At 69.9% G+C, this 57,470-nt stretch carries 49 protein-coding genes and 1 pseudogene (1 of these 50 running past the window's edge); 34 read left to right on the top strand and 16 right to left on the bottom strand.

The window, feature by feature from the left end; translation table 11 throughout:
- The 4 genes from MFF22_RS04125 to MFF22_RS04110 form a co-directional block, all read right to left on the bottom strand.
- On the bottom strand, nt 1-1,392 hold the 5' portion of the coding sequence (locus tag MFF22_RS04125) for an ABC transporter ATP-binding protein (protein ID WP_373320177.1). 465 nt of this gene lie to the left of the window's left edge; the window shows 1,392 of its 1,857 coding nt (coding positions 1-1,392); it begins with the start codon at nt 1,390-1,392; its stop codon lies beyond the left edge, outside the window.
- A gap of 173 nt (nt 1,393-1,565) precedes the next feature.
- The gene (locus MFF22_RS04120) at nt 1,566-2,492 is read right to left on the bottom strand and encodes an ABC transporter permease (protein WP_238247670.1); all 927 of its coding nucleotides are present in this window, start codon (nt 2,490-2,492) and stop codon (nt 1,566-1,568) included.
- Nucleotides 2,458-3,417, bottom strand: coding sequence for an ABC transporter permease (locus MFF22_RS04115; protein WP_238247669.1), 960 nt, complete (start codon nt 3,415-3,417; stop codon nt 2,458-2,460). The genes MFF22_RS04120 and MFF22_RS04115 overlap by 35 nt, the downstream gene beginning before the upstream one ends.
- Nucleotides 3,418-3,432: 15 nt before the next feature.
- Entirely contained in the window at nt 3,433-5,220 is a 1,788-nt protein-coding gene (locus MFF22_RS04110) for a peptide ABC transporter substrate-binding protein (RefSeq protein ID WP_238247668.1), read from the bottom strand.
- 193 nt (nt 5,221-5,413) lie between these two features.
- Here MFF22_RS04110 and MFF22_RS04105 point away from each other — a divergent pair, with 193 nt between their 5' ends.
- Nucleotides 5,414-6,832 (top strand): M20 family metallopeptidase, encoded by a 1,419-nt coding sequence (locus MFF22_RS04105; protein WP_238247709.1) that lies wholly within the window; start codon nt 5,414-5,416, stop codon nt 6,830-6,832.
- Nucleotides 6,833-6,888: 56 nt separating this feature from the next.
- Here MFF22_RS04105 and MFF22_RS04100 read toward each other — a convergent pair whose 3' ends face one another.
- The gene (locus MFF22_RS04100) at nt 6,889-8,082 is read right to left on the bottom strand and encodes an MFS transporter (RefSeq protein WP_238247667.1); all 1,194 of its coding nucleotides are present in this window, start codon (nt 8,080-8,082) and stop codon (nt 6,889-6,891) included.
- A gap of 258 nt (nt 8,083-8,340) precedes the next feature.
- On the opposite strand from MFF22_RS04100, the gene MFF22_RS04095 reads away from it, so the two are divergent.
- The 5 genes from MFF22_RS04095 (at nt 8,341) to MFF22_RS04075 (ending at nt 12,676) form a co-directional block, all read left to right on the top strand.
- Nucleotides 8,341-9,510 (top strand): glycosyltransferase family 2 protein, encoded by a 1,170-nt coding sequence (locus tag MFF22_RS04095; RefSeq protein ID WP_238247666.1) that lies wholly within the window; start codon nt 8,341-8,343, stop codon nt 9,508-9,510.
- Nucleotides 9,511-9,561: 51 nt separating this feature from the next.
- Nucleotides 9,562-10,701, top strand: a complete 1,140-nt coding sequence (locus MFF22_RS04090) for an acyl-CoA dehydrogenase family protein (protein ID WP_238247665.1) — start codon at nt 9,562-9,564, stop codon at nt 10,699-10,701.
- Entirely contained in the window at nt 10,698-11,285 is a 588-nt protein-coding gene (locus MFF22_RS04085) for a class I SAM-dependent DNA methyltransferase (protein WP_238247664.1), read from the top strand. Before MFF22_RS04090 ends, MFF22_RS04085 begins: the two co-directional genes overlap by 4 nt.
- A gap of 243 nt (nt 11,286-11,528) precedes the next feature.
- Nucleotides 11,529-11,924 carry a hypothetical protein gene (locus MFF22_RS04080; RefSeq protein ID WP_238247663.1) on the top strand — a complete coding sequence of 132 codons (396 nt, stop codon included), beginning with the start codon at nt 11,529-11,531 and terminating at the stop codon, nt 11,922-11,924.
- A 188-nt stretch (nt 11,925-12,112) separates the two neighbouring features.
- The gene (locus MFF22_RS04075; RefSeq protein ID WP_238247662.1) at nt 12,113-12,676 is read left to right on the top strand and encodes a hypothetical protein; all 564 of its coding nucleotides are present in this window, start codon (nt 12,113-12,115) and stop codon (nt 12,674-12,676) included.
- A 36-nt stretch (nt 12,677-12,712) separates the two neighbouring features.
- On the opposite strand, the gene MFF22_RS04070 is transcribed toward MFF22_RS04075, so the two are convergent.
- The 3 genes from MFF22_RS04070 to MFF22_RS04060 form a co-directional block, all read right to left on the bottom strand.
- Nucleotides 12,713-14,386, bottom strand: a complete 1,674-nt coding sequence (locus tag MFF22_RS04070; protein WP_238247661.1) for a putative bifunctional diguanylate cyclase/phosphodiesterase — start codon at nt 14,384-14,386, stop codon at nt 12,713-12,715.
- A 2-nt stretch (nt 14,387-14,388) separates the two neighbouring features.
- Entirely contained in the window at nt 14,389-16,215 is a 1,827-nt protein-coding gene (locus tag MFF22_RS04065; protein WP_306424660.1) for an ATP-binding protein, read from the bottom strand.
- Nucleotides 16,216-16,589: 374 nt separating this feature from the next.
- Nucleotides 16,590-17,336: a Crp/Fnr family transcriptional regulator gene (locus MFF22_RS04060; protein ID WP_238247660.1), complete on the bottom strand. Its 747-nt coding sequence runs from the start codon at nt 17,334-17,336 to the stop codon at nt 16,590-16,592.
- A gap of 120 nt (nt 17,337-17,456) precedes the next feature.
- Here MFF22_RS04060 and MFF22_RS04055 point away from each other — a divergent pair, with 120 nt between their 5' ends.
- From MFF22_RS04055 to MFF22_RS03980, 16 genes and pseudogenes are all read left to right on the top strand, one after another.
- The gene (locus MFF22_RS04055) at nt 17,457-17,858 is read left to right on the top strand and encodes an MAPEG family protein (RefSeq protein WP_238247659.1); all 402 of its coding nucleotides are present in this window, start codon (nt 17,457-17,459) and stop codon (nt 17,856-17,858) included.
- 267 nt (nt 17,859-18,125) lie between these two features.
- The gene (ccoN, locus tag MFF22_RS04050) at nt 18,126-19,760 is read left to right on the top strand and encodes a cytochrome-c oxidase, cbb3-type subunit I (protein ID WP_370877581.1); all 1,635 of its coding nucleotides are present in this window, start codon (nt 18,126-18,128) and stop codon (nt 19,758-19,760) included.
- Between the two features lie 61 nt (nt 19,761-19,821).
- A complete protein-coding gene (gene ccoO, locus MFF22_RS04045) occupies nt 19,822-20,568 on the top strand; it encodes a cytochrome-c oxidase, cbb3-type subunit II (protein ID WP_238247657.1) in 747 nt (248 codons plus the stop codon).
- Nucleotides 20,565-20,723 carry a cbb3-type cytochrome c oxidase subunit 3 gene (locus MFF22_RS04040; RefSeq protein WP_370877577.1) on the top strand — a complete coding sequence of 53 codons (159 nt, stop codon included), beginning with the start codon at nt 20,565-20,567 and terminating at the stop codon, nt 20,721-20,723. The genes ccoO and MFF22_RS04040 overlap by 4 nt, the downstream gene beginning before the upstream one ends.
- Before the next feature lie 3 nt (nt 20,724-20,726).
- A complete protein-coding gene (ccoP, locus tag MFF22_RS04035; protein ID WP_238247656.1) occupies nt 20,727-21,605 on the top strand; it encodes a cytochrome-c oxidase, cbb3-type subunit III in 879 nt (292 codons plus the stop codon).
- Nucleotides 21,606-21,666: 61 nt separating this feature from the next.
- On the top strand, nt 21,667-21,921 hold the full coding sequence (locus MFF22_RS04030; RefSeq protein WP_238247655.1) for a type II toxin-antitoxin system Phd/YefM family antitoxin: 255 nt from the start codon (nt 21,667-21,669) through the stop codon (nt 21,919-21,921).
- Nucleotides 21,918-22,190, top strand: coding sequence for a Txe/YoeB family addiction module toxin (locus tag MFF22_RS04025; protein WP_238247654.1), 273 nt, complete (start codon nt 21,918-21,920; stop codon nt 22,188-22,190). The genes MFF22_RS04030 and MFF22_RS04025 overlap by 4 nt, the downstream gene beginning before the upstream one ends.
- A 253-nt stretch (nt 22,191-22,443) precedes the next feature.
- Entirely contained in the window at nt 22,444-23,955 is a 1,512-nt protein-coding gene (gene ccoG, locus MFF22_RS04020; RefSeq protein WP_238247653.1) for a cytochrome c oxidase accessory protein CcoG, read from the top strand.
- Nucleotides 23,956-24,059: 104 nt separating this feature from the next.
- Entirely contained in the window at nt 24,060-24,551 is a 492-nt protein-coding gene (locus MFF22_RS04015; protein ID WP_238247652.1) for a FixH family protein, read from the top strand.
- Nucleotides 24,552-24,564: 13 nt separating this feature from the next.
- Nucleotides 24,565-26,872: pseudogene (locus MFF22_RS04010) on the top strand (heavy metal translocating P-type ATPase).
- Nucleotides 26,869-27,006 (top strand): cbb3-type cytochrome oxidase assembly protein CcoS, encoded by a 138-nt coding sequence (gene ccoS / locus MFF22_RS04005; protein ID WP_238247651.1) that lies wholly within the window; start codon nt 26,869-26,871, stop codon nt 27,004-27,006. The pseudogene MFF22_RS04010 and the gene ccoS overlap by 4 nt, the downstream one beginning before the upstream one ends.
- Nucleotides 27,007-27,511: 505 nt before the next feature.
- Complete coding sequence (hemN, locus tag MFF22_RS04000; RefSeq protein ID WP_238247650.1) at nt 27,512-28,864, top strand: oxygen-independent coproporphyrinogen III oxidase; 1,353 nt, start codon at nt 27,512-27,514, stop codon at nt 28,862-28,864.
- A gap of 101 nt (nt 28,865-28,965) precedes the next feature.
- Nucleotides 28,966-29,646, top strand: coding sequence for an OmpW/AlkL family protein (locus tag MFF22_RS03995; protein WP_238247649.1), 681 nt, complete (start codon nt 28,966-28,968; stop codon nt 29,644-29,646).
- A gap of 260 nt (nt 29,647-29,906) precedes the next feature.
- The gene (locus MFF22_RS03990) at nt 29,907-31,841 is read left to right on the top strand and encodes a putative bifunctional diguanylate cyclase/phosphodiesterase (RefSeq protein ID WP_238247648.1); all 1,935 of its coding nucleotides are present in this window, start codon (nt 29,907-29,909) and stop codon (nt 31,839-31,841) included.
- A 224-nt stretch (nt 31,842-32,065) separates the two neighbouring features.
- Nucleotides 32,066-32,626 carry a PAS domain-containing protein gene (locus MFF22_RS03985; RefSeq protein WP_238247647.1) on the top strand — a complete coding sequence of 187 codons (561 nt, stop codon included), beginning with the start codon at nt 32,066-32,068 and terminating at the stop codon, nt 32,624-32,626.
- Nucleotides 32,607-36,083 (top strand): CheR family methyltransferase, encoded by a 3,477-nt coding sequence (locus MFF22_RS03980; protein WP_238247646.1) that lies wholly within the window; start codon nt 32,607-32,609, stop codon nt 36,081-36,083. The genes MFF22_RS03985 and MFF22_RS03980 overlap by 20 nt, the downstream gene beginning before the upstream one ends.
- Here MFF22_RS03980 and MFF22_RS03975 read toward each other — a convergent pair.
- From MFF22_RS03975 to MFF22_RS03965, 3 genes are all read right to left on the bottom strand, one after another.
- Nucleotides 36,070-37,008: an NAD(P)/FAD-dependent oxidoreductase gene (locus MFF22_RS03975; RefSeq protein ID WP_238247645.1), complete on the bottom strand. Its 939-nt coding sequence runs from the start codon at nt 37,006-37,008 to the stop codon at nt 36,070-36,072. The two genes, MFF22_RS03980 and MFF22_RS03975, sit on opposite strands and share 14 nt — an antisense overlap.
- Before the next feature lie 32 nt (nt 37,009-37,040).
- A complete protein-coding gene (locus MFF22_RS03970; RefSeq protein ID WP_238247644.1) occupies nt 37,041-38,171 on the bottom strand; it encodes an FAD-binding domain-containing protein in 1,131 nt (376 codons plus the stop codon).
- Between the two features lie 62 nt (nt 38,172-38,233).
- Complete coding sequence (locus tag MFF22_RS03965) at nt 38,234-38,683, bottom strand: Lrp/AsnC family transcriptional regulator (protein ID WP_238247643.1); 450 nt, start codon at nt 38,681-38,683, stop codon at nt 38,234-38,236.
- A gap of 208 nt (nt 38,684-38,891) precedes the next feature.
- On the opposite strand from MFF22_RS03965, the gene MFF22_RS03960 reads away from it, so the two are divergent.
- From MFF22_RS03960 to MFF22_RS03920, 9 genes are all read left to right on the top strand, one after another.
- Nucleotides 38,892-40,151 (top strand): D-amino acid dehydrogenase, encoded by a 1,260-nt coding sequence (locus tag MFF22_RS03960; RefSeq protein ID WP_238247642.1) that lies wholly within the window; start codon nt 38,892-38,894, stop codon nt 40,149-40,151.
- 514 nt (nt 40,152-40,665) lie between these two features.
- A complete protein-coding gene (locus MFF22_RS03955) occupies nt 40,666-41,259 on the top strand; it encodes an SCO family protein (RefSeq protein WP_238247641.1) in 594 nt (197 codons plus the stop codon).
- 29 nt (nt 41,260-41,288) lie between these two features.
- Complete coding sequence (locus tag MFF22_RS03950; RefSeq protein ID WP_238247640.1) at nt 41,289-43,958, top strand: RICIN domain-containing protein; 2,670 nt, start codon at nt 41,289-41,291, stop codon at nt 43,956-43,958.
- Between the two features lie 113 nt (nt 43,959-44,071).
- Nucleotides 44,072-45,148 (top strand): catalase family protein, encoded by a 1,077-nt coding sequence (locus tag MFF22_RS03945; RefSeq protein ID WP_238247639.1) that lies wholly within the window; start codon nt 44,072-44,074, stop codon nt 45,146-45,148.
- Nucleotides 45,149-45,241: 93 nt separating this feature from the next.
- Nucleotides 45,242-46,471, top strand: coding sequence for an L-dopachrome tautomerase-related protein (locus tag MFF22_RS03940; RefSeq protein WP_238247638.1), 1,230 nt, complete (start codon nt 45,242-45,244; stop codon nt 46,469-46,471).
- Between the two features lie 151 nt (nt 46,472-46,622).
- Nucleotides 46,623-47,258 (top strand): aldehyde dehydrogenase iron-sulfur subunit PaoA, encoded by a 636-nt coding sequence (gene paoA / locus MFF22_RS03935; RefSeq protein ID WP_238247637.1) that lies wholly within the window; start codon nt 46,623-46,625, stop codon nt 47,256-47,258.
- A complete protein-coding gene (locus MFF22_RS03930; protein WP_238247636.1) occupies nt 47,255-48,205 on the top strand; it encodes an FAD binding domain-containing protein in 951 nt (316 codons plus the stop codon). Before paoA ends, MFF22_RS03930 begins: the two co-directional genes overlap by 4 nt.
- A gap of 3 nt (nt 48,206-48,208) precedes the next feature.
- Nucleotides 48,209-50,428, top strand: a complete 2,220-nt coding sequence (gene paoC / locus MFF22_RS03925) for an aldehyde oxidoreductase molybdenum-binding subunit PaoC (protein WP_238247635.1) — start codon at nt 48,209-48,211, stop codon at nt 50,426-50,428.
- A gap of 108 nt (nt 50,429-50,536) precedes the next feature.
- The gene (locus tag MFF22_RS03920) at nt 50,537-51,067 is read left to right on the top strand and encodes a cupin domain-containing protein (protein ID WP_238247634.1); all 531 of its coding nucleotides are present in this window, start codon (nt 50,537-50,539) and stop codon (nt 51,065-51,067) included.
- Between the two features lie 15 nt (nt 51,068-51,082).
- Here MFF22_RS03920 and MFF22_RS03915 read toward each other — a convergent pair whose 3' ends face one another.
- From MFF22_RS03915 to MFF22_RS03895, 5 genes are all read right to left on the bottom strand, one after another.
- Nucleotides 51,083-51,316 (bottom strand): response regulator transcription factor, encoded by a 234-nt coding sequence (locus tag MFF22_RS03915; protein WP_238247633.1) that lies wholly within the window; start codon nt 51,314-51,316, stop codon nt 51,083-51,085.
- Nucleotides 51,317-51,439: 123 nt separating this feature from the next.
- Complete coding sequence (locus MFF22_RS03910) at nt 51,440-52,657, bottom strand: ABC transporter permease (RefSeq protein ID WP_238247632.1); 1,218 nt, start codon at nt 52,655-52,657, stop codon at nt 51,440-51,442.
- Complete coding sequence (locus tag MFF22_RS03905; protein ID WP_238247631.1) at nt 52,654-53,370, bottom strand: ABC transporter ATP-binding protein; 717 nt, start codon at nt 53,368-53,370, stop codon at nt 52,654-52,656. Before MFF22_RS03905 ends, MFF22_RS03910 begins: the two co-directional genes overlap by 4 nt.
- Nucleotides 53,367-54,797, bottom strand: a complete 1,431-nt coding sequence (locus tag MFF22_RS03900; RefSeq protein WP_238247630.1) for an efflux RND transporter periplasmic adaptor subunit — start codon at nt 54,795-54,797, stop codon at nt 53,367-53,369. Before MFF22_RS03900 ends, MFF22_RS03905 begins: the two co-directional genes overlap by 4 nt.
- Nucleotides 54,798-54,934: 137 nt before the next feature.
- Nucleotides 54,935-55,558, bottom strand: coding sequence for a response regulator transcription factor (locus tag MFF22_RS03895; protein WP_238247629.1), 624 nt, complete (start codon nt 55,556-55,558; stop codon nt 54,935-54,937).
- Between the two features lie 354 nt (nt 55,559-55,912).
- Here MFF22_RS03895 and MFF22_RS03890 point away from each other — a divergent pair, with 354 nt between their 5' ends.
- The 3 genes from MFF22_RS03890 (at nt 55,913) to MFF22_RS03880 (ending at nt 57,253) form a co-directional block, all read left to right on the top strand.
- The gene (locus MFF22_RS03890; protein ID WP_238247628.1) at nt 55,913-56,260 is read left to right on the top strand and encodes a hypothetical protein; all 348 of its coding nucleotides are present in this window, start codon (nt 55,913-55,915) and stop codon (nt 56,258-56,260) included.
- A gap of 126 nt (nt 56,261-56,386) precedes the next feature.
- Nucleotides 56,387-56,893: a hypothetical protein gene (locus tag MFF22_RS03885; protein ID WP_238247627.1), complete on the top strand. Its 507-nt coding sequence runs from the start codon at nt 56,387-56,389 to the stop codon at nt 56,891-56,893.
- 33 nt (nt 56,894-56,926) lie between these two features.
- A complete protein-coding gene (locus MFF22_RS03880) occupies nt 56,927-57,253 on the top strand; it encodes a hypothetical protein (RefSeq protein ID WP_238247626.1) in 327 nt (108 codons plus the stop codon).
- Nucleotides 57,254-57,470 lie beyond the last annotated feature (217 nt).

Below are 57,470 nucleotides of genomic sequence, written 5' to 3'. Positions count from 1 at the left end.
GATGCAGATGCGCTGGCGCTGCCCGCCGGAGAATTCGTGGGGGAACCGGTTGGCGGTCTCCGGCGACAGGCCGACCTTGGCCAGCAGGTCCTCGGCCCGCTGTCGGGCCTCCCGGCGGGTGGCGAGGCGGTTGATCAGCAGCGGCTCCGCGACCGCCGCGCCGACGCTCATCCGCGGATCGAGGCTGGCGAACGGGTCCTGGAAGATCATCTGCATCCGCTGCCGCCGGACGCGCAGGGCCTTCGGATCGAGGGCCATGACGTCCTCGCCGTCGAGGAGGACCGAGCCGGACAGGGGCTCGATGAGGCGCAGGATCGAGCGTCCGGTGGTCGACTTGCCGCAACCCGATTCGCCGACGAGCGCCAGGGTCTCCCCCGCCGCCACGCTGAACGAGACCCGCTCCACCGCATGGATGCGGCCCGTGACGCGGCCGAACAGCCCGGAGCGGATGTCGAACCGGGTCGTCAGGTCGCGCACTTCGAGCACCGGGCGCTCGGCGGCCCGGACCGTGTCGGGGGTCTCCGGCATCGCGCCCTCCGCGCCGGTGTCGCGGTCGACCACCGGAAAGCGGAGGGGCCGGGAGCGGCCCGCCATCGCCCCGAGGCGTGGAACGGCCGCCAGCAGCGCCCGGGTATACGGCTCCGCGGGCGCGTCGAAGATCCGCGCGGTCGGCCCGGCCTCCACGGCCCGGCCCCGGTACACCACCACCGTGCGGTCGGCGATCTCGGCCACGACGCCCATGTCGTGGGTGATGAACAGGACCGACATGCCCTCGTCGTCCTGGAGGCTCTTGATCAGGTCGAGGATCTGGGCCTGGATCGTCACGTCGAGGGCCGTGGTTGGCTCGTCGGCGATCAGCAGCTTCGGCCGGCAGGCGAGCGCCATGGCGATCATCACCCGCTGGCGCATGCCGCCGGAGAACCGGTGCGGGTATTCGTGCAGCCGCGTGCGGGCGGCGGGGATCCGCACCTTGTCGAGGAGCCGCAGGGCCTCCGCCTCCGCGGCGGACCGCGACAGGCCCCGGTGCTGGATCAGCGCCTCGGCGATCTGGAAGCCGATGGTCAGAACCGGGTTCAGGGAGGTCATCGGCTCCTGGAAGATCATCGCGACGGAATCGCCGCGCACGCGCCGCATCTCGGCGTCGGAGGCGCTGAGCAATTCCCGTCCATCGAAGCGCACGCTGCCGCCGACGCGGCAGGAATCCCGCGGCAGGAGGCGCAGGATCGCCATCGCGCTGACGCTCTTGCCGGAGCCCGACTCGCCGACCAGCGCCACGGTCTCCCGGGGGCCGACGTCGAACGAGACGCCGTGCAGCACCTCCCGCCACCGCCCCTCCGTGCGGAACGAGGCGGTGAGGTCGCGCACCGACAGGACCGGATCCGCCACGGGCATCACTCCTGGTTCATCATCGTGTCACGGCGCTTCTCGACATCCACGGCTGCCAACCCCGTCTTTGCGAGCGCAGCGAAGCAATCCAGGGACCCGCCACGCTCCGAGACGTCCCGCTGCACTGGATTGCTTCGCTGCGCTCGCAAAGACGGTGGGGGAGAGACGCCGCGCATCCGCTACAGCACCCGGCGCGGGTCGAGGGCGTCCCGCAGGCCGTCGCCGATGAAGTTGATCGACAGAACCGTCAGGAAGATCGCCGCCCCGGGAAACAGCGCCCAGTGCGGGGCGACGTCGAGATGGTCCTTGGCGTCGAACAGCAGCCGGCCCCAGGTCGGGATATCGGGCGGGAAGCCGAGGCCGAGGAACGACAGGGTCGATTCCGCAATGATCGCCGCCGAGACCTCGATGGAGGCAGCCACGATCACCGGCCCCAGCGCATTGGGCAGGATGTGACGGCGCACGAGGTGGCCGGTGGTCGCCCCCTGCGAGCGGGCGGCCTCCACGAACTCCTTCTCCCGCAGGGTCAGGAACTGCGCCCGCACCAGCCGGGCGACCGGCATCCAGCGCAAGCCGCCGATCACCGCGACGATCATCACGAACACGCCGCCCTGGACGCCGAAGACGGCCTTCAGCGTGTCGCGGAACAAATAGATCACCAGAAGCAGCAGCGGCAGTTGCGGCAACGACAGGAACAGGTCGGTGAGCCACATCAGCGCCGGGTCGAGGAGGCGGCGCGACATGCCCGCCAGGGCGCCGACCACGATGCCGATCACGCTCGCCACCGCCATGGCCACGAAGCCGACCGCCAGCGAGATGCGGCCGCCTGAGATCATCCGCGCCAGCAGATCCTGGCCGAGGTCGTCGGTGCCGAACGGGTGGTCCCAGGACGGGCCCTGGAGCTGGGCCGCGAAGTCGATGTCGTCGATGGCGACCGGCCAGACCAGCCCGCCGACCAGGACGCCCATCACCAGCACCGCCAGCACGGCGACGCTCGCCAGCGCCAGCCGGTGCCGCCGGAAGCGGCGCCACGTCTCCCGCCCCGGCGAGGCCGGGGCGCGGGGCGGCGCCTCAACGGAGGGCGATGCGAGGGTCGAGCCAGCCATAGAGCAGGTCCGCGACGAGGTTGAACAGGATAACGAGGGCGGCGAACACGAAGGTCACCGCCATCACCACCGGCGTGTCGTTGGAGAGCATCGCGTCGATCAGCAGCGAGCCGATGCCGGGAATCCGGAAGATCTGCTCGGTGACGATGGCGCCGCCGAACACCGCCGGGATCTGGAGGGCGACCAGGGTCACCACCGGGATCAGGGCGTTGCGGGCGACGTGCCGGCGGGTGACGGTGCCCTCGGTGAGCCCCTTGGCCCGGGCGGTGGTGACGTAGTCGAGCCGGGCGACGTCGAGCGCCGAGGCCCGGACGTAGCGGGTGTAGGAGGCGGCCTGGAAGAAGCCCAACACCGCCACCGGCATGATCGCCTGCCGCACGTTCGCCCAGACCCAGGCGAGCCCGCTACCGGGCAGGTCCGCCTGATACACGAAGGGCAGCCAGCCGAGCTTGATCGAGAAAAGCAGGATGAACAGCAGGCCGGTGAAGAAGGTCGGTAGGGAGAAGCCGACGAAGGCCAGCGTGTTGGCGACCTGATCCGCCAGGGAATAGGGCCGCCGGGCCGCGTAGAGCCCCACCGGCACCGCCACCAGCAGGGCCAGCACCTGCGACGAGCCCACCACGAACAGGGTGGTCGGCAGGCGCTGGAGGATCAGCGTATCGACGTTCACCCGGCTGGCGAAGGAGAAGCCCCAGTCGCCGTGCAGCATCGCCACCAGCCAGCGCAGGTAGCGGGTGAGGATCGGGTCGTCGAGGCCGAACTTCACCCGCAAGGCCGCCCGCACCTCGGGGGGCACGTTGGGGTTGGCGGCGAGTTCGCCGAACGGGTCGCCCGGCGCCAGCGCCAGGACGACGAACAGGATCAGGCTGATGCCGAGCAGGCTCGGGATCGCGATGAGCAGCCGCCGCAGGATGTAGGCGCCCATGGCGCGGCCTCCCGTTCAGGCGTCCCGGCTCCATTCGGGCAGGAAGGCGAGGTCGTTGTCCCAGCCGCTGCGGGGCGCCACCAGCTTGGCGGCCACACCCGACACCTCCGCCCGGTGGACCAGGGGCAGGACGTTCTGCGACACCGCGAGGTCGTTGGCCTTAATAAACAGGGCGGCGCGCTTGACCGGGTCCAGTTCGGTCTGGGCGGCATTGTAGAGGGCGTCGAACTCCGTGTTGCGCCAGCGGGCGATGTTGCGGCCCTGCCACTTGTTCTCCTTCGTGGCGGCCTCCCAGGAGACGTATTGCAGCATCCACGTCGCCGGGTCGGCCTGGGTCATGTTGATCGCGTACATCTCCATGTCCGCATAGAAATGCGGGAAGGTGTCCGGGTTGGCCGCGTCGGAGGAGAAGAACACCGAGCCGGTGACCGATTTCAGCTCGATCTCGATGCCGGCCTTGCTGGCAGCCTGCTTGATGATTGCCTGGGTCTTCTGGCGCGGGGCGTTGATCGAGGTCTGGAACAGCAGCTTCAGCCGCCTGCCGTCCTTGGCGCGGATCCCGTCCGGGCCCTTCGTCCAGCCCGCCTCGTCGAGGAGTGCGTTGGCCCTGGCCGGGTCGAAGGCGAAGCTGGTGTTCCGGGAGACGAAGCGCTCCGGGCCGTTCACCGAGTTGGCGGTGGCCCGGCCGGTGCGGCCATAGATGTAGTCCTGGATCGACTTGCGGTCGATGAGCAGGTTCATCGCCTGGCAGACCTTCGGGTCGGTGAAGGCGGGGTGCTTGGTCTTGAGGGAGGACTTCTCCCCATCGACCTCGACGGTCGGGTCGGTGGTGTTCAGCAGCACGAATTCGAGCTTTCCGCCAAAGACTACATCGACCCGGCCCTTGCCGCCGGTCTCCAGGCGCTTGAGCACCTCGTCCTCGACGAGCAGGTTCCAGGCGTAATCGTATTCGCCGGTCTGGAGCACGGCCCGGGCGGCCGAGACCGCATCGCCGCCGCCCTTCATCTCCAGGGTGTCGAAATACGGCCGGTTCGGCAGGTGATAGCTCGGGTTGCGTTCGGCGCGGACGATGTCGCCGGGGCGGAACTCCACGAACCGGTACGGCCCGGTGCCGACGGGGGCGAGGTTCTGCGGCGCATCCCGGGACTTGGCGCCGGCATAGGGGCTGAAGAGGTGCTTCGGCATGATCGCGCCGACATTGCCGACGAAGGCGTCGCACCAGTAGGGCGTCGGCTTGTCGAACAGCACCCGCACCGTGAGGTCGTCGACCTTCTCGACCTTGCAATCCCTGTAGGAGCCCGTCGTGACCGCCGCCGTGGCGGGGTCGCGGGCGTAGTCCCAGGTGAAGACGAGGTCGTCGGCGGTGAGCGGCTTGCCGTCGTGCCACGTCACGCCGGGCTTGATCGTCCATGTCACCGAACGGCCGTCGGCCGCCAGCGCCCCGTTCTCCCGCGACGGAATCGCGGCGGCCAGGACGGGCACGAGGTTGCCCTCCGCATCCCAGGCGGCCAGGGGCTCGTAGAAGATGCGCGACGCCTCCTGATCCTTCGTGCCGACCGCGAAATGCGGGTTGAGCAGCGTCGGCGCCTGCCACCACAGCAGCTTCAGCGCACCGCCGCCGCCCGCCTTGGCGGGCTTGTAGGCGGTCCGGAGATCGGCCGCCGCCACGCCGTTATCGGCCAGCATCAGGCCGGCCAGCGGCGCGGTCAGGCCCAGGGCCGCGATCCGCTGCACGAAGGCACGCCGTGACAGCTGGCCGGACTTCACCCGCCCTATGAGGCCGCGCAGGTCCCGCTCGTCCATGATCATTCCTGGTTGCCGCCGAGATGGGAACAGCATCATTCCGGCACGAGCCTTGGCAAGGGGCGCGCCAGTGACGCTTCAACCGAAACGTGTCGCCACGGACCCGATCCCCATGGTTTGATGGCCCCGACCCTGCAGGGGCGCGCCCGTGACGGGCGTGCCCGCCCGCGCCGCCCTCCCGGAGACCGAGGCCATGGACAACCGCAACACCGTGTGGCGCCACGTCGATGCGCAGAAGGAGCGGCTGATCGCCCTCTCCGACCGCGTCTGGGCCATGCCGGAGGTGTGCTACACCGAGACGCGCTCCTGCGCCGAGCACGTGGCGGAGCTCCGCCACCAGGGTTTCCGGGTCGACGAGCACGTCGCCGGCATCCCCACGGCGGTGATGGGGGAGGCCGGGGCGGGAGGCCCGGTCGTCGCCATCCTCGGGGAATACGACGCGCTGCCGGGCCTGTCGCAGGAGGCGGGCGTCGCCGCGCACAGACCCGTGGAAGCTGGCGGGCACGGCCACGGCTGCGGACACAACCTGCTCGGCGCGGCGGCCCTTCTCGCCGCCACGGCGGTCAAGGACTGGCTCGCCGAGACCGGAACGCCCGGCCGCGTGCGCTATTACGGCTGCCCGGCGGAGGAGGGCGGTGCCGCCAAGGCCTTCATGGTGCGCGCGGGGGCCTTCGCGGACGCGGAGGTCGCGATCTCCTGGCACCCGGCGAGCTTCTGGGAGGTGGCCCCGCCCCTGGCCCTGGCCAACACGCGGGCGGACTTCGTCTTCACCGGACGTACCGCCCACGCCGCGGCCGTGCCGCATCTCGGGCGCTCGGCGCTGGATGCGGTGGAGCTGATGAGCGTGGGCGTGAACTACATGCGTGAGCACATGCCCTCCGACGCGCGGGTCCACTACGCGTATCTCGACGCGGGCGGCATCGCCCCCAACGTCGTCCAGGCGAGGGCGGCCGTGCGTTACTCGATCCGGGCCCGGGACCTTCCGGGCATGCTCGGTCTGGTGGAGCGGGTGAAGAAGATCGCCCAGGGCGCCGCCCTGATGACCGAGACGGAGGTCGAGGTGCGGATCGTCAGCGCCGTGTCGAACCTCCTGGGGAACGACCCGCTCGAGCAGGCGCTGCACGGGGTGATGGAGGAGCTCGGCCCCCCGCATTTCGACGAGGCCGACCGCGACTTCGCCCAGGCGATCCGGGCGACCCTGGGCGACGGCGATATCGATGCCGCCTTTCGTGCCATCGGGATGCCGCGGACGGAGGCACCGCTGGCCGATTTTCTCGTGCCCCTGGACGCCCGGCGCAACCCGGCCATCGGATCAACGGATGTCGGCGACGTGAGCTGGGTGGTGCCGACCGTGCAGGCCCACGCGCCGACGGTGGCGGTAGGCACGCCGTTCCACACCTGGCAGGTGGTGGCGCAGGGGTGCAGTCCGGCCGCCCACAAGGCGATGGTGCAGGTCGCCAAGGCGATGGCCGCCACGGCCGTGCGGGCACTCACCGACGAGGGCCTGCGTGAGGCCGCCAGGGCGGACCTCGCCCGGCGAGTCGGCGCGGGCGGCTACGTCTCGCCCCTTCCGGCGGAGATCGGGCCGCCGCTGCGCATGTCCGTGGCCTGAGCCGGTCCCGGACGCTTTCCGGGCCTGTCGGGGCAGGGGGCCCCGGTCATGCCCGGTCAGGCCGGGGCGTCGGCCGCTCGCAGGCCCGGGGCGAAGGCCATCGCGACCCCGCAGAGGGCCACCATGACCCAGAACGCCCCGGCGCCGAATGCGCCGTAGAGGAGGCCCCCTGCCGCGGTCAGGACCGCCGAGGCCACGCCGAGCCCGAAGGTGCCGTAGAACGTTTGGGCGGTGGCCCAGAGGCGCTCCGGCACGACCCCGACGATCAGGCGCATGGCGGCGAGGTGCAGCAGTGCGAAGGTGAGCCCGTGCATCGGCTGAACGACGGCCAGGATCGGAGCCGACGTCGTCGTCGCCATGGCGGACCAGCGCAGCGCACCGGCCCCGGCGGCGAGGAGGGCGGACCGGGCGATGCCCAGGCGCCCCAGGAGCCAGGGGCCGGCGAGCACGAAGACGAACACTTCCGAGGCGACCGCCTCCGCCCAGAGCAGGCTGATCGCGCTCGGACCGAGGCCGGCCCCGCGCCAGCGGATAACGGCGAAACCGTCGTTCAGGGCATGGCTGCCGATGACGAGCGCCCCCACCACGAGAAGCCGCCGGAACGGCCCGAGGGCCAGCAGTTCGCGGATCCCGCCCAAGCCGAGGCTCGGCAGCCCTTCCGGCGGCGGTGCGGCGGGGACGCGGGTCGTGGCGGCCGCCATGACGAGGAACAGGAGACCGCTCGACACGATGATGCTTGCCAGGCCGGCCCGGGCGACGAGGAGCCCCGAGAACAGGGTCCCGACCACGAAGGCCGCCGAGCCCGCGCCCCGGACCCAGCCATAGGCGAAGGTGCCCTCCCGTTTGGCGGCAGCGAGAGCGAGGGTGTCGGCGAGGGGCGCCAGCGCCGCGATGGCGCTGGCGTGCAGCACGCTCACCGCCAGGAGCGGCCAGAAGCCGTATCCGGCGAGGTAGGCGAAGGAGATCAGCCCCGACGCGGCGGCGGCGATGCCGAGCACGGCCCGGGTTGCGTCGTAGCGGTCGGCGAGGTGGCCGGCGACCGGGCCTGCGGCGAGGCGCATCAGCGTGCCTGCGGCGAGGGCGACGCCGATCTCACCCGGGGTCAGGCCGCGCTCCGCGAGGAAGCTCGGAAGGAAGGGGGATTCGGTGCCGTAGGCGGCGAAGAGCGAACCCTGCAGCAGCACGAAGGCCGGAAAGGACCCCGCCAGGACACGCGTCCAGGGCGTCTTCGCTTCGGTCCGCGCATCCATGCCGTCCGCTCCAGGCGTCAGACCGCCGCGGCGGACACCCGGCCAGTCTGACCTGTCCTTCTGCGGATGCCCAGCGGGCGGCGACCGGCCGTCCCCATCCTGGCGCCGCGGGCGGCCCCGGCGATGGCGGTCGTATTGGTCGCACGGGCGTTCAGGAAAGAAGTCGCCTGTCCGAGGTTGCCGTTCATGGGTGCCGGCAAGTCCGTTACCGCCGCCGGAGGCCGTCGCGCTATGAAAACTGGAAACGCGATCGGGACCGTGGAACCGGCGCCCACGCTCAGGTGCGTGGTCGCCATCCCGGTCCGGAACGAGGCGGAGCGGATCGCGGCCTGCCTGGAATCGCTGGCCGCCCAGCAGGGCATCGGTGAAAGTGGAATCGGCGTCCTGCTGTTCCTCAACAACTGCACCGACGGGACGGCGCATGTGGTCGCAGCCCTCCGTCCCTCGCTGCGGATCCCCGTCCGGGTGGTCGAGCGGACGTTCGTGGGCGCGCATGCGGGATGGGCAAGGCGCGAGGCGATGGAGGCGGCCGCCGACTGGCTCGACGAGGGCGAACCCTTCGACGGTCTGCTCCTGACCACCGACGCGGACAGCCGGGTGCCCGCCGACTGGATCGTCCGCAACCTCCAGGCGATCGCGAAAGGGGTCGACGCGGTGGCCGGCCGGATCGCCCTCGACGCGGACGACGCGGCGCGCCTGCCCGCCGCCCTGCACGTGCGGGGTGGGCTGGAGGGCGGCTACGAGGCCCGGTTGATCGCGCTCGAAGCGGTGATCGATCCGATCCCGCACGACCCCTGGCCGCGTCACTGGACGACCTCCGGGGCGACGCTCGCGGTCAGGCTCGCCACCTACCGGCAGGTCGGCGGCATGCCGCCGCTGGCGGTCGGCGAGGACAAGGCCTTCGTCTCCTCGCTCCTCTCGAGCGACGCGCGGGTGCGCCACGACCCGGACATCCTCGTCACCACCTCGGGGCGCCTCGACGGCCGGGCGCCGGGCGGTGCGGCGGACACGATGAAGCTCCGCTGCGAGGTGCCGGAGAGCCCCTGCGACCCGCGCCTGGAGCCGCTGCCCCGGGCCTTGTTCCGCTACGCGTGGCGGCGCCGGCTGCGGCGCCTCTACGCGTCGGGGCGGCTCGATCGTACACGCGCCTGGGCGCCCTGGCTCGGCATTCGCGCCGACACGGCCCGGTCCATCGCCGGATTGCCGAGCTTCGGCGCCGTCTTCGCCGCGGTCGAGGCCGCCAGCCCCAGGCTCGGCTACCACCCGCTCCGCCCCCGGGAGCTGCCGGGGCATACCCGCGCGGCGGGCTTGGTCCTTGGCCTTTTGCGTGGGGCGGGACATCTCGGCCGGGCGGTCCGTGCCGTGGGGAGCAGACCTGCCGCGGGCGATCTCACAGCCACGTCCTACGAGCGAACCGGCGATGCATGAGGGCGCTGCCTTGATCGACAGTGCCGCCGCGGCCCGACGGGAGGAACGCGCATGGACCTGAGGACCCCGCCCAACCTGACCTATGGGGCCGTCGCCGCCGCCCGGCAGGTGGCGACCGCCGCCGCCCTCCGCGCGAGCGCCCAGGACCGGGACGGCGGCTTCCCGGCCGAGGACGTCGCCGATCTCGGCCGCCTCGGCCTGCTCGCGGCGCCGATCCCCTCCGCCCATGGCGGCGCAGGCCTCGGCGAGGAGCCGGATGCGGGCGATCTCGCGACGGTGCTGCGGCTCGTCGGCTACGGCAACCTCGCCCTCGGGCGCGTGTACGAGGGCCACGTCAATGCCCTCCAGCTCATCGCCCGGTACGGGACCCCCACGCAGAGGGCGCGCCTGTTCGCGGATGCGCGCGAGGGGCATCTGTTCGGGGTCTGGAATACCGACCCGCCGGGCGAGTGCCTCAGGCTCGGCGGGGACCACCGGATCCGGGGGGTGAAGACCTTCGCCTCGGGCGCCGGCTTCGTCACGCGGGCCCTGGTGACGGTCAAGACGGCGCCCGACACCGCACCGCTGATGCTGGTCGTGCCCCTGGAGCCCGGCAGCCGCGCCGACCTGTCCGGATGGCGCGCCCACGGCATGCGCGCCTCCGCCACCGGCACCGTCGACTTCGAGGATATCACCGTCACCGATGACGAGATCCTGGGCGATTGGGGCAATTACCACCGCCAGCCGGTCTTCTCGGGGGGCGCGTGGCGGTTCACGGCGGCGCAGCTCGGCGGCATCGAAGCCGTGTTCGATGCGTGGAGGGGGCACCTCGTCGCCACGGGCCGGTGCGGAGATCCGCACCAGCTCGCCCGCATGGCCGAGGGCGCCATCGCGGTGGAGGGTGCCCGGCAATGGGTCGGCCGCGCGGCCCGGATCGTCGCCGAGGATGCACTCGCCCCCGAGCGCATCGTCGCCTTCGTCAACCTCGCCCGCATCGCCGTCGAGAGGGCCGGCCTCGACGTGCTGCAACTCGCCCAGCGCTCCGTGGGCCTGCAGGGCTTCCTGCGCGGGCACCCGCTGGAACGGCTCTCCCGTGACCTCGCCACCTACCTGCGCCAGCCTGCGCCGGACCGGGCGCTGACCACGGCGGCGGCGGAGATCCTGCAGGCCGGCGGTCTGGTCGGTGACCTCTTCGACGCGGAGGACCTATGACGGACCGCCACGCCCACTCGCTGCCGGCGAGCTATTTCGACGAGCGCTACGCCGCCGATCCGGACCCCTGGCAATTCGAGACCAGCGCCTACGAACGGGCGAAGTACCAAGCCTCCCTCGAGGCCCTGCCCCGGGCCCGGTACGCCTCCGCCCTGGAGGTCGGCTGCTCCATCGGCGTGCTGACCGAGGCCCTGGCACAGCGCTGCGATGCCGTCTTCAGCGTGGACTTGGCCGAGCGGGCCCTGGACCGAGCCCGCAAGCGGTGCCGGAGCCTGCCACATGTCCGTTTCGCGCTCGCCCGGGTGCCCGATCAATGGCCGGAGGGCACGTTCGACCTGATCCTCCTGTCCGAGGTCGTCTATTATCTCGATGCCGCCGACGTCGGCCGCTTGGTCGCGCGTGTCCGGGGTTCCCTGAGGCCGGGCGGAGCCGTCCTGCTCGTGCACTGGACGGGTGAGACGCACTATCCCCTGACCGGCGACGAGGCGGCAGAATGCTTCATCGGCGGTGCCGACGCGTTCCTGCGTGTCCATGGCCACACCAGGACGGACAAATACCGGCTCGATGTCCTGGCAGGCTTTTGAACAAGTCTTTGGGAGGAGACGAGGTTTCTCCACCATCGACGACCTCCTCACGGCCCCTGCTCGCCATGACGGCAGCGGAGGCCCGCGAGTCCGTTGTTTTTGCCGCATTTTCCAACGCCGAACCGGCGTCCACTTCTGCGCTGCGGGCCCGGCGGCCGTCAGGTTGATCCCCGGTCCAACCCACTGCTACAGGCCCGGGACAGGGAGCCTCGGCTGTCGCGGAACGCAAGGAAGGACCGATCCGTGGCCGTCACGCTCGCCGATCTCGTCGCCCGCGCCGCGGACCGCGCCCGCCGGCTCTCCCAGCGGTTTCCGGGCTCGCTGGCCAAGGACGACCTGCCCTGGCTGGTGATCGAGGCGTTCGACGCGGACGTGCGCGGCCATGTCGAGCGCGATCCCCGGATCGAGGATGAGCGCGACCGCGTGCTGATCGCAGCCGTGAAGCTGGCCGAGACCCCGCCGGAGGAGGAGGCCGAACTCTCCGCCGCCCGCGACCACCTCGTGGATGCGATCGACTTCCTGGAACAATCCGTCCTGCGCTTCGGCTTGGTCAACCGCCGGGCGGCGAAGCTTCGCCTCGGCGATGCCGGCCAACGGGTCGGCCGGTCAGGCGGTATCGGGAGCGGTTCCGCGCCGTGACCGGGGAAGCATCCGAGGCTGGCGGCCGCGGATGATGATTATTCGTCTGCACAAGAATATGTGAATACTATTTATTCGACCTGGCTTCAAGGGGCATGGCCCGCTGTCTCCTGCAGGCGAATACTGTCGATCCCGGCCCGATTCGGGTCCGGCGACACGCGTCATGCAGAAAAGAGGGAGGTGTTTCGATGTCCGAGAACAGACAGGCGGCCCTCGGCGCCGCGGTATCGTGCCTCGTCGCGGCCGGTGTCCTGGGCCTGGCTCCGATGCCGGCCCGGGCGGGGGATCTTCCCGCTCAAGGCGAGTATCACATCTATTATACCGGCCTGAACCCGTCGCCGACCAAGCCGGTGCAGATCGGGCCGCAGCGCAGCGTGACCGTGAGCACCAGCGTGATGACCGCGGTCAACGCGGCCGGCAGCGGTCTCCTGCACAACATGGCCGGGCGCTGCACCGGCATGCCCGCCGTGGATGCCGCCGCGAAGACGATGGAGAGTCACGGCTACTCCGACTACGTCGATGCGGACGGAGACCACGCCTACGAGAAGTGGGACTACCCCGTTCAGCCCCTCGCCCAGGCGTCCGAGGGGACCGGTGAATGGATCGGCGGAACGGGCAAGTTCGCCGGGCTCTCCGGTCGGATCACCATCAAGAGCCAGCGCCTGAATACCCTCGCGGACGGCATGGTGCAGGTCGTCGGCGAGAAGACCGGAACCTACACCCTCGGCGCCAAGACCGCGTCGGAGAACTGACGGTCCGGATCCGGGCCCGGCACTGGCGGGGGCCTCTCACCCGTGCCGGAGCAGGAGCGGCGGGCGGCTCGTGGCGGCCCGCCGCTGCTTCGCGGCCCCGCGGTCGCCGTGGGGCCGGTCCTCCTCCATCCGGATCTGCTCGATGAGCATCGGCTTGGCGTAGTAGTAGCCCTGGGCGCAGCGGATCTGCGTGGCGGCCAGGAGGTAGGCGACCTCGTCGGAGGTCTCCACGCCCTCCGCGACGACGGACATGCCCAGGGCGAGGCCGAGGGATTCGATCGCCTTGAGCACGATCTGGCTGCGCGGGCGCCGATGGATGTCGGTGATGAAGGAGCGGTCGATCTTCAATTCGTCCGCGGTGATCTCCGCCAGGGCGGCGAGGGAGGAGTAGCCGACCCCGAAATCGTCGATGGAGACCCGGGCGCCGATCTCCCGGATGCGCGGCAGCACCTCCCGCTGGAACCGCCCCTTGGTGAAGAAAGCCTCCTCGGTGAGTTCCAGGATGAAGCGCGAGGCGAGGCCCGTCCGCCCCAGCGCCTCGCAGAAGCCGGTCATGAACGGTACGTCACAGGCCTGCTTGGCGGCGATGTTCAGGCTCACGGTGACGTCCGGGCCGAACATGGCGTCGAGGTCGGGGATGGCCCGCACGGTCTCGGAGAGCACCTGGAGGGTGATCTCGTTGATCAGGCCGAGTTCGATGGCGAGGCCGACGAAGTCGCCCGGCGCCTGGATCACGCCGAGTTCGTCCCGCCACCGCAGGAGAACCTCCACGCCCTTCACGGCGTGGCTGCGCATGTCGACCTTGGGCTGGAACGCGCAGCAGAAGCAGCGGTCCCGGATCGCCAGCCGCAGCCGCTGTTCCACCGCCATGCGGGCGGTGGCGGCCTGGCTCATCGTTTCCTCGAAGATGCTGACGCCGCCCTTCACGCTGCCCTTCACCCGGTACATGGCGCTGTCCGCCTGGCGGCGCAGGGTCTCGTAGCTGGTACCGTGGTCCGGATAGAGGCTCAGGCCGATGGAGGCGGAGGCGAAGATTTCGTGCCCGTCGATGAAGAAGGGCTGCTTCAGCCGGTCCGAGATCTCGCAGATCGCGGCGAAGGCCGCGGTGCAATCGTCCACGGGGTTCAGGAGGAGCACGAACTCGTCGCCGCCGAGGCGGGCCAGCATGTCGCTCGCGCGGAGGGCGCCGCGGATCCGGTCCGCGACCTTGCGCAGGAGCGTGTCGCCGGCGGCGTGGCTGTAATAGTCGTTGATGTGCTTGAAGTTGTCGAGGTCGATGAAGGCCAGGGCGAAGCGGTCCGTGAGGTGAGCCTCGCCGATCAGCTCCTCGATGCTCTGCTCGAACATCATCCGGTTCGGCAGCCCGGTGAGGGCGTCGATGTAGGCCCGGCCGATGAGGTCCCGCTGGATCGCGTGGTGCTGCGTGACGTCGAGCAGGGTGGTGAGAGTGAAGTCCTCGCTGTCCACGCTCAGCCCGCGGGCCTGCGCCTCCACGACCCGGTCGGCCACCTCCGTCACCACGCTGGCCCCGTGTGGGGGCGTGGCTTCCGACGGAAGATCCTGCGCCGCCTCGGGGACGAGGTCCCGCGCGGCGGCGTTGGCCAGGATGCAATGGCCCTGGGCATCGTGAACCACGATCCCGAGGGGCAGGGCCTGGATGGCCGCCTCGAGAAGGTGACGCCGATGGCTGGTATGCGCCGGTGCGCTCACGCTCAATCCTGCTGCCACAGCGACCGTGCAAGGCGGTGGCCCGCCTCGGGCTGACCCTGGCCGTCGGCCGGCTCCAGGGTCCGTCGGAGAAGGCGGCGATGCGCCTGATCGAGGGCAGGGCCGTTGCCCTGCTCCGCGCCGGCCTCCCGGCCGAGGCGAGCCGCGACCGAGCCTTCGATATCGAGACCGGCGGGCTTGCTCATGGTAGCGGCCCGCCACCGCTCCACCACGGCCCCCACGAAGGGGCCGTTGGCGAGGGGCTGGCTCCCGTCCGCCACGCGTCCGGTCATGTCGTTGCGCGGCTGCCGGTTCGGCGGCAGCTGCCCGAAGGTCATCCGGGCGGGGACCGGCACGCCTTCGCCGAAGGCGATGACCTCCCCGGTGCCCAGGGACGGCACGAAGGCGAGGAGGTTGACCGCATCGGTGACCGCCGCGGCGAGGAAGGCTTGGTCCCGCTCGTTCGTCATGCGCATGGCGAACAGGGTGCTGCACTGGGAGATGATGGCCGGATCGAGCTCCGCCGGCCGCTGGGTCACGAGCCCGAGGAACACGCCGTGCTTGCGGCCCTCCCGGGCAATGCGCGACAGGGCCCGGCGGGTGGGCGTGAAGCCGACCGACCGGTCCGCGGAGGCGTAGCGGTGGGCCTCCTCGCAGACGAGGAGGAGCGGCACGGCGCCCTCGCTCCAGATCCCGAACTCGAAGGCGAGGCGGCAGAACACGCAGACCACCGCATCGACCACCTCGGTAGGCAGGCCCGCAAGCTGCATGATCGTCATCGGGCGGCCGTCCGGCTCAAGCCGGAACAGGTGGGCGAGGAGTTCGCCCATCATGTCGCCGCCGACATTGGCGTTCTCGAACATGAAGCCGTAGCGTGGATCGTTGCGGATCGTCTCGATCCGCGAGATCAGCCGGTGGTAGTGCATCCGGGAGGCGCGGTTCTCCAGCCGGCCCATCCGCTCGTCGATGAGCAGGGTCAGGTCCTGGAGCGTGTAGGGAACCGGCGTGTCGACGGTGAAGCCGGCATTCTTGCCGAGGCCCCGCTTGACCACGCCCCGGTCTGAGGAATCCTTGTACTGGAGGTATTTAGTCTTCGCGAGGGGGATCGTCTCCGCCAGGATCTCGATCTCCTCGTCGACCGGCGTGCGCCCACCGTAGATGACGTCGGTTATCTCTTCCAGGTTGAACAGCCAGAACGGGAGCTTGAGGTTGCGCGGGTTGACGATGTTCGCCCGGTCGCCGAAGCACGAGGCGTATTCGTTGTGCACGTCGAGGAGGAAGACGCGCACGGCCTGCTGCGCGCCCATGACCTGATCGAGGATCACCGCCACGCCGCTCGACTTGCCGACTCCGGTCGCCCCCAGCACGGCGAAGTGCTTGGACAGGAGGTCGTTGATCTTGATGCAGGCCGGCGTGTCCGGGTCCTGGTAGAGGGTGCCGACCGAGACCGTGTCGGAGCCGGACACTTGGTAGACCGCCCGCACGTCCGAGGGCGGCAACAGGTCGACCATGTCGCCGATCGCCGGATAGCGGGCGATGCCCCGGCGGAACCGCTTGTCCTCGCCCTCGCCCAGGATCTCGCCGAGGAGGTCGAGGCCCGCATAGGCGCTCTGCCCCGAGCCGGCCTCGGCCCGGGAGGACAGAGTCGTGATGATGCCCACGAGGACGGCGCCGCCCGCCAGGACGCGTACGAACTTGCCGACGGTCACCCGGATCTCGGGCCGGCCCTCGGTCGCGTGGAGGGCGAGGTTGACCTTGAGGCCGTCGATGGACGCGACAGTCCCGATCCGCGTCGGGGCGTCGCCGGAGCTTCCTGTCGTGCTGAGCATCATCAAACCTCTGGACGATCCTCGGTCCTTCCGCATACGGCAAGGCGCAACGCGTTTCGGACGATTCTCGACACACACAGTGCCGGATTGTTGTTGATAAATTCCTTACAATCTAGGATTGAGATACCATTAATGATGTATTAAAGGCACAAGCGTGCTCTACAACTTCAGGAATAGACTTACTGATTGACTGAGCAGCGGGGATTATACGGCAGAAAAATTGGAACCTCGGTGAGGATCGATTGTGGCGAGGGATCGTCATTTCTCAGCAGCCTGCCCCCGGCCGGTCATGCCGCACCCCCTGTCGCGCCCTGCACTCCCGCGGGTCCGGCGGCTTGTGATCAAGGCCCCCTGATCATCCTCCGCCGCCGGATCGGTCAGGAATCGGTCTCCTTGAGGTGGAGGTAGGTCGGGTCGAACTCCCCGGCCCTGGCCAGCGCCGTCCAGTCGTGGATCGTCAGCCGGCCGCCGCTGAGGGTGATCAGCCCCCGCTCCCGGAGTTCCTTCAGGATCCGGTTCACGTGGACCGAGGAGATGCCGAGGGCGTCGGCCAGCTCGTACTGGGTCAGGGCCAGGGGGCAGCTGTGTCCCGTCGCGAGGCCGACGACCTCCATGCGCACCATCAGTTCGCAGAACAGGTGCGCCATGCGCGGATAGGATTCCCGCCGGCCGTTGTTGAGCATCCATTCCCGGGACAGGGCGCCCTCGATCAGGGTGGTCCGCCAGAAGACGTCCCCCAGCCGGGGGTGCGCGTCGAACATCGCCCGCAGGGCATCATGGGCGACGAAGCCGATGCGCAGGTCCGTCACCGCGCTGATGCTGAAATCCAGCACCTCAAGGTGCAGGCTCTGGAAGTCCGGCACGTCGCCGGGGACATGGTAGGCCACCACCTGACGCCGGCCGTCCCGGGTGGTCTTGTAGGTGGCGGCGAGGCCGCTCAGCACGGCGAAGCACCGGTTCGGCCGGTCGTGCTCGACGACGACGTCCTGATGAGCCTCGTATCGGGCCACGTGCATCGGCAGCCCCGCCAGGGCCTTCCGCTCGGGTTCCGAGAGGTCGAACAGGGCGACGCTCGCAACCTTGCGGACGAAAGGATGGTTGTCCGCCTCCACCGTTCCCGTCATCGGGCTCCCCTATCGTAACCGGCGGGATTATAGGGCAGAACGTGGCCATGAAGGGGGGCTCCCGTCGGTTTTCCCGTGGGGAGACGGCGCCCTCCACCGGCTGCGCGGACAGGGCTCACGATGCTTTCGACGGAGATGATCGTCCTCGCGCTGTCGGTTCTGCTTCTTGTCGTCCACATCTCCATCCAGGGTGGCGCCGTCACCCGGGAGCGCGGTCCGGACTGGAACATGGGGGCCCGGGACGGGGCGCAGGCCCCCCTCGGGGTGATGGCCGGAAGGGCCGCCCGGGCCCTCGAGAACTACAAGGAAACGTGGCCGGCGCTGATCGCCCTGGCGCTCGCCCTGGCGGTCACCGGCCGCACCGGCGGGGTCGGCGCCGTGGGCGCCGTGGTCTGGCTCGCCGCCCGGATCCTCTACATCCCGCTCTACCTCGCCGGCATCCGCGTCTGGCGCACGCTGGTCTATGTGGTCTCCATGGCCGGTCTGACCATGATGGCCGTCCGCCTGTTCACCGGGAGCTGAAACGCTGTCTCACGTCCGTGGTTCGTAGAAGGCGCTTCGGGCTCTTGTCACTGCAGCATTTTTTCCAAGCCTGACCGGCGGAAGAGGTGTGAGGCCGGGCGCCCCGGGGGCTTCCCCGCGACGGGGGGAGGGCAGGGGGCCCTCCCCGGCCGGAGCCTTTTGATTCAGGTCAAGGTTCGCCCTTCGGCGGGTGCCTAACGCAGCAGGACCGATCCCTGTGCGAGGCGTCACGAGCGAGCCATGGCCGCGATATCCGGTCGCAAATACATGACGGAGGGAGAGGCGGGCTTGAGCCTTTTCCTGCTCGGCGGCGCGTTCCTGTGCGCCATCGCCTCGGCCCGGGCGGTGGATACGCCCTTCGGCATCCACATGGCCCTGTTCGCCGTGGCCGCGGCGGCGGGGCTCGCGGCCCTCCTGAAGCGCTACGAGCACCGGCCCGCGGCGCCCCCGCCGCAGGAAATCGAGGGCAAGCCGAACTATCGTTTCGGGCCGGTCAAATTCGCGGCCGTCGCGGCCATGGGCTGGGGCATCGCCGGCTTTCTGGTGGGCTGCATCATCGCCTTCCAGCTCTGGGCGCCGGCCCTGAACTTCGGCCTCGAATACACGACGTTCGGGCGCCTGCGGCCGCTTCACACCTCGGCGGTGATCTTCGCCTTCGGCGGCAACGTGCTGATCGGGACCTCGTTCTATGTCGTCCAGCGCACCTGCCGGGCGCGGCTGGCGGGGGATCTCGCGCCCTGGTTCGTGGTGCTCGGCTACAACCTGTTCATCGTCATCGCCGGCACCGGCTACCTGATGGGGGTGACCCAGTCGAAGGAATATGCCGAGCCGGAATGGTACGCCGACCTGTGGCTCACCCTCGTCTGGGTGGTCTACCTGCTGGTGTTCCTGGGCACGGTCATGAAGCGCCGGGAACCCCACATCTTCGTGGCGAACTGGTTCTACCTCGCCTTCATCGTCACCATCGCGATGCTGCACGTCGTGAACAACCTCGCCCTGCCGGTGACGGTGTTCGGCTCCAAGTCCTACCCGATCTTCTCCGGCGTTCAGGATGCCCTGATCCAGTGGTGGTACGGGCACAACGCGGTGGGCTTCTTCCTCACCGCCGGCTTCCTGGCCATCATGTACTACTTCGTCCCGAAGCGCGCCGAGCGGCCGATCTACTCCTACCGGCTGTCGATCATCCACTTCTGGGCGCTGATCTTCATGTACATCTGGGCCGGTCCGCACCACCTGCACTACACGGCCCTGCCGGACTGGGCGCAGACGCTGGGCATGACCTTCTCGATCATGCTGTGGATGCCCTCCTGGGGCGGCATGATCAACGGGCTGATGACCCTCTCGGGGGCCTGGGACAAGCTCCGCACAGACCCGATCCTGCGGTTCATGGTGGTGTCGCTGGCCTTCTACGGCATGGCGACCTTCGAGGGGCCGATGATGTCGATCAAGGCCGTCAACGCCCTGTCGCACTACACCGACTGGACCATCGGCCACGTCCATTCCGGGGCGCTCGGCTGGGTGGCCTACATCTCCTTCGGCGCCCTGTATTGCCTGGTGCCGTGGCTGTGGAACCGCAAGGAGGTCTACTCCCTCAAGCTGGTGGAGTGGCACTTCTGGATCTCGACGCTCGGCATCGTCCTGTACATCACCGCGATGTGGGTCGCCGGGATCATGCAGGGCCTGATGTGGCGCGCCTATAACAGCCTCGGCTTCCTCGAATACTCCTTCGTCGAGACCGTCGAGGCGATGCAGCCCTACTACCTCGTGCGGGCGATGGGCGGGGTACTGTTCCTGATCGGCGCGCTGATCATGGCCTACAACCTCGCCATGACCATCGCCGGCAGGACCGCCGATGCCGGCGCGGCGCTCCCCGGCCCCGCCGCCCTCGCACCGGCCGAGTGACCCGCTCCGGGGCCGCCCGCGCGGGTGGCCCCACCCACCGCCCCATCACGGAAACGATCCGATGGCCACCGCCCAACCCGGCCTCTGGAAGAGGCACGAGATCTTCGAGAAGAACTCCGTCCTCCTGCTGTTCGGCGCACTCATCGTCGTGGCGATCGGCGGCCTCGTGGAGATCACGCCGCTCTTCTACCTCAAGAGCACGGTCGAGACGGTGGAAGGCATCCGCCCCTATACGCCGCTCGAGCTTGCCGGCCGCAACATCTACATCCGCGAGGGCTGCTACCTCTGCCACAGCCAGATGATCCGGCCGATGCGCGACGAGGTCGAGCGCTACGGCCACTTCTCCCTGGCGGCCGAGAGCCTGTACGACCACCCGTTCCAGTGGGGGTCGAAGCGCACGGGGCCAGACCTCGCCCGGGTGGGCGGCAAGTATTCGGACCAGTGGCACCGGGAACACCTGCGGGACCCCCGCGCCGTGGTGCCGGCCTCGATCATGCCGCCCTATGCCTTCCTCGACCGGCCGCTCGAGGCGGAGGCCATCGCCGACGATCTCAAGGCCAATCGGGCGCTCGGCGTCCCCTACAGCGACGAGATGATCGCGCTCGCCCGCAACGACCTGAAAGCCCAGCTCGATCCCGACGGTCCCGGCGCGGCCGACCTCCAGCGCCGCTACCCCGGCGCCACCCTCCGCGACCTCTCCGGCGACAAGGGGCAGGTCGCCGAGATGGACGCCCTCGTCGCCTACCTCCAGGTGCTCGGCACCATGGTCGACTTCAAGATCTACGAAGACAAGAAGAACCTGAGGTGAGCGCCGTGACCTACGAGAGCGCAGCCGCCTTCGCGCAGACCGGCGGCCTCCTGTACTTCGTCGTCCTGTTCGCCGCCGTCGTGCTCTACGCCTTCCGGCCGCGCCACCGCGCCCGCTTCGATGCGGCCGCCCACCTCCCCTTGATCGAGGATTGAGCCGTGGCCGAGCCCGCCCTTCCAGGTTCCCCGTCCGCCGGCCCGCAGACCACCGGCCACGAATGGGACGGCATCCGCGAATACAACAACCCGCTGCCCCGCTGGTGGCTCTTCGCGCTGTACGCGACGATCGTCTGGGCGGTGGGATACTGGATCCTCTTCCCCGCCTGGCCGCTGGTGGGCGGCTATACGTCGGGGGTGCTCGGCTATTCCCAGCGGGCGAAGGTGCTTGGCGAGGTCGCCGCGGTCCGCCGGGAGCGCGACGCCCGGGGGCAGGCGCAGCTCGCCGACGCCACGGTGGCGCAGATCCGGGCGGATCCGGCCCTGCTCCGCCTCGCCCTCGCCACCGGCAAGGCGGCCTTCGGCGACAACTGCGCCGCCTGCCACGGCACCGCCGCCACCGGCAGGATCGGCTACCCGAACCTGCAGGACGACGACTGGCTCTGGGGCGGCACGCCCGAAGAGATCGAGCGGACGATCCGGTTCGGCGCCCGCTCCGGCCATGGGGAGGCGCATCTCGGGGACATGCCGGCCTTCGGGCGCGACGGCATCCTGCCGCCCGCCGACGTGGAGGCGGCAGCCACCTACGTCCTCTCCCGCTCGGGCAAGCCGGGGGTGCCGGGCGCGAGCGTCGAGAAGGGCGCCGAAATCTTCGCCGGCAACTGCGCCGCCTGCCACGGCCCGGAGGCCAAGGGCAATCCGGAGATGGGCGCCCCCAACCTGACGGACGGCATCTGGCTCTACGGCTCCGCTCCGGAGCAGGTGGTGGCCACGATCACCAACGGCCGCCGGGGCGTGATGCCCGCCTGGGAAGGCCGCCTCGATCCGGCGACGATCAAGTCGCTGGCCGTCTACGTTCACGGGTTCGGGGGCGGGCGGTAGGCGCTTGCAGCCCCGGTCGCACCCCGATATGTACAGGAATCTGTACATATCGGGGCGTGCCATGCCGCAGGTGACCTACACGGAGTTCCGGGCGCAGCTCGCGACGCATCTCGACCGGGTGGAGCGGGACCGGACGGAGCTGGTCGTCACCCGGCAGAACCGGCCCGACATGGTGGTGATGCCCCTCGCCGAACTGGAGAGCCTGCGCGAGACGATGCACCTGCTCTCTACACCGGCGAACGCGACGCGCCTCCTTGAAGGCATCGCGGAGCTCGACGCCGGGGCCGGCACGGAGCGGGGGCTCATCGAGCGGTGAAGCTCGTCTGGTCCGCGCATGCCTGGGAGGATTATCTGTACTGGCAGTCCGCCGACCCGGTCGTCCTCGCCCGCGTCAACGACCTGATCAAGGATAGCATGCGGACGCCGTTTTCGGGCATGGGCAAAGTCGAGCGCCTCCGGGGCAACCTGAAGGGCTGGTGGTCGCGCCGGATCACCGGGACGCACCGTCTGGTCTACCGGGTGAGGGGGACCGGTGACGACCAAGTCCTGGAGATCGCCCAATGCCGCTGGCACTACGACGATTAGAAGCATCGACAGCGTTCGCTTAGGCCGCTTCCTCCCATCGTCATTGCGAACGCAGCGAAGCAATCCAGGGGCGGCGGCCCGTTTCCGGACGTCGCGCATCCCTGGATTGCTTCGCTGCGCTCGCAATGACGGGGAGTGGCGGCGTCGGGGGCCTGCCGCAAAGACCGTTTGAGCGAGATCAAGGCGGCCCCTCCCAGGCGGGGCCTAGGGCAGGGGCACGCCGCCCTTTCGACGGACGGCGGATGGTCCGCCGATGCCCCTCGCCCAGCGCCAAGAACCCCGCACCCCCACCGCCGCCGTCCCGGCTCCCACGGCCCGGGCCCCGAAGAAGTTCGGCGTGGCCGCGACGCGCTCGGCCATCCCGGTCGAGGACGGGTCGCTCTATGCGGCGCGGACCAAGATCCAGCCGCAACTGGTCCGGGGCACCTTCCGGCGGATCAAGTGGATGCTGCTGGCCGTGGCGCTCGGCGTCTACTACCTCGTCCCGTTCCTGCGCGGGCACCGGGGAGAGGGCGAGCCGTCCCAGGCGGTGCTCCTCGACCTCGACAGGGGCCGGTTCTACCTGTTCTCCATCGAGCTGTGGCCGCAGGACGTGACCTACGTGATGGGTCTCCTGATCCTCGCGGCGCTGATCCTGTTCCTGATGAACGCCGTCGCCGGGCGCATCTGGTGCGGCTACCTCTGTCCACAGACCGTCTGGACCGACCTGTTCCTCGCCGTCGAACGGATGATCGAAGGCGACCGCCGGGAGCGGCTGAAGCTCGACGCCGCCCCCTGGTCCGCGAAGAAGATCGCCCTGCGGAGTACGAAGCACGCGATCTGGCTGCTCATCGCGTGGTGGACTGGGGGCGCCTGGGTGCTCTACTTCGCCGACGCGCCGACCCTGGTCGGCCAGCTCGCCACGTTCCAGGCGCCGCCGGTCGCCGCCGCCGCGATCCTGACGCTCACCGCCGCCACCTATCTCCTGGCGGGCCACATGCGGGAGCAGGTCTGCACCTACATGTGCCCCTGGCCGCGGATCCAGGCGGCGCTGACCGACGAGCACGCCTACAACATCCTCTACCGGGACGAGCGCGGCGAGCCCCGGGTCTCGGCCAAGAAGACCGACCTGCTGCGGGCCGCGGGCCAACCGGCGGGGGATTGCATCGACTGCTTCGCCTGCGTCACCGCCTGCCCGGCGGGCATCGACATCCGCAACGGCCTGCAGATGGACTGCATCCAGTGCGGCCTGTGCATCGATGCCTGCGACGGGGTGATGGACCGGCTCGGGCGGCCCACCGGCCTGATCGGCTACGACACGGCGGCCAACCGCCGGAGCCGGGCCGCTGGCCAGGGACCCGTAAGCCGGATCGTGCGGCCGCGGACCATCCTCTACGGGGTGCTCGTGGCGGGGGTGGGCGGCTTCATGCTCTACAGCCTCGCCACGCGCAGCTTCACGGGCCTCAGCGTCCTGCACGACCGCAACCCGCAATTCGTGACCCTCTCCGACGGCGCGGTGCGCAACGGCTTCACCCTGCGTATCGCGAACAAGCGCCCGGAGGCCCGTGCGTTCGCCCTCGCGGTGGAGGGCGTCCCGGGAGCCCGGGTCGAGGTGGTGGGCGGACGGCCGGACGCCCTGCCCGTGCCCGCGGACGCCACGCAGGAATTCCGCGTCCTCGTCGTCGCCCCGCCGGGCCTGGAGCCGCCGACCTTGCCCGTCACCTTCCGGATCACCGACGGCGCCGACGGGCACGCGGCGGCGAACGACCACTTCAAGGCCCGCTGACCATGCCCTCACCGCCCAAAGGGGATCATGGCGCCATCGATCCCACCCTCTCCCACCACCCCGCCTCACCTCGGGACGACGGGAGAGGCCGGGACCAGCGATCGATGAGCGGAGCCCGCAAGGGTGTCCTCACCGGCCGCAGGATCCTCATCCTCTTCGCCGCCTTCTTCGGGACCGTGGCCTCCGCCGACGCGGTGCTCGTCGCCTCCGCCCTGCGGACATGGTCAGGCCTTGAGGAGGCGTCGCCCTACCAAGCGAGCCAGCGCTACAATGCGGAGCTGAGCCGGGCCCGGGCGCAGGACGCCCTGGGCTGGCGCCTCGACACCTCGGCCGCCCCCCTGCCGGCGGGGGCGGTGATCACCGCGACCCTGACGGACGGGGAGGGCAGGCCGCTCCGGGGCAAGACCCTCCGGGCCCGGCTCGAACGCCCGACCGACAAGCGGTTCGACGTCGTCGCCGACCTGCCGGAGGTGAGCGACGGCACCTACGCCGCCTGGGCCGAGGCCGTGCCCCGCGGGCAATGGGACCTCGTGGTCGAGGTCCTCGGCGGGGACGGGGTCGCGTTCCGGCGCCGGCACCGCATCGTCCTGAACTGAGGGGAGCGGGCCGATGTGCTGCACCGACATGGCGCTCGCCTATATCGAGGCCCACGCCGCGTGGAGCGAGGCCAACACGAGGCCGTCCCTCGCCCGGGACTACGCCGCCTTCGTCAACCGCGACGGGGACGGCGCAGCCCGGGCCGCCTTCGCCGTCGAGGGCATCCGCTGCGCCGGCTGCATGGGGACGATCGAGCGCGGCCTCGCCGGCCTGCCCGGCATCGCGAGGGCGAGGCTCAACCTGTCGGACCGCCGCCTCGCGGTGACCTGGGAGCCCGGTGCCGAGCCCGATATCGGCGCGATCCTGGAGGCCCTCCGGGCCCTCGGCTTCGAAGGCCGGCCCTTCGATCCAGGCCGGGTCGCCGAGGCGGAGGCCGCCGAGACGCGCCGGCTGATCCGGGCGCTGGCCGTGGCGGGTTTCGCCTCCATGAACGTGATGCTGCTGGCGGTCTCGGTCTGGGCCGGCAACGTTTCCGACATGACGTCCGAGAACCGCGACCTCTTCCACTGGATCCAGGCCGTCATCGCGCTGCCGGCGGCCGCCTATGCCGGGCGGCCCTTCTACGAGGGGGCGATCCGGGGCCTGCGCGCCGGTCGCGTCACCATGGACTTCCCGATCACCCTCGGGGTCGTCCTCGCCCTGGCGATGTCGGTGGCGGAGACCCTTTCGGGGGCGGCCCACACCTATTTCGACGGCGCGGTGATGCTGCTGTTCTTCCTGCTGATCGGCCGGGTGCTCGATCAGGCGATGCGGCGGCGCACCCGCACCTTCGCGGAGAACCTCGCGGCCCTGCGCAGCGCGAGCGCCACCCTCGTCGCCCCGGACGGGACCTTGCGCGACGTGCCCGTCGCCGACCTCGATTCCGGCACGCGCATCCTCCTGCGGCCGGGGGAGCGGGTTCCCGCCGACGGCGTCGTGGAGCAGGGGACGTCCGACCTCGACCAGAGCCTCGTGACGGGGGAGACCGCCGCCCTCCCGGTGCAGGCGGGGGCGCGGGTCTTCGCCGGGGCGCTCAACGGCAGCGGGGCGCTGACGATCCGCGTCACGTCCCCGGCGGGGCAGAGCCTCCTCGATGAGGTCGAGGGGCTGATGGGCCGGGCGCTGGAGGCGCGCTCGCGCACCCTCGTCCTGGCCGACCGGGCGACCCGCCTGTACGTGCCCCTCGTCCATGCAGCGGCGGCCCTGACCCTGGCCTGCTGGCTCGCCGCGGGGGCGGGATGGCATGCGTCCCTCCTCGCCGCCGTCGCGGTGCTGATCGTCACCTGTCCCTGCGCCCTCGGGCTGGCGATCCCGGCGGTGCAGATGGTGGCGGCCGGCGCCCTGTTCCGCGAAGGCGTGCTCCCCCAGGACGGCACCGCCCTGGAGCGCTTCGCCGCCATCGACACGGTGGTGTTCGACAAGACCGGCACCCTGACCTTGCCGGAGCCGGTCCTGGCGGCGGCGGGTGCGGACCTGCCGGACCTCGCCCTGGCCGCACGGCTGGCCCTGTCGAGCCGGCACCCGATGGCGATGGCCCTGGCCGCCGCCGGGGGGGCGCCGCCCTTCCCGGGGGCGCAGGAGGCCGCGGGCCTTGGTGTCCGGGCCGTCGACGACGGCGTCGAGCTGCGCCTGGGCTCCCCCGCCTTCTGCGGGGCGCAGGCCGAGGCCGCCGCGGTGCTTGCCCACCATCCCGACGCCTCGGTCATCTGCTTCCGGGCCGGCGGGGCGGCGCCGGTGGCCTTCCCCGTGCGGCAGGACCTCCGGCCCGACGCGGCCGCCGTCGTGGCGGGCCTGCTGGAGGCGGGCCTGCGGGTGCTGATCCTCTCCGGCGACCGCGCGGCCGCCGTCGCCGCGGTCGCCGGACGGCTCGGCGGAGTGGGAGGCCGGCCTCTCTCCGCCTGACAAGATAGCCCGGATCGAGGCGCTCCAGCGGGGAGGGGCCCGGGTGCTGATGGTGGGCGACGGGCTCAACGACGCCCCCGCCCTCGCGGCGGCCCACGCCTCCCTCTCGCCCGTGACCGCCGCCCATGTCAGCCAGGCGGCGGCCGACGCCCTGTTCCTGGGCCGCCGCCTCGCCCCGGTCCCGGCGGTGCTCGCGGCCGGCCGCCGGGCGCGGCGGCTCATGCTGCAGAACCTGTGGTTCTCCGCCGGCTACAACCTGCTGGCCGTGCCCCTGGCGGCGGCGGGGCTTCTCACCCCGCTCATCGCCGCGCTGGCCATGTCCGGCTCCTCCCTGGTGGTGACCCTGAACGCCCTGCGCGCCCGATCGCGTGAGGGCAGGGCAGAGGCGGCCACCGGTTCCTTGCCCGTGGTTCCCTTGCCCACCGGAGGCCATTCGTGACCGTCCTGCTCCTCGTCATCCCCCTGGCCCTGGCCTTCGGCACCCTCGGCCTCGCCGCCTTTCTCTGGGCTTTGCGCAACGGCCAGTACGACGACCTCGAGGGGGCCGAGCACAGGGTGCTGCAGGACGACTAGGGCTCCGATCGAACGAGTGGGTCCCACCCTTTCCCCCTCATCCTGAGGTGCGGCACAGTCGCCTCGAAGGCCTCATCCTGAGGTACGGCGAAGCCGCCTCGAAGGAGGGCTCCAGCCTGCCGCGCGATCCCTGGAGGGCTCCTTCGAGGCCCGCCGAGGCGGGCGCCTCAGGATGAGGGGGAGGGTGGGATCGCCTCAACCCGATCGACACTGGCCCTAGCGCGTTTTCTGTCATCCTTGGATCACCTCCTCCACGGTCATTGCGAGCGAAGCGAAGCAACTCAAGGGTCCGCCACATCCTGCGAGGTCCCGCAGCCCTGGATTGCTTCGCTCTGCTCGCAATGACGGTGGAGGGGACGTCATCACGTCCCGGGAAGCCCCCTCACGTCCCCCCTCTTCATGACGAGAGCGGTCGGAAGAACCGGCCTTTGCGCCAGGTCAAGGAGGGCAGGGCGCCCACCGCGGTAACCCCCGCCGGGGCGACAGGGCCGGGGAGGGGGAGTCCATGCGGGAGGATGTGCGGGCGCGCTACGCCGACGAGTGCCTGCCGCGCTACACCAGCTATCCGCCGAGCCCGCATTTCTCGGCCGCCATCGGCCCGGAGACCTATGCCGGCTGGCTCGGGGACAGCGCGGCGGGCGCCGGCACCTCCCTCTATCTCCACGTCCCGTTCTGCCGGGCGATGTGCCGCTATTGCGGCTGCCACACGGCCATCACCCGGCTCGATGCCCCCATCGCCGCCTATGTCGGCCTGCTCCGGCGGGAGATCGACCTCGTCGCCGGGCTCCTGCCCGAGGCGCCGCCGGTGCGGCACATCCACTTCGGCGGCGGCACGCCCACGGTGATGGCGCCGGAGGCGTTCGAAGGCCTCGTCGCGTCCCTGCGGGCGCGCTTCCCCGTCGCGCCGGAGGCGGAGATCGCCGTCGAGATCGACCCCCGCACCCTGAGCCCCGCCATGACCGAAGCCCTCGGCCGGTCGGGGGTGACGCGGGTGAGCCTCGGGGTGCAGAGCTTCGACCCCCGGGTCCAGGAGGCGATCGGCCGCCTCCAGGGCTTCGACGTCACGGCCGCGGCGGTGCGGGGTCTCCGGGAGGCGGGGGTGGCCGGCATCAACCTCGACCTGATCTACGGGCTGCCCCACCAGGATCCGGCGAGCTGCCTCGACACGGTCCGGCAATGCCTCACCCTGAGGCCCGACCGGCTGGCGGTGTTCGGCTACGCCCACGTTCCCGCCTTCAAGAAGCACCAGCGGCGGATCGATCCCGCCTCCCTGCCGGACGGGGCCGAACGCCGGGCGCAGGCGGAGGCTATCGCGAAAAGCCTCGAAGGGGCGGGCTACCGGCGGATCGGCCTCGATCATTACGCCCTGCCCGGCGATCCGATGGCCCTGGCCCAGGCCGGGGGCCGCCTGCGCCGCAACTTCCAGGGCTACACCACCGACCCGGCGGACCTCCTCCTCGGGTTCGGCGCCTCGTCCATCGGCCGCCTGCCCCAGGGGTACGTGCAGAACGAGCCCGCCCTGCGGCCCTATGCCGACCGCATCGCCCGCGGCGAGCTCGCCACGGTGAGGGGCCACGCCCTCAGCCCCGAGGACCGGCTGCGGACGGACCTCATCGAGCGGATCATGTGCGATTTCGCCGTGGATGCCGGGCAGGTCTGCCGGGCCCATGGCCGGGAGGCGGGACCCTTCCTCGCGGCGCTCCTCCGGCTGCCGGCCCTGATCGCCGACGGCCTCGTCCGGCGCGAGGGCGACGTCCTCGTCATCCCCGACGGGGCACGCGCCCTCATCCGGGCCGTGGCCGCCGCCTTCGATACGTATCTCGGCACCTCGGCGGCCCTGCACAGCCGGGCCGCGTGAGCTGGTTTGATCCCGATCAAGGAAGGCGGCCCACGGCCAAGCTTGATGGGAGGGCCGGCAGGTCCGGCAGACCTGTCCTCCGAACCGGAACGAACGATACCATGTCCAGACGGATCGCCACCCTCGCCGCGGCTGCCGCGCTGAGCCTCGGAGCGACAGCCGCCGGGGCGGCCGACCTCCCGGCCTTCGCCTCGGCCCCCGTCCCCCTGCCGGCCACGTGGTCGCCCTGGCTGGTGCGCCTGCGGGTCCTCGGGATCCTGCCCGACCCGGGCGCCAAGCTCACCGCCGGGGGAGCCCCCCTGGCCGGGGCCGGCGTGTCCATCACCGACTCGGCGGTCCCCGAACTCGATATCTCATACTTCTTCACCCGCAACATTTCCGCCGAACTCATCCTCGGCGTCACCCGGCACAGCATCCAGGGAACGGGCAGCCTGGCCGGCGCACGGATCGGGAGCACGTGGATCCTCCCGCCGACCCTCACCCTGCAATATCATGTCGACGGTCTCGGCGCGTTCAGGCCGTATGTCGGCGCGGGCGTGACTTACTCGGCCTTCTTCGGCGAGAAGGAGCGGGGCGCCTTCACCAGCTTCCGCCTGACGAGCGGCTTCGCCCCTGCCCTCCAGGCTGGTTTCGATTACATGCTCGATGAGCATTGGGGCCTGAACGTCGACGTGAAGAAGCTCTTCCTCGACACCAAGGTGAAGCTGAATGCCGGGGCGGTCCGCGGGCGCGTCGACATCGATCCCTGGATCGTCGGCGCCGGCATCGTCTACAAGTTTTGATTGTAGCTTCGGCCCCGCCGGGGATCGTCAGCGCGGGGCCGCTCCGCCTTCCGGCGAGAGTGCCTAACGATTCCTCTTAAGTGGCGTCGACGCACGACCGCATTCAGGTCGTTGTAGCCGATTGTTCTGCGCTCTAAAAGTTCTTTTGAAATTTGATGACGGATTGTATGTCTTGCTGTTGGTTGTTATTTCTAGAAATAGCGCAAAGCCTGATTAATGAATACATGGGAGGTTGGCGGTGGGTTTGAAGAAACGATGCCATGGACCGCTGGAACCGCTTTCGCCTGATATGCGCGCAGTCTGCGGACAACTTGCCGGCCGTCAGGCAGGTGAGTGAACTGCAGAAACAGATCCCCACCCTGTACGGCGTGCTTAGCGTGAATACCTGCGCGATCGCCGCGACGCATTCTGGTTATGCGCCTGGGATCGTGACGATGGGCTTCCCGGCCTTCGCCGTCTCGATCTCCCTGCTGCGGGCTGTCCACTGGTTACGCCTGCGTCCCGAGACGATGACCGAGGCGGAGGCAATCCGGCAACTTCTCCTCACGACCGTGATGACGGGAGTCCTGTCCCTGGTCTCCCTCGCCTGGGCAATGGTCCTGCACGGTTACGGCGGCCCTTACGAACAGGCCCACGTGGTGATCTTCATCGCCGTCACCGTCATCGCCTCCATCAACTGCCTCACTCATCTGCCCGTCGCCGCCTTCCTGGTGACGGGCATCGTCATGAGCACCTTAATCCTCATCTGCCTCACCAGCGGGAACGCCGTCTTCGTGGCGATCGCCGTGAACATCACCTTCGTGACGATGGCGATGGTGCGGGTCCTCAGTAACAACTATCGCGCCTTCGTCGCGCTCGTGGCGTCGGAGGCCACGGCGACCCGCCTTTCGGAGGACAATGCCAAGCTCGCCCTCACGGACAGCCTCACCGGGCTCCCCAACCGGCGGCATTTCTTCCAGGACCTGGAGGATCTGACGGTCACCGTCGGCGGCCGGGGGGGCATCTTCGCCCTGGCGATCTTCGATCTCGACCAGTTCAAGCCGATCAACGACACCTATGGCCACACCGCCGGCGACCACGTGCTGGCGGAGGCCGGACGGCGCCTCGCGGCGTTCGCGGACGACAAGGTGATGGTGGCGCGCCTCGGGGGCGACGAATTCGGCGTGCTCCTGCACGATCCCGGTGATCCGGAGGAGGCGATCCGTTTCTGCAACGCCATCTGCGAGACGCTGCAACAGCCGATCGCCTGGGGCGGCCTGTGGCTCACCGGGGGATGCTCGGGCGGGCTGGCGAAATTCCCCCGGGCGGGGCGGGAACCGGCCACCCTCTTCGACCGGGCTGACTACGCCCTATACCATTCGAAGTTGTACTGCCGGGGCGAGACGACCCTCTTCTCCCAGGAGCACGAGGACGCGATCCGCGTCGAGCGGGCGGTGGAGACCGCCCTCCGCTCGGTTGACCTCGACGCCGAGATGCGGATCCACTACCAGCCGATCCTCGACACCGAGACGGGCCGGATCACCCTCGTCGAGGCGCTGGCCCGCTGGATGAGCCCGACCCTCGGGCAGGTGCCGCCGGACCGGTTCATCGCCGCCGCCGAGCGCTGCGGCATGATCCACCATGTCACGCTGCTGCTGCTGCGCAAGGCCCTGGCGGATTGCGCCCTGCTCCCGCCGGACGTCGGGTTGTCCTTCAACCTGTCCGCCCACGATCTCGCCTCGCCGGAGACCGTCGCCGCGATCGTCGGCGCCGTGCGCAAGAGCGGGATCGATCCCCGCCGCATGACCCTGGAACTCACCGAGACCGCGCTCCTGCGCGATTTCGACCAGGCCAAGGAGGCGATCGTCGCCCTGAGGGCGCTCGGCATCAAGATCGCCCTGGACGATTTCGGCACCGGCTATTCGAGCCTCGGCTACGTCCACCGCCTGCCCCTGGACAAGATCAAGATCGACCGCAGCTTCATCGCCGCCATGGACAGCGACGTGGGCGGCAGCGTGATCGCCACGATCCTCAACCTCTGCGAGAATCTCGGCCTCGACGGCATCGCCGAGGGCGTCGAGACCGAAGGCCAGATGGCCGCGATCCGGCGGCACGGCTGCCGCCTCGTCCAGGGATACCTCGTCGGCAAGCCCATGCCCCTCGCCGAGCTGCTCGCAGGCCTGCCTCGTGCGGAGCCGCACCTCCTCCGGGCCTGACGTCCTGCGGGCGCGGGGCCAAGTGCCGCGCGCCGCCCGCCCGTGACGGATCCGCCACCGGGCTGGCGGACGCGGCGATTCCCGCCATATCCGCCATGCGCCCGCATGACGGAACGACATGCGCGTCCTAGTTGCAGCGGTGCAAGACCATCGACCATCCCCGCCGGCGGATGGGAAGCCGCTTGCGCGCGATGCCGTCGAGCGGGAGCGACGAAGGGAAGACCGTGCACACGCAAGATATTCCGGGTGAGCTGCTGCGGTACTTCGAGGCCTCGAACATCGCCCTCGCCCTCGCCGACGTGAGCGACGACAACCCCCTCCTGCTGGTGAACCAGCGGTTCCGCACCCTCACCGGCTACACCGACGAGGAGGTCATCGGCCGCAATTGCCGCCTGCTCCAGCGCGACGCCGAGAACCGGCAGGCCCGGGCCAAGATCCGGAGCTTTCTGGAGGGCGGGCGCCAGGCCTCGGTGCGCACCCCGATCGTCAACTTCCGCAAGGACGGCGAGCCCTTCGTCAATCTTCTCTACATGTCCAAACTGACGGCCCTGTCGGGAGAGGTGCGCTTTCTTTTCGCATCCCAATTCGACGTCAGCCGCTCGCAACCTGAGTTACTTTCCGCGTACGATGCGGAACTCGGCAAGACCCTTTCCCGGCTCGGCCCGACCCTGGCCGAGAGCGGCATCGTCATCGAAGGGTCTCTGATGACGATCGCCAACACCGTCGCCACCGTCGCGCAGGCGAAGCTCACCCTCGCGGATCTCGATGCACCAGGATTTCCTTGACGACGCCGGGGCAGGCGCCTCCGAGATCCTGGACGGACCGGACAAGCCTGCAGCGGAGCCCTTCACCGGGCCGGTCGTCGGGATCGGCGCCTCGGCGGGAGGGCTCGAGGCGCTGCGGGAGATGCTCGCCCGGGCCCGCTTCCCGACGGGCATGGCCTTCGTCATCGTCCAGCACCTCGACCCCAACCACGAGAGCATGCTGGCCCAGCTCCTCGACCGGCACACCGAACTGGAGGTGCTCCAGTGCGAGGGCGGCGAGCGGATCCAGGGCGACAAGGTCTACATCATCCCGCCGGGGCGGGGCCTCGCCATCCAGAACGGCGTCCTCGAACTCACGCAGTTCGTGCAGCCCCGCGGGCTGCGCCGGCCCATCGACGACTTCTTCCTCTCGCTGGCCGTCGATCAGCAGGCCAACGCGGCCTGCGTGATCCTGTCGGGGACGGGGGCGGACGGCACCACGGGCCTGCGGGCGGTGAAGGAACATGGCGGCGTCTGCGTCGTGCAGCAGCCGGATTCGGCCCGCTACGATGGCATGCCGCTCTCCGCCGTCGGCACCGGCCTCGTCGACTTCGTCCAGCCGCCGGGGGAGATCGTCGACTGCCTCGCCGCCTTCTTCCGGCGCCGCCACTGCACCGATGGGGGCGAGCAGGCCGACCTCGTCGCCGACCACGTTGACGACCTCTGCCGGGTGATCCGCACCGCGGTGGGCCACGACTTCGCGGGCTACAAGCGGACTACCCTGGTGCGGCGGGTGGAACGGCGCATGCACGTCCTCGGCCTCGATTCGGGCCGCGCCTACCTAGCCCGGGTCCGGGCGGACGGAGACGAGTGCGAGGCCCTGTTCCGGGACCTCCTCATCAACGTCACCCGGTTCTTCCGCGACCCGGAGATGTTCGAGGTGCTCCGGGAGCGGGCCATCGAGCCGCTCCTGCGCACCCGCAACCCGGACGAGGATATCCGCGTCTGGATTCCGGGCTGTTCGAGCGGCGAGGAGGCCTACAGCATCGCCATGCTGTTCGCCGACGCCGCCCGGCGGATGGACGTGCCGGCGGCGGTGCAGATCTTCGCCACCGACATCGACGAGCGCATGCTCCAGATCGCCCGGGAGGCGACCTACCCGGCCGCGGCGCTGGCGGACATCCCCGCCCCCCTGCGGGAACGCTACATCCTGCCCCATGCCGAGCGCTTCACCATCGCGCCCGAGATCCGCGACCTGATCCGCTTCTCCAGCCACAGCCTCGTGAAGGACCCGCCCTTCTCCCGGGTGGATCTCCTCTCCTGCCGCAACCTCTTGATCTATTTCGACGACCGCCTGCAGCAATCGGTGGTGCCGCTGTTCCACTATGCCGTGCGCCCGGGGGGATACCTGTTCCTCGGCCCCTCCGAGAGCGTCAGCCGGTTCGAGCAGCTCTTCCCGGCCATCGACCCGCACGCCCGGCTGTTCGAGCGCCCGCCCGGCGCCCCGAAATACCCCATCGACCTGCCCGGCAATTCCCGGCGCGGCGAGGTCCCGCGCGGGGAGCGCCAGGAGCGGCGGGGCGGTCCCGCCATCGCCGACGAGACCGTCGCCGTCCGCCGCGTGGTGGAGCGCTACGCCCCGCCGAGCATGGTGTTGAACGAGGATGGCGGCATCATCGCCGCCTATGGGCGGCTCAGCCGCTACTTCGACTTCCCCGTCAGCCGGGCGGGCGGCACCAGCGCCATCACCCTCGCCCGGCCGGGCCTGCGCGACGTGATCGGGCCCCTGCTCCGCCAGACCCGCGATGCCCGCAAGCGGGTGGTCGCCCGGGACGTGAGCGTCCGCTCGGAATACGGCACGCAGGCGATCGAGGCGGTCTGCGATCCCCTGCCCGACGGCTCGATGCTACTGGTCCTGCGCGACGTGGGCGCGTTCCAGCCGTCGAGCGACCTCGACATGATGGAGATGGATGTCGGCGGCGACCACGTCGAGGCGCTGGAAGAGGAGTTGCTGCGCACCCGCTACAAGCTGCGCTCCACCGTCGAGGAACTGGAGACGACGAACGAGGAGCTGAAGAGCTCCAACGAAGAAATGATGTCGATGAACGAGGAGCTTCAATCGACGAATGAGGAGCTCTCCACCGTCAACGACGAACTGAAGACCAAGGTCGAGCAGCTGACCATCGCCAACGCCGACCTGCGCAACTTCTTCGAATCGACCGACCTCGCGGTCATCGTCCTCGACCGGAGCCTGCGGGTGCGCAGCTTCACCGCGGCGGCGACGGCGATCTTCCCCCTGCAGGCGGGGGACCGGGGGAGGCCGCTCGCCGACGTGTCGAGCCGCCTCTCGGGGCAGGACTACCTCCACGATGCGCAGGAAGTCTGCGCGGGCGGCACGGTGATCCAGCGCCGCATCGTCACCCGAGACGGGGACCGGACCCTGTCCCTGCGGGTCCTTCCCTATCGCCTCCAGAACGGCAGCGTCGACGGCGCCACCCTGGTGCTCACCGACATTACCGAGGCCCTTGCCCTGGAACGGCAGCTCGCCGCCGAGCGGGAGCGGCTGGAACTGGCGGTCAAGGCCGGGGGGATCGGCGTCTGGGAGTTCAACCCCGATGCGGGCACCATCGTGTTCGACAGCACGGCGGGGGGGATGTTCGGTCTCGCCCCCGATATGCCCCACGGCACCGAGGCCCTGGTCGCCCGGGTCTTCCCCGAGGACCGGGAGGTGCTGCAATCGGCCCTCGCGGACGTGTCGCACCGGCTCGACGAGCTTGAGGCCCGCCTGCGCGTCCGGGCGGGCAAGCATGCGTCCCGGCACATCCGGAGCTACGGGCGGCTGACCCGGAGCGGCGATCGCAAGCGGATCGTGGGCGTGTGCATCGACGTCTCCCCCGAATACGCCCTGGCCGAAACCCGCGACCTGATGCTGCGGGAGATGAACCACCGGGTGAAGAACCTCTTCGCGATCATTGGCGGGATGATCTCGGCGGGGTCGCGCACGCACCGCGACATCGGGGTCTTCGCCGCCGACATGCGCGACCGGATCTCGGCGCTGGGCCGGGCGCATTCCCTGGCCGACCCGACCGGCGGCCAGGGGATGACTGACCTCGCCGGCCTCATCGCCGCGACCCTGCGGCCCTACCGTGACCATGTCCCGACGACGATCGACGGGCCCCTCGTCTCCATCGACTGGCGGCACGTCTCGTCCCTGGCGATGATCCTGCACGAATGGGCCACCAACTCCGTGAAGTACGGGGCGCTGGGCTCGAACGACGGCTCCCTCATGGTGACCTGGGAGCGGGTGGAGGACGGCCTCGTCCTCACGTGGAACGAGCGCGTGGACCTCGCGGCCGAGCCGCGGGTCGGCCGCGGCTTCGGCTCGCTCCTCGTCGAGATGTCCCTGCGCCAGCTCGAGGCTTCCGTGGAGCGCGACCACGACAGGAGCGGCCTCCGCCTCATCCTCACCCTGCCGGGTCTCGTCCTCACCCGGTCCTGAGGGCCTCCGCGAGGCGCCGACCGGAGAGCCACGCATTCTCGACGCGGGGGCCCGTCAGCCAGTCGCCGCAGGCGCCGATGCCGAGGGCCGGGTCCCAGAGCACGTCGCACCCGGCCGCCCCCGAGCGGGCGTAGCGCCAGCGGTGCGCCTTCAGCAGGGACGGGGCCACCGGGGCGATGCCGGAGGCCGCGAAGAACTCCCCGAGGAGGGCCCCGGCCACGGTCTCCGCGTCCCGCTCCAGATGGGTGCGGGACCAGTCCGGGCCGGCCTGGATCACCCAGGCCTCCGTCGGCGGGCGGCCGGGCTTGGCAGCGTTGCGGGCCGCCCAGCCGACGGCCCCCTCAGTCCGCAGCACGTCCCCGGCGATGGGCAGGCGCGTGGGGAAGGCCGCCATGGCGGTCCAGCAGGGGGCAGACCGGGTCCGCCCGGCGATCGCTGCGAGGTCGGGGGCGCAGGCGGACAGGAGGGTGGCCGTCTGCTCGGCGGGGAGGGCGGTCAGCACCGCCCGGAAGCCGCCTGCGTCGAGGCCTTCCCCGGAGAGGCGCCAGCCCGCGCCGTCCCGGACGATGGCGTCCACCCGCGTCTCCCAGCGCACCGGCAGGTCCCGGCTCAGGGCCAGGAGCGGCGCGTTCATGCCCGGCACCCCGACCCAAGCCCCTGCGCCCGCCGCCGGCCAGGGGGCGACCGTGCCCGCCGCCTGCCATGCGGAAAGCTGCGCGAGGAAGCCGGGATCGCGGCCCGTCATGTACTGGGCGCCGTGATCGAAGCCGACGGGCCCGGAGGGCGAGTCGCCCACCCGGCATGACATCCGGCCGCCGGCCTTCCGCCCCTTGTCGAACAGCTCGACCCCGATCCCCCGGTCGGCGAGGGCCCGCCCGCAGGCGAGCCCCGCCATCCCGGCCCCGACGATCGCGATCCGCTCCATCGCCCCTGACTCCATCACGTGCAATCCGCCCCTCAGTCCCGCAGGACCTTCGGGATCGCGCTCCGCAGACGGGAATAGCCCCGCGCGGAGAACGGCCATGCCCGCTCGTCCCAGTCCCGGCGGATCCTGAGGCAGCCCCCGGGCAGGGCGTCGGCAGAGGGCCCCAGGGGCGCCCAGGCCGTCACCACGGGGCGGTCCCCGGCCCACCCGTCGCGGATGGGCTCGGCGCCGCAGGCGAAATGCGTCCCGGCGCGGGCGAGGGCGTCCGCCATCGCCGCTTCGTCGGCCTCGCGAACCTGCGCGCTCGCCCCGTCCGCATGGGCGAGGAGCCCGCCGATGCGGACCACCCGGGCGCGGCCGAGGGGCAGGCTCTCGGGATGGAGGTCGTCGAGGTGCAGGAGGAGGGCGACCTCGCCCTCCGGCGGGGCGTCGGCTTTGGGGAGGGGCACCTCCCGCGGGGGCATCGCCTCGTCCAGGGGTTCCGCATCCTCGTCGAGGCCGGACGGATCGTAGCGTCCTTGCGTGTACTGGCGGATGTTCTCCCGCCGGGCGAGGTAGTGCTTCCCCCGCGTGTGCAGCCCGGCGACCCAGCGCCAGGACAAGGTGTTGCTCGCCGGATCGCCGTCGAGGAGATGCCGGAGGAAGAAGTCGGCGCCCAGTTCCCAGGGCAGGCGCAGGGTGAAGATCCAGATCGAGGCGAACCACATCCGGGTGTGGTTGTGCAGCCAGCCTTCCCCGGTGAGCTGTCTCGCCCAGTCGTCGAAGCCGTCGATCCCCGTGCGGCCGTCCACGGCCTGCCCGTAGACCCGCCGCAGGCCGGGCTCCGCATCGAGCCGGGCCCGCGCCGTGTCGAGACCGGCTCGATAAGACGTCCAGGCTTCGGGATGGGTCTCGAGATGGCCCTTGAAGTAAGTCCGCCAGAACACCTCCGAGACGAACTTCTGCGCCCCGTCCTCGCCGAACGCGCTCAGGGCGGCCCGGACGACCTCGTCCTCGGTCAGGAGCCTCCGGCGCAGGAAGGGCGAGAGGGCGGAGGTCGTCGGCCGGGCCTCCGGGCCGCGGTCGGTGTTGCGCGCGGCGGCGTAATCGGCCCCCGGCCCGGCGAGGAAGGCGGTGAGGGCGTCGAAGCCGGCGTCGCGGGTGAGGGCGGGTCCGATGGGCATGGCCCTCATCTAGGGCGCCGTCCGCCGAAGCGATGGCCGAGGACGGCGCTTCGCACCCGCCGTCAGGGCGTCCGGCCCGCGGCCACGACGGTCCGGATGGCGAAGCTCGATTGCAGCCGGGCAACTCCCGGCAGCCGCGACAGCACCTCCTTGTGCAGCCGCTCGTAATCGGCGGCGTCGGCGATCTTGAGCTTCACCAGATAGTCGGCGCTGCCGGTCATCAGGTAGCAATCCTGCACCTCGGGGCAGCGGCGCACCGCCGCCTCGAACCGGTTGAGGTAATCCTCCGTCTGGCGGTCGAGGCTGAACTGCGTGAGCACCACGAGCCCTGGCTCGTCGGTGACGCCGCCGATGATCGCCGTGTAGCCCCGGATGACGCCGCTCTCCTCCAAGAGGCGCACCCGGCGGTGGCAGGCCGAGGCTGACAGGCCCACCCGCCCGGCGAGGTCGGCGTTGCTGATGCGCCCGTCGGCCCTCAGGACCTGGATGATTCGGCGGTCGATCTCGTCCATCACAGTCCGTCGAAGAACCTTCGAATATGCCGCAGGATGTTGCACGGCCAAGCTTCGAAGGCAAAATCCTGCGATGGAAACGCGGGAAATTCGCCGGTCCTGCCTGTAGCGTATCCATGGCGGAGAGCGCCGGCAGCATCGGCGAAGATGTCCGAACCTGCCTCGGCCGCCGCTTCCATTGCAGCGACCCCGGAGCATGAGGCTCGCCATGCACGTCATGATTCTCGGAGGCGGCGTCGTCGGCGTCACCTCGGCCTACTACCTCGCGAAGGCCGGGCACCGGGTCACGGTGATCGAGCGCCAGCCGGGGGCAGGGCTGGAGACCAGCTTCGCCAATGCGGGTCAGGTCTCGCCGGGCTACTCGGCCCCCTGGGCGGCGCCGGGCATCCCGGTGAAGGCCCTGAAGTGGCTGATGATGCGCCACCGGCCCCTCGTCCTGTGGCCGCGCCTCGAACCCCGCCTCTACGGCTGGCTGGCGCGGATGCTCGCCAACTGCACGCAGGACGCCTACGCCCGCAACAAGGGGCGCATGGTGCGCCTCGCCGAGTACAGCCGCGACGCCCTGCGCGACCTGCGGACCGAGACCGGCCTTGCCTACGACCACCGGGAGAAGGGCACGCTCCAGCTCTTCCGCACCCGGAAGCAGCTCGACCATGTCGGCGACGACACAGGCGTGCTCGACGCCTACGGCGTGCCCTACGAGGTCCTCGATCCGGCGGGCTGCATCGCCGCCGAGCCGGCCCTGGCGCGGGTGGGGGGCGTGTTCGTCGGCGGCCTGCGCCTGCCGGGGGACGAGACCGGGGACGCCCACCTGTTCACCCAGGGGCTCGCCGCCCTCTGCGAGGGGCTCGGCGTGACCTTCCGCTACGGCGTGTCGATCGCGCGCCTGCATCGCGAGGGCGACCGGATCACTGGGGTCGAGACCACGGAGGGGGTGCTCCTGCGGGCTGATGCCTACGTCGCCGCCATGGGCAGCTACACGCCGGCCCTGCTGCGCCCCCTGGGAATCGCCCTGCCGGTCTACCCGGTGAAGGGATACTCCCTGACCCTCCCCGTCACCGACCCGGATGCGGCGCCGGTCTCGACCGTGATGGACGAGACCTACAAGGTTGCGATCACCCGCCTCGGCGAGCGGATCCGCGTCGGCGGAACGGCCGAACTGGCGGGTTTCAGCCGGGCCCTGCGCGAACCCCGCCGGGAGACCCTCGCCCGGTCGGTGGGCGACCTCTTCCCCGCGGGTGGCGACTTCGCCCGGGCGAGCTTCTGGACCGGCCTGCGCCCCATGACGCCGGACGGCACGCCCATCGTCGGGGCGACGCGAATCGCCAACCTCTTCACCAATACCGGCCACGGCACCCTGGGCTGGACCATGGCCTGCGGCTCGGGTCGGCTCCTCGCCGACCTCGTAACCGGCCGCACCCCCGACATCGCCAGCGACGACCTCGCCATCGACCGCTACGCCGCCTGAGGCCCCCCCGTGCCGGCGCCGCCGGGCATCCGCCGGTGAGCGAATTCCATTTGGCCGACAATGGCCGGACCTGCGCAAACGCGCGTTGCTTGCGGGTGGACCGGTCGTTCCTGACAGTGAATGCGTCACGGGAGGGTCGTGACTGGTCACGATCCGTCATCCCGGTCGCGTCCCGCGAGACTTTCGCTGAGCTAATTTGTGGTTGTAGTCGCTGATTGTGGCGCTCATCGATGTCGAGATTGCGCGGGAAGCGCGCCCCTGACAGTAAAGCTCGGATGATGGAATGCTTAAACACGGTAAAGACCGGCGCGGCGGGTGGGATTCGAAGCTGAATCGGCGTGCCAGATTCATCAATTTCGTTCACGATAGGCGATGAAAGCGCGGCGTATTCGCATTTTAGCAGTTTTCATCGCTTAAAACGCCCCTTATCCGGCTGCTGACATCAATCCAACAGCAGGGCAGGGGGTCTGGAATGAAGCTAAGCCGGCTTGCGGCCGGGTGCGCGGTCGCGTGCATGACGATCGGCGGCGCCGCCGCCGCGGCAGACCGCCCGTCCGGGGAGCTCGATGGCCTGCTCTGGCCGCATGGGCCGTCGGAGGTCCGCCACGACGCGTCCGGTGTCCCCCTGCCCGCCGACGCCCTAAGGGATCGCCTCGCCGTCGTCACGTTCGTCCGGGCGGACTGCACCGTCCTGTGCGTCACGCGCACCATGGACCTCGACAGGCTCGCGCGGACCCTGCCCGAGCGCCTGCGCGGGCGGGTCGTCTTCCTCGCCGTCGATACGGATCCGGCCGCCGACGATGCCTTGCGGCTGCAGGCCTTCGCGGAGAGCGTCGTCGGCCGGGGGTCGCCCCTGCGCTTCCTGACCTCCGACGAGGCGGGGATGAAGGCCCTCACCCGCAAGCTCGGCTATCCGGCCGCCTCCCTCCCCGAACCGCCGCCGACGGTCCTGCTGTTCGACCGCCGGGGCGCGATCGCCATGAGCTACGGCGGCGATCCGATCGATGCCCCGCGGCTGCAGCGGGACATCGCCGTCCTCGACACCTTCACCCAGGGCCTCGACGGCCCCGCGCCTGCCGCCACCGCCGGCATGGACGCCTCCCGCTGACCGCCCCTCTCCCTCCGAAGGACTTCGCCATGGTTTCGAGCTTCTCCGCGTCCCGGGTCCGGGCGCGCCGGACCGCCCTCCTGTCGGCCACGATGCTGGCGGGCAGCCTGCTCACCCCGGCCGAGGCCGCGCTGTTCAAGGTGGTCGTGAACCAAGTGCCGGACCCGCTCCTGTCCGGCCTGTCGATCCCGCCCAACGCGGCGTCGGTAGGCATGTATTCCGGCGTCTACAGCTGGCCGATCAACGCCATCACCCTTGGCTTGCTGCCGAACGGCAAGGTCGTGTCCTACGGAACGCCGGTCAACAACCCGGGCACCCAGGACGGGCGGACCTTCGATATCTGGGACCCGACCCTGGCCGGGGCGTCGAACGCCCATGTCACGGTTCAGGGCGTGGTGGGTGTCAACAGCTTCTGCGGCGCCCAGGCGTTCCGCTTCGACGGCTCGCTGATCTCCTCCGGCGGCATCTTCGACAACGGCAACGACAAGGGGAGCGTCATCCTCAACCCGAGCGCCACGTCCATCGGCGCCGTTTCGGCCAAGCTCGCCAACGACCGCTACTACTCGACCCTGATGACCCTGCCGAACGGCAAGCAGATCATCCTGGGCGGGACCTACCCCTACGCCGCCGGCTACGCGAACCCGCAGGCGTCGATCAACAACGGCGAGATGAAGGCGATGACGCCGGAGGTCTTCGACGGCAACCAGTGGACCAGCCTGTTCGGCGCCAACAGCCGCGACGCGTTCGGGCCCGACAACAGCCGCTACTGGTACCCCCGCGCCTGGAACGCGCCCAACGGCAAGGTCTTCGGCATCACCTCCGACAAGATGTGGTACCTCGACACGACCGGCAACGGCTCCATCACGGCCATGGACTTCCGCAGCGGGCAGAAGAACGTGGGCTCGGCCGGCGACGCGCCGAACGTCGGCCCCGGCTCCACGGCGGTGATGTACGACACCGGCAAGATCATCCAGGTCGGCGGCAACGCCTACACGAACGGCGATGGGTTCCTGGCGTCCAACCGGGCGACCACCGTCGACATCAACGGCGCCACGCCCGTCGCCACGGACGTCGCCCCGATGAAGTACGGCCGCTCCTTCGCCAACGCCACGGTGCTGCCCACCGGCCACGTCGTGATCAACGGCGGCAGCATGCACATCGATGACGCCGGCAATAGCGCGGTTCTGCAGACGGAGATCTGGAACCCGGCCAACGGCCAGTGGATCCAGGCCGCCTCCAACGTGATCTACCGCGGCTACCACTCCACCGCGATCCTGATGCAGGATGGCACCGTCCTGACCTCGGGCGGCGGCAGCCCCGGGCCGGTGTCGAACCAGAACTCCGAGATCTACTATCCGCCCTACCTGTTTACGTCGGCGAATGGCGCCGCCGCCCTGGCCCCGCGCCCGCAGATCGTCAGCCTCGCCTCGCTCCAGCTTCCTTACGGCCAGAGCACCCAGTTCGAGCTGACGTCGCAGAATGGCCTGTCCCAGGTCGTGCTGATCGGGAACGGCCTCGTGACCCACAACTTCAACCCCACCCAGCGCCGGTACGTCGCCAGCTTCTCCCAGTCGGGCAACACGGTGACGGTCCAGACGCCGCCCTCGGGCAACATCGTCCCGCCGGGCTATTACCAGCTCGTCGCCATCGACAGGAACGGCGTGCCCTCCCCGGGCGTGATCGTGGCGGTCGGCAACACCGTTGCGGCCCCCCCGCAGGCGACGACCTACGTCGCCTCGGCGCAGGGCAGCAACGGCGGCGGCTCTGGCAGCGGCGGCAACGGCGGTTCGAACGGCGGCGGTTCGAGCGGCAGCGCGAATTCCAACTCCGGCATCTCCGGCGGCCTCAGCACCGTGTCCGGCACCATCGACGTCCTGAAGGCGTCGCATTCCGGCATGTGCCTCGCGATCACCCCCGGCAACACCAGCGACCGGGGCCCGGTGGCCCAGCAGCCCTGCAACGGGTCCAACGAGCAGCTGTGGCGCCAGACCTCGGTCAGCGGCGGCATGACCTACACAAACATCGCCTCCGGCAAGTGCCTGGACCTCACCCTCGACAACCAGCCTGTCTCCCCCGGCGCCACGATCTACCAGTTCACCTGTCATGGCGGCAGCAACCAGGTATGGAAGGCCAAACCGCAGGGCGTCGGCAGCGCCCTCGTCTCAGCCTACAATGGCCTCTGCGTCGGCATCTTCGGCGCCTCCACCCAGGCGGGGACGGGCACGGTCGGCTGGACCTGCACGGGCGTGCCGGACCAGACCTACCTCGGCAATGGCGGCCGTCCCCTCGTGTCGGCGCAGTCGGGCCTCTGCCTCTCGGTGCCCGCCGGGAACAAGGACGACCGGGGTCCGGTGACCCAGCAGACCTGCACCGGCGCCGCCGAGCAGCAATGGCGCCCGACCGCCGGAAACGGCGGCACGGCCTACGTGAACGTCGCCTCCGGCAAGTGCCTGGACCAATCCCTCGACACCCAGCCTGCCGTCCCCGGGGCCGCGGTCTACCAGTACACCTGCACGAACGCGACCAACCAAGCCTGGATGCCCAAGCCCCAGGGCGGGGGCAGCAACCTCGTCTCCGTGAACTCCAACCTCTGCCTCGGCGTGCTCGGGGGCACCGGTCAGGTCGGCTCCGGGACGGTTGGCTGGACCTGCAACGGCGCGGCCGACCAGATCTTCACCGCCAGCAGCTCGAAGCTCTGAGGCCGACACCCATCCCCGCCCGGGCATGGCGAAAACGCCCGGGCGGGGAGGCCCTGCCCGGAACGGGCGGGGCTACCATAGGTTAAGGGCAAGGCCGCCGAAGGAGCCGGACCTTGCAAGCACCCGTACGCTACAGCCCCGCCGTCGAGGACGTGAAGCCCGACGAGGACGAGACCATCCAGGGATTGTGCGGGACGTTCGACACGATCCTGCAGAAAGTCGCCGACGATTCCGGCCACGCCGTGCGCTCGGTCCACGCGAAGGCCCACGGCATCCTCGAAGGGACCCTGAGGATCGCGGAGGGCCTTCCTCCGGAACTGGCCCAGGGCCTGTTCGCCACCCCCGGCGAGCACAAGGTCTTCATGCGCCTCTCGACCAATGCCGGTGACATCCTGCCGGATTCGGTGTCGCTGCCCCGGGGGCTGGCCCTGAAGGTGCTCGACGTGCCGGGCGAGCGCCTGCCGGACGCCGAAGGGACGACGCAGAACTTCATCATGGTCAACGGGCCGGTCTTTCAGGCTCCCGATGCCGGCAAGTTTCTCGGCAGCCTCAAGTTGCTCGCCGGCACGACCGACAGAGCCGAGGGGCTGAAGGTCTTCGGCTCGACCGTCCTGCGCGGGGTCAACAAGGCGCTCCAGGCCGTCGGCATCGAGAGCCCGACCATCGCCTCCCTCGGGGGCGCCCCCAACGTCGATCCCCTCGGCGAGACCTATTACAGCGTCACGCCGTTCCGGTACGGCGACTACATCGCCAAGTTTTCCCTCGCTCCGGTCTCCCCCGGCCTGACGGCGCTCACCGGGACCGAGATCGACGCCTCCGGCCGCCCCAATGCGATCCGCGAGACGGTCCAGGGTGAGATGGCCGGCCTCGAAGCCGTCTGGGAGTTCCGGGTGCAGCTCTGCCGCGACCTCGCCCGCCAGCCGGTCGAGGATCCGACCGTCGCCTGGGACGAGGAGGAGGCGCCGTTCCAGCGGGTCGCCACCGTCACCGTCCACCCGCAGGACAGCTGGGATCCCGCCCGGGTCGATGCGGTCGACGAGCATATGCGCTTCAGCGTCTGGACGGGGCTCTCCGCCCACCGCCCCCTCGGAAACATCAACCGCGCCCGCAACGCGCCCTACCGGCACTCGGCGGAGTTCCGCCAGCGCTTCAACGGTTGCCCGATCCACGAGCCGACCGCCGGCCGCTGAGGCGGCGGACCGTTCCCGGCGGGTCGGCCTGCCACAGGCGGGACCCGCCGGGGGCCTGAGGCGTTGGCCCGTCAGATCTCCCGGAGTTCCATCATGAAGTCTTCCACTGGCATCCGCGCCGGATTGGCCCTTTCGTTGCTGTCGGGCGCCGCGGCCTTGCCGCACCCTGCCGCCGCCCAGGAGCCCGCCTCCGTTCCCGGGGCGGGCGCACAACAGGCCAAGCTGACCAAGGTCGCGAGCTTCGGCCATCAGGTCACGGGCGTCACCGTGAGCCGCGACGGGCGCATCTTCGTCAACTTCCCCCGCTGGAGCGAGGACGCGCCGGTCTCGGTCGCTGAGCTGAAGGACGGCAAGCCCGTGCCGTTTCCCGATGAGGAGTGGAACGGCTATCGCAACGCCAGGGCGGACGAGGTCGATCCGAAGACCCACTTCGTCTGCGTCCAGAGCGTCGTCGCCGACGGGCAGGACCGTCTCTGGGTGGTGGACGCGGCCGCCCCGGCCATGGCGCACGTCATCCAGGACGGGCCGAAGCTCGTCGGGATCGACCTCAAGACCAACAAGGTCGTCAAGACCATCCCCTTCGACACCAGCACGGTGCTGCAGGCGTCCTACATCAACGACGTGCGCATCTCCCCCGACGGAAAGACCGCCTACCTGACGGATTCCGGCGCCGAGGGCGCGCTGATCGTGGTCGATCTCGACGGCGGGACGGCCAAGCGGGTCCTGTCGGGCCATCCCTCGACCATGCCCGACAAGAGCGTCACCGTGCAGTACGACGGCAAGCCCCTCCGGCGCCCCGACGGGCGCGGCGTCGCCTTCTCGGCCGACGGCATCGCCCTCTCGCCCGACGGCAAGACGCTCTATTGGCAGGCGATCAAGGGCAAGACCCTCTACAGCCTTCCGACCGACGCCCTGACGGGCTGGGCCACCTCCTCCTTCGTGCCGGAGTCCCTGAGCGACCGGACCCTGGGCGGCAAGATCGCCACCGTCGGCGAGAACGGCCCGGCCGACGGCCTGATGATCTCGCGCAAGGACGGGCGGATGTACGTGACCTCGCCGCAGGACAACTCCGTGAAGGTCCGTGACCTCTCGGCCTCGGGCAAGGGCCTCGCCACCCTCGTGCAGGACCCGCAGCTGCGCTGGCCGGACACGTTCAGCGAGGGGCCGGACGGCACGATCTACGTGACGACCTCCCATATCCAGGACTCGGCCGACTACAAGCCCGACGCCCCGATCAGCCTTCCCACGGAACTCTGGTCCATCACGACCGGCCCCGGCGACGTGACCGGTTCGACTGCCCCGGCCCCTGGCACGGCCCGCTGAGGCGGCCCGGAACGCCGGTTCCACCGATGCCGCGTCCGGCGGATGCGGCATCGACGCCGGGAGCCAATCCGGTCTGCCAGGGTTCCCCGTACTCCTTCCCCATGCGCAGGCGCTTGCCGGCCATTTATCCCGAACAGGTTCGGAGACCGAAATGGGACGACCTGGAGACTTCGACATGAGCCGCCGCGAACTCGTTGCGGGCGCCACCGCCGCGGCGGCCTTCTCCGCAGTGCCCCTTCAGGCTCAGGCCGGGAATGCCGGCACGGATAAGCCCGTCACGGCCAAGGTCAGCCTGACCGTGAACGGCCAACGGCGCGAGCTGGAGCTCGATACCCGCACCAGCCTCCTCGACGCCGCCCGGGAGCATCTGCAGCTCACCGGCTCGAAGAAAGGCTGCGACCACGGCCAGTGCGGTGCCTGCACGATGATCGTCGATGGACGGCGCATCAATTCCTGCCTGACCCTCGCCGTCATGCACCAGGGCAGCGAGATCACCACCATCGAGGGCCTCGGCCAGCCCGACAACCTGCACCCGATGCAGGCGGCCTTCATCAAGCACGACGGCTACCAGTGCGGCTACTGCACGCCGGGGCAGATCTGCTCGGGCGTGGCCGTGCTCGGCGAGATCAAGGCCGGCATCCCGAGCCACGTCACCGCCGATCTCAACGCGCCGATGGAGGCCACCGTCGATGAGATCCGCGAGCGCATGAGCGGCAACATCTGCCGTTGCGGCGCCTACTCCAACATCGTCGAGGCGATGACCGAAGTCGCCGGGAGGCAGGCATGAAGTCCTTCACCTACGAACGCCCGACCAGCCCGGCCGAGGCCGCCGCCGCCGTTGCCCGCAACCCGGACGCGAAGTTCATCGCGGGGGGCACCAACCTCCTCGACCTGATGAAGTTGCAGATCGAGACACCGTCCCACCTCGTCGACGTGAACGGGCTCGGCCTCGACACGGTTGAGGCGACGCAGGACGGTGGGCTGCGCATCGGCGCCCTGGTCCGCAACACCGACCTCGCCGCCGACGCCCGGGTCCGAAAGGATTACGGCGTCCTCAGCCGGGCGCTCCTCGCGGGGGCCTCGGGGCAGCTGCGCAACAAGGCGACCACCGCCGGCAACCTGCTCCAGCGGACCCGCTGCCCGTATTTCTACGATACCGCCCAGGCCTGCAACAAGCGCCAGCCCGGCTCGGGCTGCTCCGCCATCGACGGCGTGAGCCGGTCCCTCGCGGTGATCGGATCGAGCGAAGCCTGCATCGCGACCTATCCGGGGGACATGGCGGTGGCCATGCGCGTCCTCGATGCCACCGTCGAGACGGTGGACGGCAAGGGCAAGGGGCGCACGATCGCCATCGCCGACTTCCATCGCCTCCCCGGCGACAGGCCGGAGGTGGACACGACCCTGAAGCCCGGCGAGCTGATCACGGCGGTGACCCTGCCCAAGCCCGTGGCCGGCACGCATATCTACCGGAAGGTCCGGGACCGGGCTTCGTATGCCTACGCCCTGGTGTCGGTGGCGGCCATCCTCAACAAGGACGGCAGCGGGCATGTCGCCTTCGGCGGCGTGGCACCCAGGCCCTGGCGCCTCGAGGCCGCCGAGGCCGACCTGCCCAGGGGCGCCAAGGCCGTGACCGACAAGGTCTTCGCCGGCGCCAAGCCGACGCAGGACAACGCCTTCAAACTGAAGCTCGCCGAGCGGACCCTCTCCGCGGCACTCACCCAGGCGAGGGCCTGAGCCATGAAGTTCGATACCCCCGCGGGCCAGAACCCGATCGACCAGCTCAAGGTCGTCGGCAAGCCGACTGACCGGATCGACGGCAAGTACAAGACCACCGGCACGGCGCCCTACGCCTACGAGCGCCACGACGTGGTGCCGAACCAAGCCTACGGCTACGTCATCGGGGCGAGCATCCCGAAGGGCCGGGTGCGCCGCATCGAGACGGCGGCGGCCAAGGCCGCCCCCGGCGTGGTGGCGGTGGTCACCACCCTCGACATGCCGGCCCTCGGCCTCGGCAAGATGAACGTCGCGAACCTGTTCGGCGGCGACCAGATCCAGCACTACCATCAGGCGGTGGCGGTCGTGGTCGCAGAGACGTTCGAGGAGGCCCGGGCTGCGGCTTACCTCGTGAAGGTCGATTATGCGCCGGAGGGCGGCAAGTTCGACCTCGCGGCGCAGGCCCAGGCGGCCAAGCCCGTGTCCGGCGGGAGCGGCGAGGGCAGCGGCGGCGGCGCCGAGGACCGGCACGGCGACTTCGAGGCGGCCTTCGCGCAGGCGCCGGTGAAGCTCGACGAGACCTACACGACGCCCGACGAAAGCCACGCCATGATGGAGCCGCACGCCACCGTCGCGGCCTGGGATGGCGACAAGCTCACCCTCTGGACCTCGAACCAGATGATCGCCTGGGGCAAGGGCAGCATCGCCAAGATCCTCGGGATCCAGCCCGAGAACGTGCGGGTCGATTCGCCCTATATCGGCGGCGGCTTCGGCGGAAAGCTGTTCGTACGCTCCGACGCGGTGCTGGCCGCCCTCGGCGCGAAGGCGGCGGGCCGCCCGGTGAAGCTGGCGTTGACCCGCCCGATCATCATGAACAACACCACCCACCGGCCCGCCACGATCCAGCGGGTCCGCATCGGGACGACCCAGGACGGCCATATCACCGCCATCGCCCACGAGAGCGTCTCCGGGAACCTGCCGCATGGCCGGCCCGAGACGGCGGTCGACCAGACCAAGCTTCTCTACGCCGGGGAGAACCGCCTCACGGGCATGAGGCTCGCCCAACTCGACCTCCCCGAGGGCAACTCCATGCGCGCGCCCGGCGAGGCGCCCGGCCTCATGGCCCTGGAGATGGCCATGGACGAGATGGCCGAGCGGTTGGGGCTCGATCCGGTGGCCTTCCGCGTCCGCAACGATACGCAGGTCGATCCCGGCAAGCCCGATCGGCCCTTCTCCCAGCGGAACCTCGTCACCTGTCTCAAGATCGGTGCGGAGAAGTTCGGGTGGGACCGGCGCAACCCGAAGCCGGGGCAGGTCCGCGACGGCCACTGGCTCGTGGGGATCGGCATGGCTGCGGGGTTCCGCAACAACCAGCTCACCAAGTCGGGGGCCCGCGTCCGGCTCGCCGGCGACGGCCGCGTGACGGTCGAGACCGACATGACCGACATCGGAACCGGCAGCTACACCATCATCGCCCAGACCGCGGCGGAGATGATGGGGCTGCCCCTCGACAAGGTCGTGGTCAAGCTGGGTGATTCCGACTTCCCGGTGTCGTCGGGCTCCGGTGGCCAATGGGGCGCCAACAACTCCACGTCGGGCGTCTATGCCGCCTGCGTGAAGCTCCGGGAGGCCGTCGCCCAGAAGCTCGGTTTCAATTCCGCCGACGCGGTGTTCGCCGACGGGCAGGTCCGCGCCGGAAACCGGACCGTACCCCTCGGCGAGGCCGCGGCCTCGGGCGAGCTGACCGGTGAGGATTCCATCGAGTACGGCGACCTCTCCAAGAAGGCGCAGCAATCGACCTTCGCCGGCCATTTCGTGGAGGTCGGCGTCGATGTCGACACCGCCGAGGTGCGGGTGAGGCGGATGCTGGCGGTCTGCGACGCCGGGCGCATCCTCAACCCGAAATCGGCCCGGAGCCAGGTCATCGGTGGGATGACCATGGGTGTGGGCGCGGCGCTGATGGAGGAGCTCGCCGTCGACACGAAGCGCGGCTTCTTCGTCAACCACGACCTCGCGGGGTACGAGGTGCCGGTCCATGCCGACATCCCCCACCAGGAGGTGATCTTCCTCGACGAGGCCGATCCGCAATCCTCGCCCATGAAGGCGAAGGGCGTGGGCGAGCTCGGGATCTGCGGCGTCGGCGCCGCGGTGGCGAACGCGGTCTACAACGCCACCGGCATCCGGGTGCGGGACTACCCGATCACCCTCGACAAGATCCTCCATCGCCTGCCGGACGCCGCCTGAGGCGACGGCCCGCCACCGCCCCTGCCGGGATCCGTCCCGGCAGGGGTCGGGCGGGCTTCCCCGGGCTTACGCCACGGTGCAATCTCCCGTCGGCAGGAGGCCCACGGCATGCACGACGACGGCGATCACCCCGACGAACACGACCATGCGGGGCACCCAAGCCCAGGCAGCCCTTCGGCCGGGGAACGTTGGAAGCATGATGGGGTGAGGGTGATTCCCGGCGGCAGCCTGGACGCCAACACCGCGCAGACGCCGGGGATGTTCCGGCAGGCGGCGATCAACGCCGCCCGAGTCGGCGCTCAGAAGATCTGGGCGGGCACGGTGGCGATCCAGCCTGATGCCAAGACGGGCGTCCACCACCATGGCGCGCTGGAGAGCGTGATCTATGTCGTGTCCGGCCGTGCCAGGATGCGCTGGGGCGAGCGGCTCGAATTCGTCGCCGAGGCGGGGCCGGGCGACTTCATCTTCGTGCCGCCCTACGTGCCCCACCAGGAGATCAACGCCTCGACCGACGAGCCCCTGCACTGCGTGCTGGTGCGGTCCGACAACGAGGCGGTGGTGGTCAACATCCCCGACGTCGAGCCGGTCGAGCGGCCCGAGACCGTCCACTGGGTCGATCCCATCCACAGGCACCCGTGAACCGCCCCCGCGCGGTCACCGCGGCCTCGCCAGGGGCGTCAACCGGTTCACGTTGATCTGCGGCATGAACAGGATTGCGACCTGCGTACGGTTTCGGAGCTTGTACTTCCGCATGATGTTGCTGATGTGGCTGCGGACAGTATTGGGGGAGATGTTGAGTTCGTAGGCGATGATCTTGTTCGACAGCCCCTGCGCGATGAGCACGATCAGCTCCGCTTCCCGGGCGGTCGGCGGGGTGAGGTCCGGCATGGGCTGCGTCCGGATGGCGGGAGGGCCCTTGATCGGTGACTTGCCGAGCCAGGGTGTCGATCGGGGTGTACTGACCCGTCTCATCGTCTTCTCCTTTCGATGGCCAGATGACCTTCGTGGCGTTCACTCGGCCTTGAGGGCTTCGACCGGATCGAGCCGGGAGGCCCGGTGCGCCGGATAGAAGCCGAAGAAGAGCCCCGTCGCCCCCGAGAAACCCACCGCCAGGGCGACGGCGCCGGCGTCGATCACGGTGGTCCAGCCTGCCGAGTGGGCCAGACCGAGGGACACGCCTGCTCCGATCGCGCTGCCGATCAGGCCGCCCACGAGGCACAGGACCAGGGCCTCGCACAGGAACTGGAGGCGGATGTCCCGCCCCCGGGCGCCGACGGCCCGCCGGATCCCGATCTCCCGGGTCCGCTCCGTGACCGACACGATCATGATGTTCATGATGCTGATCCCGCCGACGAGGAGCGAGACGGCCGCGATCGAGGTGAGGAGGATCGCCACCGTCCGCGTCGCGCCCCGCTGCGCCTCCGCGGCGGCGGCGGGGTCGGAGACCCGGAAGTCGTCGTCCCCATCGGCATCGATTCGGTGCCGCTGGCGCAGGAGCCCCTCGATCTCTTCCTTGGCCCGGGGCATCGCCTCGTCCGAGACCGCCTTGGCCAGCACGTAAGCCACGGAATCCCGGGCCGCGCCGGACGCCCCGAGGAACCGCAGCTTGGCGGTCGAGAGCGGGACGAACACGACGTCGTCCTGGTCCGGGCCCTTCGGCGCCAGGACGCCGACCACCTCGAACGGCACGTTCATGATCCGGATCTCCGTGCCGACCGGATCCTCCGTGCCGAACAGCTCGCGGGCGACGACGCTGCCGAGGATCGCGACCTTGCCGGCGCCCGCGACCTCGGTGCCGTTGAATGAGCGCCCGGCCGAGAGGGTCCAGTCGCGGACCACGAAGTGGTTGGCCGTAGTGCCGTTGATCGTGGTGTTCCAGTTGCGGTTCTCGTGGATGACCTGCGCGCTGCCGGCCACGGAGCCCGCCGCGGCCCGGACCTGGGGTACCTGCTCGAGGATGGCGTCCACGTCGCCTTCCGTCAGCGTCGGCCGGGTGCCGGCCTTGAGGCGCACCGCGCCCTGCCGGGCGGTGCCCGGATTGATCATCAGCACGCTGGTGCCGATGGCGCGGATCTGCCGGGCGACCTGGGTCTGCGCCCCGTTGCCGATGGCCAGGACCGTCACCACCGAGGCGACGCCGATGACGATGCCGAGCATCGTCAGGATGCTGCGCAGGGGATTGAGCCGCAGGGCCTGCACGGCCAGCAGCAGGGCCTGCCCGATATTCATGCCCGCCTCTCCCTGAGGCCACGGACCGCCTGCTGGCAATCGGAGACGATGCGTCCGTCGAGGAGCCGGACCACGCGTCCGCACTGGGCGGCGACACCGGGATCGTGGGTGATGAGCAGGATCGTCCGCCCCGCCCGGTTCAGGCCGTGGAAGAGGCCGATGATCTCCGACCCCGTGCGGCTGTCGAGGGCGCCGGTCGGCTCGTCGGCGAGCAGGATGCCGGGATCGGTGACGAGGGCCCGGGCGATGGCCACGCGCTGCTGTTCACCACCCGAAAGCCGTGAGGGCAGATGCCCGGCCCGGTGCGCGAGGCCGACCGCCTCCAGGGCCTGCTCCCCCCGCCTGCGCCGCTCGGAGCGCCCGACGCCCGCATAGAGCAGCGGCAGCTGCACGTTGGCGAGGGCGGTATGGCGCGAGAGGAGGTTGTAGGATTGGAAGACGAACCCGATCCGCCGGTTGCGCAGCATCGCCCGGCGATCCGGCGTGAGCCGTCCGGTCTCGATGCCCTCGATGAGGACCTGACCCGAATCCGGCCGGTCCAAGAGCCCGACGAGGTTCATCAGGCTGCTCTTGCCGGAGCCCGAGGGGCCGATCACGGCGACGCATTCGCCTTCGCCGATGTCCAGGCTGACGTCGTGCAGGACGGGCACGGAGACGTCGCCCATGCGGAAGGTTCGGTGGATTCCGTAGAGGCTGACGACGGCGCCGGTCATAGCCCGAGCCTGATGCCGAGGAAGCGCGGGGGCTCGACGGTCTCCGCCTGCCCGACGACGACCCGGTCCCCCTCCGCCAGGCCGCCGTCCTTGAGCGCGACCTGGTCGGCGCTGATGGCCCCGGTGACGACCGGGACAGGCCGGAGCGTGCCGGATGGGCCCTGGATCCAGACGGCCTGCTCCTTCGCCGCACCGTCCTCCGGGCGCCCCGCCGGGCGCCCGGAGGACGGCCTGAAGCGCAGGGCGGCCAGGGGCACCTTGAGGACATCCTCGTCCCGCCGGACCGTGAGCCGGGCCAGGGCCGTCATGCCCGGAAGGAGCAGCCCGTCGCGGTTCTCGGTCTTGAGCACCACGGTATAGGTCACGACCCCCTGGCTGACCTGGGGCGCCTTGCGCACCTGCCGCACGATGGCTTCGAAGCGGCGGCCGGGAAAGGCATCGACGGTGAAGGTCGCCTTCTGATCCGGGGCGACCCGGCCGATGTCGGTCTCGTCCACCCGGGCGTGGATCTCCATCTCGCCGAGGTTCTTGGCGACTGAGAAGGCCGTGCGGGCCTCCAGGCCCACGGCCAGGGTCTGCCCCTCGCTGACGAAGCGCCCGACGATGACGCCGTTGATGGGCGAGCGGATGGTGGTGCGTTCCAGCTCGATCTCGGCCGCCCGCAGGCTGGCCTCACGGAGGGGGAGGGAGGCCTTCGCCTCCGCGAGTTCCCCCTCGATCCGGCGCAGGTCGGCCGAGGCCCCGTCGACGGTGAAGCCGTTGAGGTTGAGCAGGGTCGAGGTCTCGCGCATCTGCGCCTTGCGCGAGGCGAGTTCCGTCTGCGCGTCGTCGAGGGAGGTGAGGGTGGCCACCTCCCGGGAGCGCAGGACCGTCTTGCGTTCGAGGTTGCGCTGGGCGGCGGCCTCCAGCACCTCCGCGTTGTCCACCCGGGCGGCGAGCACCGCCCGGTGGGCCTGCGCGTTGTCGAGGTCGATCCGGGCCCGTTCGAGCCGCGCCTCCTGCACCCGGACGGTGGCCCTGGCCACCGCCAGGGAGGCGCGCTCCTGCTCGACCCTGGCGAGGTAGCTGCGGGGGTCGATCTCCGCCAGCGGGTCGCCCTTGCGCACCCGGTCGTTGAAATCGACGAAGAGCTTGCGGATCAGGCCCGGCTGCTGCGATCCGACCTCGACCGTCTCGACCGGCTGGAGCGCCCCCGTCGCGGTGACGACCTGCTCCAGGCTGCCCCGCTGGATCGCCGCCGTGATGAATCGCTCGCCCTCGGCCGGAGGCGCATGGCCGACCCATTCGTCATAGGCCTGCCCGGACCACGCGGTGAGGAGCTGGACGGTCTCCCGGACCTCGCCGGGCTTTTGCTGCGCCACGGCGATGAGGGTCAGCCCGGCGGCGACTGCCGACGTGCAGAGGGTGCTGATGAACCAGCTTCCCACCCTAGCCTCCCATGACCGGACCGATGATCGGTCTCGTCGGCCGGCCGGTTTGTTTCCGAAGATTGCCGGCCTTGCGGGCTGCATCTTGCAGATTGCAGCCTGTGCCGTAATTCGTGCCACTCCGTACGGGCCAGCCCTTATGTGCAGACGCGGTGGTCGTAGCCCGCCTTCAGGGTGGCGCGCACGAGCGCCTGCACCGTCCCGCATTCCATCTTCGCCATAAGCCGGGACCGGAAAATCTCGACGGTCCTCGGGCTGATGGCGAGCTCGTCCGCGATCTGCCGGTGGGTGCGGCCGATGAGGATGAGATCCATGACCTGACGCTCCCGCCGGGTCAGTCTCCCGATGTGCTCCGCGACCGCGGTTTCGTCGATGTCCGGCCGGGCCGACCGGGTTCCGCACAGGGCCTTGCGCAGCGCCGTGAGAAGCGTCTCCGGGTGGAAGGGCTTTTCGATGAAGTCGCAGGCGCCGAGCTTCATCGCCCGGACGGCGGTCGGCACGTCGCCGTGGCCGGTGACGACGATGACCGGGATGGTCAGCCCCAGCGCCCGGAGGCGGCTGAGGAACTCCAGTCCGTCGATTCGCGGCATGCGGATGTCGGTGAGGATGCAGTCGCCGTCGATCCGGGCGGGTGTCGCGAGAAGTTCGGCGGCCGAGACATGCTCCCGGACGCCGAAGCCCGCCTCGTCGAGGATGGCTGCGGTCATGGCCCGCAAGGAGGCACTGTCGTCCACGATGTGCACGAGGAATTGCGCAAACACGGCGAGATCTCCCTGATGACCGTCTGTCCACGCTGTCGAAGCGGGTGCGGTCCTGTCGATATGGTACCTCAATTCTGAATTATCGGGGCAAAAACTTAAGGGGATGACCGTATATCTACGCGTATCGAGATACCGAATGACTACGTAGATGGCGATATATTGATTTGATCCAGTTAGCAATTTTCTCATTTAGCCGACATCGGCAGTCCGAAAAAAAGACTAGGACGGTTGTGGCGCTATCGTAAACGAATAGTTTTCGCATTTACTTGGTTGTCGCCGAACCAAGTGTCTAATCCTGGTCTGGCGCCAGTCGAATCGGCATCAAGCCGTCAATCAATTCTGTGGAGGCATGTCATGAAGAAGATTGTTCTCTCGACCGTCGCTGTCCTCGCCCTCGCCATGTCCTCGTCGGCTGGCTTCGCCGCCTCGTTCGGCAGCGGCAACGGCAACGGCAATGGCAACACCGGGATCGGGAACGGCAACGGGAACGGCAACGGCAACACCGGTGCCCTCAACGGCAACCTGAACGGCAACGGCAACTACGGTATCGGCAACGGCAACCTGAACGGCAACGGCAACCACGGTATCGGCAACGGCAACCTCAACGGCAACCTGAACTACGGCGTCCTCAACGGGAACGGCAACGGCAACTTCAACTGGGGCGCCTTGAGCGGCAACGGCAACGGCAACCTGAATCGCTGATCGGATTCGGGCGGGGGCGGCCGGTGGGTCGCCCCCCTTGATTCCAAGCGAGGCCCGTTCGGAACGAGCGGTTCCCCGCCAGCCAACGCCGCGGTCCATCCAACATCCCGGATACAGGAGGGCACGATGAAGAGCTTTCACATCCTGGCCTGGACCATCGCCTCCCTCGTTGTAGGGCAGGCTGTGCCGGGCAACGCCACCGGTCTTTTGCTGTTCGGCTCCATCGGCAACGGCAACGGCAACGGGAACGGCAATGTCGGCGTGGGCAACGGCAATGCGAACGGCAACGGCAACACCGGCCAGGGGAACGGCAACGGGAACGGCAACGGGAACGGTGCGACCTCGACCAACGGCAATTTCGGCGCCTTCAACACCGGCACCGGCAATATCGGCGCGTTCAATTCCGGGACGGGGAACGTCGGCGCCTTCAATGGTAACGGCAACACGAGCACGACGAGCGGGAACAAGAATACCGGTGCGTTCAACGGCAACATGAACACCGGAACTAGCAACGGCAATGGCAATACCGGGTCGTTCAACGGCAACTTGAACGGCGGCAACTCCAACGGGAACAACAATTCCGGGGCCGCCAACGGCAACCTGAACGGCAATGCGTCGCTGCCGTTTCGGTGAATGCGGCGGGGCCGGGCATTTGTGGAGACGGTCATGCAGCTCATCGCCCGCATCGCGAACCCGCTTCTCCTGCCGCTGAGCCTGTCCGTGGCTTTCCCCGATGGCCCAGGCCGGATGCCCTCTCCGGCCCACGGCCCCGGCCAGAGCGCGGAGAGCGGCGCGTCGGGCATCGGGAGGGCGAAAGTGCCCCCCACGCCCCGGCAGGGGTCCGGGAACTTCAACGGCAACGGCAACGTCGGGAACTTCAACGGCAACGGCAACACCGGAAGCTTCAACGGCAACGGGAACCGGTCCAGCGGGAATGGGAACGGTTCGGCCCGCGACGGCACCGGAAACGGGAACCGGTTTCCGGATGAATGACCGGTCCGGCCACCGGATCAGCGCTCTCGCCGACGATTGAGGCGATCTGTTTCATCTCGATTTTTTTAAGCGATTTATATTCATAGATCGGCCGAATGGTCTTATACTTTTGTATAAGACCAAGATTTATTGCTACCGGAGACTTGGAGGAGGAACCTAAGCTGCGGTGGTGGGCGCAGCCCGGAAGGAATGGCGGTCATGGCCACGACGCTTCGGC

This window comes from Methylobacterium persicinum (genome assembly GCF_022179525.1).
GTDB classification, from domain to species: Bacteria; Pseudomonadota; Alphaproteobacteria; order Rhizobiales; family Beijerinckiaceae; genus Methylobacterium; species Methylobacterium persicinum.
This window is presented reverse-complemented; position numbering and strand designations above follow the sequence as displayed.

Bases quoted from the DNA above. Each gene is read 5' to 3' on its own strand.
- MFF22_RS03995 (WP_238247649.1), top strand. From the start codon at position 28,966: ATGTCCAGACGGATCGCCACCCTCGCCGCGGCTGCCGCGCTGAGCCTC.
- MFF22_RS03905 (WP_238247631.1), bottom strand. From the start codon at position 53,370: ATGACCGGCGCCGTCGTCAGCCTCTACGGAATCCACCGAACCTTCCGC.
- MFF22_RS03880 (WP_238247626.1), top strand. From the start codon at position 56,927: ATGCAGCTCATCGCCCGCATCGCGAACCCGCTTCTCCTGCCGCTGAGC.
- MFF22_RS04065 (WP_306424660.1), bottom strand. From the start codon at position 16,215: ATGATGCTCAGCACGACAGGAAGCTCCGGCGACGCCCCGACGCGGATC.
- MFF22_RS03940 (WP_238247638.1), top strand. From the start codon at position 45,242: ATGAAGTCTTCCACTGGCATCCGCGCCGGATTGGCCCTTTCGTTGCTG.
- MFF22_RS04115 (WP_238247669.1), bottom strand. From the start codon at position 3,417: ATGGGCGCCTACATCCTGCGGCGGCTGCTCATCGCGATCCCGAGCCTG.
- MFF22_RS03975 (WP_238247645.1), bottom strand. From the start codon at position 37,008: ATGGAGCGGATCGCGATCGTCGGGGCCGGGATGGCGGGGCTCGCCTGC.
- MFF22_RS03990 (WP_238247648.1), top strand. From the start codon at position 29,907: ATGGACCGCTGGAACCGCTTTCGCCTGATATGCGCGCAGTCTGCGGAC.
- MFF22_RS03910 (WP_238247632.1), bottom strand. From the start codon at position 52,657: ATGAATATCGGGCAGGCCCTGCTGCTGGCCGTGCAGGCCCTGCGGCTC.
- MFF22_RS04060 (WP_238247660.1), bottom strand. From the start codon at position 17,336: ATGACGGGAACGGTGGAGGCGGACAACCATCCTTTCGTCCGCAAGGTT.
- MFF22_RS04100 (WP_238247667.1), bottom strand. From the start codon at position 8,082: ATGGATGCGCGGACCGAAGCGAAGACGCCCTGGACGCGTGTCCTGGCG.
- MFF22_RS04015 (WP_238247652.1), top strand. From the start codon at position 24,060: ATGAGCGGAGCCCGCAAGGGTGTCCTCACCGGCCGCAGGATCCTCATC.
- MFF22_RS04110 (WP_238247668.1), bottom strand. From the start codon at position 5,220: ATGGACGAGCGGGACCTGCGCGGCCTCATAGGGCGGGTGAAGTCCGGC.
- MFF22_RS03980 (WP_238247646.1), top strand. From the start codon at position 32,607: ATGCACCAGGATTTCCTTGACGACGCCGGGGCAGGCGCCTCCGAGATC.
- hemN (WP_238247650.1), top strand. From the start codon at position 27,512: ATGCGGGAGGATGTGCGGGCGCGCTACGCCGACGAGTGCCTGCCGCGC.
- MFF22_RS03965 (WP_238247643.1), bottom strand. From the start codon at position 38,683: ATGGACGAGATCGACCGCCGAATCATCCAGGTCCTGAGGGCCGACGGG.
- paoC (WP_238247635.1), top strand. From the start codon at position 48,209: ATGAAGTTCGATACCCCCGCGGGCCAGAACCCGATCGACCAGCTCAAG.
- MFF22_RS04085 (WP_238247664.1), top strand. From the start codon at position 10,698: ATGACGGACCGCCACGCCCACTCGCTGCCGGCGAGCTATTTCGACGAG.
- MFF22_RS03960 (WP_238247642.1), top strand. From the start codon at position 38,892: ATGCACGTCATGATTCTCGGAGGCGGCGTCGTCGGCGTCACCTCGGCC.
- MFF22_RS03915 (WP_238247633.1), bottom strand. From the start codon at position 51,316: ATGCCGGACCTCACCCCGCCGACCGCCCGGGAAGCGGAGCTGATCGTG.
- MFF22_RS03950 (WP_238247640.1), top strand. From the start codon at position 41,289: ATGGTTTCGAGCTTCTCCGCGTCCCGGGTCCGGGCGCGCCGGACCGCC.
- MFF22_RS03890 (WP_238247628.1), top strand. From the start codon at position 55,913: ATGAAGAAGATTGTTCTCTCGACCGTCGCTGTCCTCGCCCTCGCCATG.
- MFF22_RS04055 (WP_238247659.1), top strand. From the start codon at position 17,457: ATGCTTTCGACGGAGATGATCGTCCTCGCGCTGTCGGTTCTGCTTCTT.
- MFF22_RS03955 (WP_238247641.1), top strand. From the start codon at position 40,666: ATGACGATCGGCGGCGCCGCCGCCGCGGCAGACCGCCCGTCCGGGGAG.
- paoA (WP_238247637.1), top strand. From the start codon at position 46,623: ATGGGACGACCTGGAGACTTCGACATGAGCCGCCGCGAACTCGTTGCG.
- MFF22_RS03970 (WP_238247644.1), bottom strand. From the start codon at position 38,171: ATGCCCATCGGACCCGCCCTCACCCGCGACGCCGGCTTCGACGCCCTC.
- MFF22_RS03930 (WP_238247636.1), top strand. From the start codon at position 47,255: ATGAAGTCCTTCACCTACGAACGCCCGACCAGCCCGGCCGAGGCCGCC.
- MFF22_RS04075 (WP_238247662.1), top strand. From the start codon at position 12,113: ATGTCCGAGAACAGACAGGCGGCCCTCGGCGCCGCGGTATCGTGCCTC.
- MFF22_RS04090 (WP_238247665.1), top strand. From the start codon at position 9,562: ATGGACCTGAGGACCCCGCCCAACCTGACCTATGGGGCCGTCGCCGCC.
- MFF22_RS04105 (WP_238247709.1), top strand. From the start codon at position 5,414: ATGGACAACCGCAACACCGTGTGGCGCCACGTCGATGCGCAGAAGGAG.
- ccoN (WP_370877581.1), top strand. From the start codon at position 18,126: ATGACGGAGGGAGAGGCGGGCTTGAGCCTTTTCCTGCTCGGCGGCGCG.
- ccoG (WP_238247653.1), top strand. From the start codon at position 22,444: ATGCCCCTCGCCCAGCGCCAAGAACCCCGCACCCCCACCGCCGCCGTC.
- MFF22_RS03885 (WP_238247627.1), top strand. From the start codon at position 56,387: ATGAAGAGCTTTCACATCCTGGCCTGGACCATCGCCTCCCTCGTTGTA.
- MFF22_RS04030 (WP_238247655.1), top strand. From the start codon at position 21,667: ATGCCGCAGGTGACCTACACGGAGTTCCGGGCGCAGCTCGCGACGCAT.
- MFF22_RS04120 (WP_238247670.1), bottom strand. From the start codon at position 2,492: ATGGCTGGCTCGACCCTCGCATCGCCCTCCGTTGAGGCGCCGCCCCGC.
- ccoO (WP_238247657.1), top strand. From the start codon at position 19,822: ATGGCCACCGCCCAACCCGGCCTCTGGAAGAGGCACGAGATCTTCGAG.
- MFF22_RS03920 (WP_238247634.1), top strand. From the start codon at position 50,537: ATGCACGACGACGGCGATCACCCCGACGAACACGACCATGCGGGGCAC.